This is a genomic window from Bradyrhizobium sp. LHD-71, assembly GCF_031157255.1.
In the GTDB taxonomy this organism is placed as follows: Bacteria; Pseudomonadota; Alphaproteobacteria; order Rhizobiales; family Xanthobacteraceae; genus P52-10.
Genome location: NZ_JAVIFX010000031.1, coordinates 1 through 57,671, shown reverse-complemented (window position 1 = coordinate 57,671; position 57,671 = coordinate 1). Strand labels below are relative to the sequence as shown.

At 62.5% G+C, this 57,671-nt stretch carries 49 protein-coding genes (1 of these 49 running past the window's edge); 27 read left to right on the top strand and 22 right to left on the bottom strand.

What is annotated here, in order from left to right; genetic code table 11:
* From RCO31_RS28195 to RCO31_RS28185, 3 genes are all read right to left on the bottom strand, one after another.
* On the bottom strand, window positions 1-100 hold the 5' portion of the coding sequence (locus RCO31_RS28195) for an ABC transporter substrate-binding protein (protein ID WP_308971690.1). Its footprint begins 1,412 nt before the window's first position; 100 of the gene's 1,512 nt are visible here — the first part of the coding sequence; it begins with the start codon at window positions 98-100; its stop codon lies off the left edge, out of view.
* Between the two features lie 181 nt (window positions 101-281).
* Complete coding sequence (locus tag RCO31_RS28190; RefSeq protein ID WP_308971689.1) at window positions 282-992, bottom strand: DUF1028 domain-containing protein; 711 nt, start codon at window positions 990-992, stop codon at window positions 282-284.
* Window positions 993-997: 5 nt separating this feature from the next.
* Complete coding sequence (locus RCO31_RS28185) at window positions 998-2,794, bottom strand: gamma-glutamyltransferase family protein (RefSeq protein ID WP_308971688.1); 1,797 nt, start codon at window positions 2,792-2,794, stop codon at window positions 998-1,000.
* Between the two features lie 275 nt (window positions 2,795-3,069).
* Between RCO31_RS28185 and RCO31_RS28180 the strand changes: the two genes are divergently transcribed.
* Window positions 3,070-4,965 (top strand): DEAD/DEAH box helicase, encoded by a 1,896-nt coding sequence (locus RCO31_RS28180; protein ID WP_308971687.1) that lies wholly within the window; start codon window positions 3,070-3,072, stop codon window positions 4,963-4,965.
* A gap of 391 nt (window positions 4,966-5,356) precedes the next feature.
* Here RCO31_RS28180 and RCO31_RS28175 read toward each other — a convergent pair whose 3' ends face one another.
* Genes RCO31_RS28175 through RCO31_RS28155 form a run of 5 tightly spaced genes read right to left on the bottom strand, consistent with a single transcriptional unit; the run spans window position 5,357 to window position 10,637 of the window.
* Window positions 5,357-6,880, bottom strand: a complete 1,524-nt coding sequence (locus RCO31_RS28175) for an ABC transporter substrate-binding protein (RefSeq protein ID WP_308971686.1) — start codon at window positions 6,878-6,880, stop codon at window positions 5,357-5,359.
* Entirely contained in the window at window positions 6,867-7,871 is a 1,005-nt protein-coding gene (locus RCO31_RS28170) for an oligopeptide/dipeptide ABC transporter ATP-binding protein (RefSeq protein WP_308971685.1), read from the bottom strand. Before RCO31_RS28170 ends, RCO31_RS28175 begins: the two co-directional genes overlap by 14 nt.
* Entirely contained in the window at window positions 7,868-8,854 is a 987-nt protein-coding gene (locus RCO31_RS28165; RefSeq protein ID WP_308971684.1) for an ABC transporter ATP-binding protein, read from the bottom strand. Before RCO31_RS28165 ends, RCO31_RS28170 begins: the two co-directional genes overlap by 4 nt.
* Window positions 8,851-9,723 carry an ABC transporter permease gene (locus tag RCO31_RS28160; RefSeq protein WP_308971683.1) on the bottom strand — a complete coding sequence of 291 codons (873 nt, stop codon included), beginning with the start codon at window positions 9,721-9,723 and terminating at the stop codon, window positions 8,851-8,853. The genes RCO31_RS28165 and RCO31_RS28160 overlap by 4 nt, the downstream gene beginning before the upstream one ends.
* A complete protein-coding gene (locus tag RCO31_RS28155) occupies window positions 9,720-10,637 on the bottom strand; it encodes an ABC transporter permease (RefSeq protein WP_308971682.1) in 918 nt (305 codons plus the stop codon). The genes RCO31_RS28160 and RCO31_RS28155 overlap by 4 nt, the downstream gene beginning before the upstream one ends.
* 275 nt (window positions 10,638-10,912) lie before the next feature.
* On the opposite strand from RCO31_RS28155, the gene RCO31_RS28150 reads away from it, so the two are divergent.
* The 5 genes from RCO31_RS28150 to RCO31_RS28130 all read left to right on the top strand — a co-directional run bounded on the left by RCO31_RS28150 (window position 10,913) and on the right by RCO31_RS28130 (window position 16,531).
* Window positions 10,913-12,502: an ABC transporter substrate-binding protein gene (locus RCO31_RS28150; RefSeq protein ID WP_308971681.1), complete on the top strand. Its 1,590-nt coding sequence runs from the start codon at window positions 10,913-10,915 to the stop codon at window positions 12,500-12,502.
* 284 nt (window positions 12,503-12,786) lie between these two features.
* Entirely contained in the window at window positions 12,787-13,722 is a 936-nt protein-coding gene (locus RCO31_RS28145) for an ABC transporter permease (RefSeq protein WP_308971680.1), read from the top strand.
* 25 nt (window positions 13,723-13,747) lie between these two features.
* Window positions 13,748-14,569 carry an ABC transporter permease gene (locus tag RCO31_RS28140; protein WP_308971679.1) on the top strand — a complete coding sequence of 274 codons (822 nt, stop codon included), beginning with the start codon at window positions 13,748-13,750 and terminating at the stop codon, window positions 14,567-14,569.
* Window positions 14,566-15,546, top strand: coding sequence for an ABC transporter ATP-binding protein (locus RCO31_RS28135; protein ID WP_308971678.1), 981 nt, complete (start codon window positions 14,566-14,568; stop codon window positions 15,544-15,546). The genes RCO31_RS28140 and RCO31_RS28135 overlap by 4 nt, the downstream gene beginning before the upstream one ends.
* Window positions 15,539-16,531, top strand: coding sequence for an oligopeptide/dipeptide ABC transporter ATP-binding protein (locus RCO31_RS28130; protein WP_308971677.1), 993 nt, complete (start codon window positions 15,539-15,541; stop codon window positions 16,529-16,531). Before RCO31_RS28135 ends, RCO31_RS28130 begins: the two co-directional genes overlap by 8 nt.
* A gap of 130 nt (window positions 16,532-16,661) precedes the next feature.
* On the opposite strand, the gene RCO31_RS28125 is transcribed toward RCO31_RS28130, so the two are convergent.
* Window positions 16,662-18,050: an amidase gene (locus RCO31_RS28125; RefSeq protein ID WP_308971676.1), complete on the bottom strand. Its 1,389-nt coding sequence runs from the start codon at window positions 18,048-18,050 to the stop codon at window positions 16,662-16,664.
* 169 nt (window positions 18,051-18,219) lie between these two features.
* Here RCO31_RS28125 and RCO31_RS28120 point away from each other — a divergent pair, with 169 nt between their 5' ends.
* The 5 genes from RCO31_RS28120 (at window position 18,220) to RCO31_RS28100 (ending at window position 26,271) form a co-directional block, all read left to right on the top strand.
* Window positions 18,220-19,128: an enoyl-CoA hydratase gene (locus RCO31_RS28120; protein ID WP_308971675.1), complete on the top strand. Its 909-nt coding sequence runs from the start codon at window positions 18,220-18,222 to the stop codon at window positions 19,126-19,128.
* A gap of 168 nt (window positions 19,129-19,296) precedes the next feature.
* Window positions 19,297-20,934: a GMC family oxidoreductase N-terminal domain-containing protein gene (locus RCO31_RS28115; RefSeq protein ID WP_308971674.1), complete on the top strand. Its 1,638-nt coding sequence runs from the start codon at window positions 19,297-19,299 to the stop codon at window positions 20,932-20,934.
* Window positions 20,935-21,395: 461 nt separating this feature from the next.
* Complete coding sequence (locus RCO31_RS28110) at window positions 21,396-23,339, top strand: PrkA family serine protein kinase (protein ID WP_308971673.1); 1,944 nt, start codon at window positions 21,396-21,398, stop codon at window positions 23,337-23,339.
* A gap of 110 nt (window positions 23,340-23,449) precedes the next feature.
* Window positions 23,450-24,727: a YeaH/YhbH family protein gene (locus RCO31_RS28105; RefSeq protein WP_308971672.1), complete on the top strand. Its 1,278-nt coding sequence runs from the start codon at window positions 23,450-23,452 to the stop codon at window positions 24,725-24,727.
* Window positions 24,724-26,271 (top strand): SpoVR family protein, encoded by a 1,548-nt coding sequence (locus RCO31_RS28100; RefSeq protein ID WP_308971671.1) that lies wholly within the window; start codon window positions 24,724-24,726, stop codon window positions 26,269-26,271. The genes RCO31_RS28105 and RCO31_RS28100 overlap by 4 nt, the downstream gene beginning before the upstream one ends.
* Before the next feature lie 108 nt (window positions 26,272-26,379).
* On the opposite strand, the gene RCO31_RS28095 is transcribed toward RCO31_RS28100, so the two are convergent.
* Complete coding sequence (locus tag RCO31_RS28095) at window positions 26,380-27,375, bottom strand: tripartite tricarboxylate transporter substrate binding protein (RefSeq protein WP_308971670.1); 996 nt, start codon at window positions 27,373-27,375, stop codon at window positions 26,380-26,382.
* A gap of 206 nt (window positions 27,376-27,581) precedes the next feature.
* Between RCO31_RS28095 and RCO31_RS28090 the strand changes: the two genes are divergently transcribed.
* The 4 genes from RCO31_RS28090 (at window position 27,582) to RCO31_RS28075 (ending at window position 30,220) form a co-directional block, all read left to right on the top strand.
* The gene (locus RCO31_RS28090; RefSeq protein WP_308971669.1) at window positions 27,582-28,853 is read left to right on the top strand and encodes a hypothetical protein; all 1,272 of its coding nucleotides are present in this window, start codon (window positions 27,582-27,584) and stop codon (window positions 28,851-28,853) included.
* Between the two features lie 100 nt (window positions 28,854-28,953).
* Window positions 28,954-29,472, top strand: a complete 519-nt coding sequence (locus tag RCO31_RS28085) for an OB-fold domain-containing protein (RefSeq protein ID WP_308971668.1) — start codon at window positions 28,954-28,956, stop codon at window positions 29,470-29,472.
* Window positions 29,473-29,549: 77 nt separating this feature from the next.
* Window positions 29,550-29,771 (top strand): hypothetical protein, encoded by a 222-nt coding sequence (locus RCO31_RS28080; protein ID WP_308971667.1) that lies wholly within the window; start codon window positions 29,550-29,552, stop codon window positions 29,769-29,771.
* Window positions 29,772-29,992: 221 nt separating this feature from the next.
* Window positions 29,993-30,220, top strand: coding sequence for a hypothetical protein (locus RCO31_RS28075; protein ID WP_308971666.1), 228 nt, complete (start codon window positions 29,993-29,995; stop codon window positions 30,218-30,220).
* Window positions 30,221-30,817: 597 nt separating this feature from the next.
* On the opposite strand, the gene RCO31_RS28070 is transcribed toward RCO31_RS28075, so the two are convergent.
* Both RCO31_RS28070 and RCO31_RS28065 read right to left on the bottom strand, forming a co-directional pair.
* A complete protein-coding gene (locus tag RCO31_RS28070; protein WP_308971665.1) occupies window positions 30,818-30,982 on the bottom strand; it encodes a hypothetical protein in 165 nt (54 codons plus the stop codon).
* A 176-nt stretch (window positions 30,983-31,158) separates the two neighbouring features.
* Window positions 31,159-31,383 carry a hypothetical protein gene (locus RCO31_RS28065; protein WP_308971664.1) on the bottom strand — a complete coding sequence of 75 codons (225 nt, stop codon included), beginning with the start codon at window positions 31,381-31,383 and terminating at the stop codon, window positions 31,159-31,161.
* Window positions 31,384-31,661: 278 nt separating this feature from the next.
* Here RCO31_RS28065 and RCO31_RS28060 point away from each other — a divergent pair, with 278 nt between their 5' ends.
* From RCO31_RS28060 to RCO31_RS28040, 5 genes are all read left to right on the top strand, one after another.
* Window positions 31,662-32,972, top strand: coding sequence for an ABC transporter substrate-binding protein (locus RCO31_RS28060; protein WP_308971663.1), 1,311 nt, complete (start codon window positions 31,662-31,664; stop codon window positions 32,970-32,972).
* Between the two features lie 156 nt (window positions 32,973-33,128).
* Window positions 33,129-33,884 carry an ABC transporter ATP-binding protein gene (locus RCO31_RS28055; RefSeq protein WP_308971662.1) on the top strand — a complete coding sequence of 252 codons (756 nt, stop codon included), beginning with the start codon at window positions 33,129-33,131 and terminating at the stop codon, window positions 33,882-33,884.
* A 9-nt stretch (window positions 33,885-33,893) separates the two neighbouring features.
* Window positions 33,894-34,598, top strand: coding sequence for an ABC transporter ATP-binding protein (locus tag RCO31_RS28050; RefSeq protein WP_308971661.1), 705 nt, complete (start codon window positions 33,894-33,896; stop codon window positions 34,596-34,598).
* A 165-nt stretch (window positions 34,599-34,763) separates the two neighbouring features.
* Window positions 34,764-35,636: a branched-chain amino acid ABC transporter permease gene (locus tag RCO31_RS28045; RefSeq protein WP_308971660.1), complete on the top strand. Its 873-nt coding sequence runs from the start codon at window positions 34,764-34,766 to the stop codon at window positions 35,634-35,636.
* Complete coding sequence (locus RCO31_RS28040; RefSeq protein ID WP_308971659.1) at window positions 35,633-36,664, top strand: branched-chain amino acid ABC transporter permease; 1,032 nt, start codon at window positions 35,633-35,635, stop codon at window positions 36,662-36,664. The genes RCO31_RS28045 and RCO31_RS28040 overlap by 4 nt, the downstream gene beginning before the upstream one ends.
* Here RCO31_RS28040 and RCO31_RS28035 read toward each other — a convergent pair.
* Genes RCO31_RS28035 through RCO31_RS28020 form a run of 4 tightly spaced genes read right to left on the bottom strand, consistent with a single transcriptional unit; the run spans window position 36,661 to window position 41,745 of the window.
* Window positions 36,661-38,316 carry an ABC transporter ATP-binding protein gene (locus tag RCO31_RS28035; protein ID WP_308971658.1) on the bottom strand — a complete coding sequence of 552 codons (1,656 nt, stop codon included), beginning with the start codon at window positions 38,314-38,316 and terminating at the stop codon, window positions 36,661-36,663. The two genes, RCO31_RS28040 and RCO31_RS28035, sit on opposite strands and share 4 nt — an antisense overlap.
* The gene (locus tag RCO31_RS28030; RefSeq protein WP_308971657.1) at window positions 38,313-39,155 is read right to left on the bottom strand and encodes an ABC transporter permease; all 843 of its coding nucleotides are present in this window, start codon (window positions 39,153-39,155) and stop codon (window positions 38,313-38,315) included. Before RCO31_RS28030 ends, RCO31_RS28035 begins: the two co-directional genes overlap by 4 nt.
* Window positions 39,152-40,141, bottom strand: a complete 990-nt coding sequence (locus tag RCO31_RS28025; RefSeq protein ID WP_308971656.1) for an ABC transporter permease — start codon at window positions 40,139-40,141, stop codon at window positions 39,152-39,154. Before RCO31_RS28025 ends, RCO31_RS28030 begins: the two co-directional genes overlap by 4 nt.
* Window positions 40,142-40,155: 14 nt before the next feature.
* Window positions 40,156-41,745, bottom strand: coding sequence for an ABC transporter substrate-binding protein (locus tag RCO31_RS28020; RefSeq protein ID WP_308971655.1), 1,590 nt, complete (start codon window positions 41,743-41,745; stop codon window positions 40,156-40,158).
* A gap of 353 nt (window positions 41,746-42,098) precedes the next feature.
* On the opposite strand from RCO31_RS28020, the gene RCO31_RS28015 reads away from it, so the two are divergent.
* Entirely contained in the window at window positions 42,099-43,721 is a 1,623-nt protein-coding gene (locus RCO31_RS28015; RefSeq protein WP_308971654.1) for an ABC-F family ATP-binding cassette domain-containing protein, read from the top strand.
* Window positions 43,722-43,864: 143 nt separating this feature from the next.
* Here RCO31_RS28015 and RCO31_RS28010 read toward each other — a convergent pair whose 3' ends face one another.
* Window positions 43,865-44,710, bottom strand: a complete 846-nt coding sequence (locus RCO31_RS28010) for a class I SAM-dependent methyltransferase (protein WP_308971653.1) — start codon at window positions 44,708-44,710, stop codon at window positions 43,865-43,867.
* Window positions 44,711-45,331: 621 nt separating this feature from the next.
* The gene (locus RCO31_RS28005; RefSeq protein ID WP_308971652.1) at window positions 45,332-45,736 is read right to left on the bottom strand and encodes a carboxymuconolactone decarboxylase family protein; all 405 of its coding nucleotides are present in this window, start codon (window positions 45,734-45,736) and stop codon (window positions 45,332-45,334) included.
* Window positions 45,737-45,865: 129 nt separating this feature from the next.
* On the opposite strand from RCO31_RS28005, the gene RCO31_RS28000 reads away from it, so the two are divergent.
* The 6 genes from RCO31_RS28000 (at window position 45,866) to RCO31_RS27975 (ending at window position 50,860) form a co-directional block, all read left to right on the top strand.
* Complete coding sequence (locus RCO31_RS28000) at window positions 45,866-46,312, top strand: DNA-binding protein (protein ID WP_308971651.1); 447 nt, start codon at window positions 45,866-45,868, stop codon at window positions 46,310-46,312.
* A gap of 158 nt (window positions 46,313-46,470) precedes the next feature.
* Window positions 46,471-47,598: an ABC transporter substrate-binding protein gene (locus RCO31_RS27995; protein WP_308971650.1), complete on the top strand. Its 1,128-nt coding sequence runs from the start codon at window positions 46,471-46,473 to the stop codon at window positions 47,596-47,598.
* 21 nt (window positions 47,599-47,619) lie between these two features.
* Entirely contained in the window at window positions 47,620-48,495 is an 876-nt protein-coding gene (locus tag RCO31_RS27990) for a branched-chain amino acid ABC transporter permease (RefSeq protein WP_308971649.1), read from the top strand.
* A gap of 9 nt (window positions 48,496-48,504) precedes the next feature.
* Window positions 48,505-49,392 carry a branched-chain amino acid ABC transporter permease gene (locus RCO31_RS27985; protein ID WP_308971648.1) on the top strand — a complete coding sequence of 296 codons (888 nt, stop codon included), beginning with the start codon at window positions 48,505-48,507 and terminating at the stop codon, window positions 49,390-49,392.
* Window positions 49,389-50,147, top strand: coding sequence for an ABC transporter ATP-binding protein (locus tag RCO31_RS27980; RefSeq protein WP_308971647.1), 759 nt, complete (start codon window positions 49,389-49,391; stop codon window positions 50,145-50,147). The genes RCO31_RS27985 and RCO31_RS27980 overlap by 4 nt, the downstream gene beginning before the upstream one ends.
* Window positions 50,144-50,860 (top strand): ABC transporter ATP-binding protein, encoded by a 717-nt coding sequence (locus RCO31_RS27975; protein WP_308971646.1) that lies wholly within the window; start codon window positions 50,144-50,146, stop codon window positions 50,858-50,860. Before RCO31_RS27980 ends, RCO31_RS27975 begins: the two co-directional genes overlap by 4 nt.
* Before the next feature lie 10 nt (window positions 50,861-50,870).
* Here RCO31_RS27975 and RCO31_RS27970 read toward each other — a convergent pair whose 3' ends face one another.
* The 4 genes from RCO31_RS27970 to RCO31_RS27955 all read right to left on the bottom strand — a co-directional run bounded on the left by RCO31_RS27970 (window position 50,871) and on the right by RCO31_RS27955 (window position 57,140).
* Window positions 50,871-51,455 carry an intradiol ring-cleavage dioxygenase gene (locus tag RCO31_RS27970; protein WP_308971645.1) on the bottom strand — a complete coding sequence of 195 codons (585 nt, stop codon included), beginning with the start codon at window positions 51,453-51,455 and terminating at the stop codon, window positions 50,871-50,873.
* Between the two features lie 110 nt (window positions 51,456-51,565).
* Window positions 51,566-54,703, bottom strand: coding sequence for a multidrug efflux RND transporter permease subunit (locus tag RCO31_RS27965; protein ID WP_308971644.1), 3,138 nt, complete (start codon window positions 54,701-54,703; stop codon window positions 51,566-51,568).
* 11 nt (window positions 54,704-54,714) lie between these two features.
* A complete protein-coding gene (locus RCO31_RS27960) occupies window positions 54,715-55,839 on the bottom strand; it encodes an efflux RND transporter periplasmic adaptor subunit (RefSeq protein ID WP_374991545.1) in 1,125 nt (374 codons plus the stop codon).
* A 71-nt stretch (window positions 55,840-55,910) separates the two neighbouring features.
* Complete coding sequence (locus RCO31_RS27955) at window positions 55,911-57,140, bottom strand: adenylate/guanylate cyclase domain-containing protein (RefSeq protein WP_374991544.1); 1,230 nt, start codon at window positions 57,138-57,140, stop codon at window positions 55,911-55,913.
* Window positions 57,141-57,671: the final 531 nt, after the last annotated feature.

The window sequence follows — 57,671 nt, the reverse complement described above, 5'->3', positions numbered from 1 at the left end:
CCTCGGCGAGGCCGATGCGAAGGGTGGTTTGCGCCGCAGCGCTGGAGGCGGAGACGAGGACGAGCGCGGCCGCCATGCGGGCCACAGTTCGGATATTCATCGGGCGTTTCCTTCAGCTCGTGAGGCGCGGGCACATTCTGTTCTCACAAACACCGCCCGACAACTGATCTTCCGTCGAAGCTTGTGTGCAGCGCAAATGACGATGCAATGCGCGGCAAATGCGAGCCATGGATTGGGCATCGCGCCGCGATCCCGGGCAGCACGCCGACCCAGGAGCGCGCTCACATCTTCGCGGAGCGCCCGCGTGCGATTCCCGCCTCGATGATCTGCCGATCGGTGACGCCGGTCGGGTCCGTATGATCGGGAAGGAACTGACGGAAATGCACCCAGTGCTTGCGGCTGACCTCTTCCAGCCGCTCGAGCTCGCTCAAAGGATCGGGGTGATCGTCGACACGCAGGTCGAGATCTGACCATTGCTCCTGGCCGTGGATCAGCAGCGCTGCCGATTGCCTGCCGCGCCTGTCGCCGCCCGCGGCTTCGCCCGCCTGCATTGCCGCAATCAGCCGCCGGGGCAGGGGAAGGGAGCCACCCTTGATAAATGCTTTGGCAGTCTCTTCGATCACCTGTGGACCTGCGAGTATATTGCCGGCGATTGAAAAGCCGTCGCCCTGCAGGTGCCCGCACCAGTCGAGGCAGGCGCTGCCCGTGTGGGCTGTGATCCTGCCGGCCGCGTCGATCATGTGAACCTGCCGGTGGTCGCGGCCCGCGTCGTCCGCCGTCAGACGCGCGATGACCGCATCAGGTGCCTGTCCCTCGCTCAGGTATCTCAGGCCGTTGACGCCATAGAACGGATTGAGCAGGGCCTGCGTGGCGACAGCGCCGACCCCCGCTGAAATGAACGGCACACGCGAACCGACTGCAAGGAACTGGGTGGCAACAGCGATCGCAAGCTCTCCGGTCGAAGCATCGCGTGCGATGATGGACCAGGTCATGTGTCCTACCGTCCTGCTGCGTAACCCTGCATGCCGCGCGGATTGGCGGCCGCGCGTCGGCGCTGTCCGCTGCGTGATGCTGCGGTCAGACGACCTTCCGACCAGTCGGGACCGACTTCGACGATGTGACCGCGGCGCGTGAGCTCGTCGACCGTTGCCTTCGGTACGCGATTTTCCACCACCAACACGCCCGGCCGCGAAGTGCGCGGCCAGAATGAGATCGGGAAATGCTCCGAATGCCAGGCCGGCGCGTCGATCGCTTCCTGCAGGTTCATGCCGGCGTGAACGTGCCGCAGGAAGAATTGCGTGATCCACTGGTCCTGCTGATCGCCGCCGGGCGAGCCCCAGGCGAGATACGGTTCGCCGTCGCGCAATGCCATCGTCGGGCTGAGTGTCGTGCGTGGTCGGCGGCCCGGTGCGAGCGCAGCAGGGTGGCCTTCTTGAAGCCAGAACATCTGCGCGCGGCTGCCGAGGCAGAAGCCGATCTCCGGGATCACCGGTGAGGATTGCAACCAGCCTCCGGAGGGCGTCGCCGAGATCATGTTGCCGGCCTGATCGATGATGTCGAAGTGCACCGTGTCGCCACGGACATTCCCCATGCGGCCGACGGTCGGCTCACCCGCGCCCATCCCGCCGACTGCGTGACGCGGGCCTTCCTCGCGCTTCAGCTTGACGACTGCGCCGAAACCCTCCACCGATCCCGGTCGGTAGTCCAGCGATGCTTTATCTGTAACGAGCTTGCGCCGCGTTGCGTTGTAGCTGTCGGACAACAGGACATCGATCGGCACATCCACAAACTCAGGATCGCCATAGAAGGTGTCGCGGTCGGCGAATGCGAGCTTTGCGCACTCGATCTGCAGGTGGATGAAATCCGGCCCTGCGGGATCGAGGCCGTCGAGGTCGAATCCCTTCAGCAGCGCAAGTTGCTGCAGCATCACCGGGCCCTGGCTCCAGACGCCCGCCTTCTGAACCTCATAATTGCCGTAGCGGTAGGTCAGCGGCGCTTCGACATGCGCCTGCCATGCGGCCATGTCGCTGCCCGTCAACACGCCGCGATGCGGCCTGCCGGAAACGTCCATCACCTCCTGGGTGCGGCAGAACCGGTCGATGGCGTCGGCGACAAAGCCCTGACTCCAGACTTTCCGTGCCCGTTCGATCTGGGCGATGCGGTCGCTGCCAGCGTCCTCGGCTTCTTTGAGGATCCGGCCGTACGTCGCAGCGAGCTTCGGGTTGGTGAACAGCTCGCCGGGCTGTGGCAGCCTGCCGTCCGGCAGGTACACCGCCGCCGACGTGGGCCAGTGCTCGCGGAACAGCTGCTCGACGGTGGCGATCGTCGCGGTGATCCGTTCGACCAGCGGGTAGCCGTTTCGCGCGTAGCCGATCGCGGGCTCCAGCACGTCGCGCAAGGTGAGCGTGCCGTAGTCCCGCAACAGCAGCATCCACGCGTCGAATGTTCCCGGCACGCAGGCCGCCAGCAGGCCGGTGCCTGGAACCATATCGAGGCCTTCTTTTGCGTAGTGGGCGATGGTGGCGCCCGCGGGCGCCGGCCCCTGTCCGCAAATGACTTCGCTCGCGCCGCGTCTCACGTCATGGACGATGATCGGCACGTCGCCGCCCGGTCCGTTCAGGTGCGGCTCGACGACCTGTAGCGTAAATGCGGTGGCGACGCCCGCGTCGAATGCGTTGCCACCCTTTTCCAGCGTGGCCATGCCGACGGCGGTCGCGATCCAGTGGGTTGAAGTGACGACGCCAAAGGTGCCGTCGATCTCCGGGCGGGTGGTGAAGGCAGGGATTTTAGCCATTTGAACCGTTCTGAAACAGAATGTGTACCGACTTCAGCACACCTTGCCCGGAGCGCCAAGATGGTACTCGCGTTGAAAGCGCTGATGACGCCGTCCTCGAAGAGGCCCGGAAAGTTCGCAACAAACCATTGGCTCTTGCCGACGTTTTGCTCTACACCGCCTGTCTCACCGAACCAGTCGACGCATGATGGCAGCGCAAGGCCTTTGAGGCGTTGCGGGCTTTTGGTTGAGCAGTCTCCATACCAGCGCGATCTTGATCGCCGTTCAGGACATTCGTGACATTCGTATCCACAAGCCGACCGCTTTCGCGCGCTCTCGCTGAGCGCAACTACAATGAGCCGACACCGGTGCAGACTGCAGTCCTCGCCGACGAGGCTGCGGATCGCGACCTTTTGGTCTCGGCACAAACCGGTTCGGGAAAAACTGTCGCGTTTGGCCTTGCGATTGCGAACAACATTCTGGGTGATGCTGATCATTTCGACGAGGCGCATGCGCCGCTTGCCTTGGTCGTTGCGCCGACGCGTGAACTCGCGCTGCAGGTTCATCGCGAACTGACGTGGTTGTATCGACATGCTGGCGCGCGTGTCGTGTCCTGCGTCGGCGGCATGGATCCGCGTCAGGAGCAGCGCGATCTTGCAAGTGGCGCGCATATCGTGGTCGGAACGCCGGGGCGGCTGTGCGATCATTTGCGCCGCGGTCGGCTCGACGTTTCGCATGTAAAGGCCGTCGTGCTTGATGAGGCGGATGAAATGCTCGACATGGGCTTCCGCGAAGACATGGAATTCATTCTGGAGACGACACCGGATGGACGCCGGACCGTGCTGTTCTCGGCGACACTGCCGCGCGGCATCATTGCCTTGGCCAGGCAATATCAGCACGATGCCTTCCGGATCGAAGTTACGGGAGGCGAAGGCGGGCACGCCGACATCGAGTACCGCGCGATACGTATCCTTTCGCACGAGCTCGATCACGCGGTCGTCAACGTGCTTCGGTTTTTCGAATCTCCGAGCGCCATTGTCTTTTGCAACACACGCAACGCGGTTCGCCATCTCCAGGCAATGCTCCTGGAGCGCGGCTTTTCCGTCGTCGCACTATCGGGTGAATTGACGCAGAACGAGCGAACGCTGGCGATGCAGTCCCTCAGGGATGGTCGCGCCCGGGTCTGCGTCGCGACCGACGTGGCGGCCAGAGGGATTGATCTGCCGAGCCTCGGACTTGTTATTCACGCCGACCTGCCATCTGACCCGGAAGTTCTGCAGCACCGTTCGGGCCGCACCGGCCGCGCCGGCCGCAAGGGCGTGAGTGTTTTGCTTGTGCAGTCGGCGCGCAGGCGGCGTGCCGAATCGTTGCTGAGTATGGCCGGTATCGATGCTGTCTGGGGAGCGGCGCCGACCGCGGACGACATCCGCAAGCTGGACCAGCAACGTATGTTGCAGGAAGACCTTTTTAGCGGCGAGCCCAATGAGGGCGATCTGACCTTGGCCCGCGCGTTGCTGGCTGAACGGTCGCCCGAGGAAATCGCCATGGCTCTGGCGCGGCTCTACAGCTCCCGCCTCCCGTCGCCGGAAGATGTTGTCGATCCCGGCGAGGGCGGTGGACGGCCGAACGCTGGTGATCGAGAGTCCTGGCAGCGCGGCTGGCGTGGCCGGGAGGCTCTCAGCGACGGGCGGCCGTTGCGACAAAGGTCAAAATCGCGGGATGGCATCGGCGAAGGCGCCGTGTGGTTCAGCGCTGCCATCGGTCGCCGGAAGAATGCGGAAGCGCGTTGGCTGCTGCCGATGATTTGCCGCCGCGGTGGCATCGACAAACACCAGATCGGGGCCATCCGGATTTTCGATACGACGACCGAGTTCGAGATTTCGGCCGACGTGGCCGAGTCATTTGCCGGAATGATCCGGCGACCGGACAGGGAGGACAATATCCGGATCGAGGCCTTGTCGGGTGCTCCCCATGCGGGGCCGCGCGAGCAAACGCCTCGGGCGCGGGGCCACGCAAAAAAGCATCCGCGCAAGCCTGCCGAGAGGGGAACATCGTCGGACAACCGTCCGCGTCTCACGGATAAGGAGCATTACGCCGGCAAGGTCAAAGGTCGCGATGGTTACCAGAAGCAAAAGAGATCGAAATCCGGCAATCACAAGCCATTCAACAAAAGGTCTGCTGGTTCACGGTAGAGGGATCTACGACATCCGTCCGAGCCCAATGCGAAAAATTTGTAAACCATCGAATACGGGTACTTTTGATTCACCAGTGTTCTTAAGGCGTTTCAGTCAGGTGACATGTGATGGTCTGGAGATCGGACACCAAGATCTGATTAGGGAAGCGTAACAGCGTTGGGTCGGGCCTAAGGGCCTGACCCAAACTTTCTCGATCCGTTCGCTAGTGTCGTGGATCAGAAATTCGCATCATCGTTGCTGCGAGTCCATCGTGCGAATTTCCGATCCATAAACGACACTAGAATCATAAACTTGCTAGTGTCCTGATCGAATCCGAAGTTCGCTCTGAGCTCGCTGCAACGTATGGCGAACTTCGGATTCGGGACACTAGCGCCGCGGCGGCTATGCCTCAATTCCACTTGGCCAGGAAAAATCGCGGCAGTTCGTCCGGATAGGGCTTGAAGCTGAGCGTCTTCGAGAAGCCGTATGTGGTGACGTAAGTCGGCATCGGCATCCAGTACGCCTGTTCGGTGACGCGCTTGATCGCCTTCGCGTAGGCCTTCTTGCGCGCGGCCGGATCGTTGGTCGAGCCGCCTTCCTGCACCAGCTTTATCAGCTCAGGATCGCGCGAATAGTCTTCGTTGCCGCCGGCGAAGTAGTTGGGCAGGATTGCCGACACGTCGTTCACCGAGTAGCTGCCCCAGCTTGCGAAATAGAGCGGGTTCTCACCCTTCTGCGCGCGCTGGATGGCGGCGGCGACCTGCAACTGCGAGATCTTGGCCTTGATGCCGACGGCCTGCAGGTAGCTCTGCGCTGACGCCGCCCATTGCGGGAGCACGTACGTCACCAGTTCGACCTCGAAGCCATTCGGGAAGCCGGCCTCCGCCAGCAGCGCCTTGGCCTTCGCCGGATTGTAGTCGTACTTGACGGCGGCTTCGCCGTCGCAGCCGAACTGTGTCGGGAAGCAGGGCGCCAACGGCACGCGGCTGCCGCCGGTCACGAGCTTGTCGGCAATCGCCTGCCGGTCGATCGCATGCCAGATCGCCTGACGGACCTTCAGGTTTGTGAGCGGGTTCTCAGGCCCCGTCCGTCCGGCCGCATCCATCGACAAATAGCCGATGCGCATCGATTCCTGCCGAACAGCCTGCAGGAACGGGACCTTGTTGACGTTGTCGAACTGATCGGGATTGAGATTCCAGATCCAATCCGCCCGTTGCGAGAGCAACTCGGTGAGTTCCGTGGCGGCGTCCGTGACGAAGCGAACGACCAGCTTCTTGATTGCGGGCTTTCCCTTCGGGCTGTCGTAATAGCCGTCAAACCGCTCGAACTCGACGGAAGCAGAGGATTCGAGCTTGGTGATCTTGTACGGGCCGGCGCCGACCGGCGCCTTGGCGTAGCCTTCGGGGCCGACCTTCTCGCGATAGGCCTTCGGATAGATGTGAACGACCAGCGCGAAGAATTCGAGGGCAGCGGGGGTCGGGCGCTTGAGCTTGACGCGGACGGAATAGTCGCCGGTCTTCTCGGCCTTCTCGATCCAGTTGTAGTTCGATGGCGTCGAGACCTTGCTGTCCGGGCTCGAGACGAGATTGATCGTGTAGACGACATCGTCGGCGCTGAACGGGCTGCCATCATGAAACTTGACGCCTTGTCGCAGCGTGAAATCCAGCGTGGTGTCGTCGACGAGCTTCCATTCGGTCGCGAGCAACGGCTTCAAGTCGAAGGTCTCCGGGTCGCGATACACCAGCGTATCCCACGCCGTGTGCGCCAGTATCAGGCCCGTACGCTGGCTGTTGTAGTAGGGGTCGACGTTCGGCACAGCGTCACGAAAGACGATCCGCAACGTATCCGATGATTTCTGCGCGGACGCGGGTCCGGCTTGGGCCACCAGTGCGAATGCCAGAGCAATTGCGGCTGCGAAGTTAACCCTGCGCATACTGACCTCCAACGAGTTGAAACGGATTGTCCTGGTTCGCAAGGTGGCATTCGACCATCTCGTCGGGCGCCGCAAGGTCCGGCTTCGGCGGCTCGCGTTGACATCGTTCGACCGCCATGCGGCAGCGCGGATGGAAGCGGCAGCCTGCCGGAATGCGGGATGGGTCAGGGACGGCATCGCCAAGGCCGACATCCGGGATCCCGAGATCGGGTTCCGGTGTGAGAACGCTGTCGAGCAGCGCGCGCGTGTAAGGGTGGCGGGGCGAGCGAAACAGTACGTCGGTCTCGTTCATTTCAACGATGCGGCCGAGATACATCACGGCAACTGTGCTCGCGACATGCTCGATGACGGCAAGGTTGTGACTGATGAAGATGTAGGTGAGATTGAACTCGCGCCGCAGCTCGGCAAGCAGATTGAGGATCTGGGCCTGCACGGAGACGTCCAACGCGCTGGTTGGCTCGTCGCAAACGACCACCTTCGGCTTGATGATAAGGGCGCGCGCAATCGCTACGCGTTGGCGCTGTCCGCCCGAGAGCTCTGCCGGCAGCCGCGTGGCCATCGCCCGGGCGATGCCAACGCGATCGAGAATCTCGTTGGTCAGCCGGGTAATCTCGGGCGCTTCGAAAGAGCCTTGCGCGACCAGCGGCAGCGAAACGATCTCCTGGATCGTCTGACGCGGATTGAGGGAGGAGAAGGGGTCCTGAAACACCGGTTGGATCAGCCTCGCGCGAGCCTTGCGGTCGAGCGCCGCCAGGCGCTGGCCGTAAACGAGCGCGTCGCCGGACGTCGGCGCAAGCAGACCGAGGATCAATCGCGCGAGTGTCGATTTTCCGCACCCCGATTCTCCGACGATGCCAAGCACACGTCCCGCAGGCACCGAAAATGAGACGCCATCGACCGCCACGACGTGGCGTGCCGCGGCGAACATGCCGCCGCTGACGCGGAACTCCTGGCGAACGTCGCGAACCTCGATGGCAGCCGGACTATTCAAGCGCGTGCAAGCTCCTTCTGTCGCGTCGGCGTCAGCCGGCAGAGATAGTTGTGATCGGCGGTGGCGGTCTGTGTGTTGATCGTCCCGGCACAATCGGCGTCGGCGAATGCGCAGCGCGAGCGGAAGGCGCAGCCGCTGAAGCCGACGGACACCTGCGGGACCACGCCCGGTATGCTGCCAAGCGGTTTGTCGCGCTGCGACTTGCCAGGCACCGGAATGCAGGACAGGAGCCCGCGCGTGTAAGGATGCTGAGGGTCGGCGAACAGCTGTCGAGCGGTCGTATGTTCAACGACCTCGCCGGCATACATGACCGAGACGCTGTCGGCGACGCGGGCGACCACGCCGAGGTCGTGCGTGATGAGAAGAATCGAGAGGCCGAACTCGTCCTTAAGCTCGTTCAGGAGACGGAGGATCTGAGCTTGTACGGTCACATCCAGGGCCGTTGTCGGCTCGTCGGCGATCAGCAGTTCAGGCTCGCACATCAGCGCCATCGCAATCATCACGCGCTGGCGCAATCCGCCCGAGAGCTGATGCGGAAACTGGCCGAGCCGCATCTCCGGTGCAGTGATGCCGACGCGTCCCATCAGTTTGACGGCGCGCGCTGTGGCATCGCGTTGCGACGCGCGTTTATGACGGCGGTAGGATTCGGTCAGTTGGGAGCCGATGGTATAGGCGGGGTTCAGGCTGGTCATCGGCTCCTGGAAGATCATGGCCATCCGGTTGCCGCGGAGCTGCGCCATCCTCTTTTCCGGCATCGCCAGCAGATCCTCGCCGGCGAACGAAAGCCGCTTCGCCGTACGCTTTGCGGCGCTCACCAGCAGGTTCATCACCGCAAGCGCACTGACCGACTTGCCGCAACCGGATTCGCCGACCACGCAATGCGTCTCACCGCGGCCGATGCGGAACGAGGCGTTGCGAACCGCGGCCATGCGTTCATTGAACGTGACTGAAAGGTCTTCGATCTCCAGCAGCGGCGCGCTCATCGCGGTCGCTCCGCACCAAGCAGGCTTCGCAGTCCGTCGCCAACGAAGTTCACACCCATGACGAAGATGAACAGGGTGACGCCGGGGATCATGATGACCCACGAAGAAAAGAACATGTAGTCCTTGCCTTCGGCGATCATCAAACCCCATGACGGCAACGGCGCGGGCACTCCGAGACCGAGAAACGAGAGCGTTGCCTCGAAGAGGATCGCCAGCGCGATCTCCAGCGTTGCGACCACGGCAAGATGCGAGGCAATGTTCGGCAGGATCTCGCGGAACAGCAACCGTGGCGTCGAGGCGCCGGCGCACATGGCGGCGTTCATATAGTCAAGGCTGCGAACCTGCATAGTCGTCGAGCGGGCGACCACGGCAAACCGGTCCCACAACAAAAGACCCAGTGTGCAGATGACCAGCGTCAGGCTCGACCCTAGCAGGCCGACCACGGCAAGCGCGACGAGCACCACAGGAATCGACAAGCGGCAGGTGATGAGAAACAGCACCACGTCGTCGACGATCCCGCCGAAGTATCCGCCAAGAATGCCGAGGGTGGTACCGATCAGCCCCGATACGATCATCGTCGTGATGCCGATCAAAAGCGAGATACGCGCGCCGTAGACGAGCCGTGCAAGGTAGTCACGGCCGAGCTGATCGGTTCCAAGCAGGTGGTCCGGCTGGCTTCCTTCCATCCAGAATGGCGGCACCAGGCGATTGTTGAGGTTCTGCGCAAATGGGTCGTGCGGAACGAGCGCGTTGCCGACCACGGCGGCGAGCACGACCACAGAACAAATCGCCACTCCGATCCAGAAACCGACGTTGCCGACGCGGAATGTCCTGACTCTGACCGGCGGCAGGCTGATGGCAATGCTCATGTGGACCTGATCCTCGGGTCGAGCAGTGCGTTGAGGATGTCAGAGAGCATCGTCAGGCAGATGTAGATGGTGGCGAGCACCAGAACCACGGCCTGAACGACCGGGAAGTCGTTCTTGGCGATGCTTTCCCAGGCGAGAAAGCCGACTCCGTGCAGGGCAAACACGGTTTCAACCACGATCGAGCCGCCGAGCATGAAACCAAGTTGCACCGCAGCGATCGAGACGACGGGAATGGCGGCGTTACGAAGTGCGTGCTTGAAGATGATGCTGCGGCGCGTCAGGCCCTTCGCGCGTGCCGTGCGGATGTAATCCGAAGCGATGGCCTCGATCATTCCCGAACGCGTCAGTCGTGTCAGGGCCGGTGTTGCCGTCATCGCCAGAACGATGCCCGGCATCACGAAGTGCTGCCACGATCCGGTTCCCGAGATTGGCAACCAGCCCAGCGTCAGCCCAAAGGTGATCATGAGGATGAGCCCGAACCAGAAGCTCGGTGTTGCCTGGCCGATCATGGTGACCACAGTCACTGCGCGATCGACCCAGGTGCCTTCGCGCATCGCTGCCAGAGTGCCGAGCGGGATTGAGACCAGCAGCGCCAGTCCCAAGCCGACAAGACCGAGCGTCATGGTGATCGGCATCCGAGCCGCAATGAGGTTCGAGACACTGTCCTTGAAGAAGTAGCTGTTGCCGAGGTCCCCCACCAGCGCGCGGCTGATCCAGCTCGCAAACTGGATGTAAAGCGGCTGATCCAGGCCGTAGGCCTTGCGAATGATTTCGATGTCCTCTTGCGTGGCGCCAGGGCCGGCGATCGAAATCGCAAGGTCGCCCGACAGTCTGGTCAGCATGAAGGCAAGCGTCATCACCGTGAGCGCAACGAGCAGACCGAGAGCGGCACGACGCAGAATGAAGCGGACCATCGCCGGCGGCATTCCCCAGGTGACGATCGCTTGATCGTGTCACCAAGCGCGCGGGCTTGCAACAGCGAGAATGGGCGAGTTTGCCGACTGATACGGCAGCGCTTGACCGTTTTCACGGCAACCGCCGCTTGGCTAGTCTTGCAGGCTTGGTCTTGCCTGGATTCTGCAGATGCGAAGAGACCGGGGCTGCACTGCCGTCCTAAAACCTCTTGCGCAGGGCATGTTTGGAGTGATCAACTTGTCAGACAAGTTCTCGGCCGATCGGAGGATACGTCATGCTCAGCAGGATCGTCGTTGCGGCTTCACTGGGACTGGCGTTGACCGCTACAGCTATGGCGCAAACACCGCGCACCGGCGGCACGATCCGAATGACTGCGCCTTACGGATCGAGCTTTTCCAGCATGGATATCCACACGACGCAGCGCGCGCAGGACGAGATTTTCGCCAAGGGCCTGCATCGCTCCCTCTACGCGTGGGACTCCGCAGCGGGTCAGCCCGCTCTGGAGCTTGCCAAGGATGTGAAGGTTTCGGAGGACGGCCTCGTCCATACGTTCAAGCTGAGGGACGATGCCTTCTTTCACAACGGCCGGAAGATGACGGCTGACGACGTCATCTGGAGTTTCAATCGCATCATGGATGGCACCAAGGCCTTTCCCGGTGCGCGCTATGTGCGTCTGATCAAAGGCGCGGCGGAGGTTGAGAAGGGGCAGGCGAAGGAGATTTCCGGCCTGAAGAAGATCGACGATTTCACACTTGAGATGACGCTGACCGAGAAAGTGAATCCGGGATTCTACTTCTTCACCGCGACGACCTCGATCTATCCGGCCGATGAGGGCGCGAAGGAGAGCTACATCCAGAAGCCCATCGGTCTCGGACCGTTCAAGTTCGTCGAGCACGTTCCGGGATCGCGGATCGTGATGGAACGGTGGGAGAAATTTTACAAACCGGGCAAGCCATACGCCGACAAGCTGGTGGTGTCCGTCATGAGCGAGGCGGCAGCGCGCGACGTCGCCTTCCGCAACAAGGAGATCGATACGTCGGTGCTGGGCCCTGCCCAATACGTCGCATATCAGGCCGATCCGAACTTGAAGGGGACCATCGTCGAGGTGCCGGAGGTGTTCACCCGGCACATGGGGATGAACCCGTCCTTCAAGCCATTCTCAGACAAGCGCGTCCGGCAGGCCATCAACTATGCGATCGATGCCCAGCTGATCATCGACAAGCTCGTGAAGGGCAAGGCCTATCGTGCCACGAGCTGGCTGCCGATTACTTCGCCGGTCTACGACAAGGCGCTGAAGCCTTATCCATTTGATCCGGCGAAGGCCAAGCAGTTGCTCGCCGCGGCCGGCTATCCCAACGGCTTCGAGTTCGAGTGGACCGCCAGCGCGAACGAAAGCTGGGGCTTGCCAATCGTCGAGGCCATCATCCCTATGCTCGATCGGGTGGGCATCAAGGTGAAGGTCAAGCAGGTCGAGACGGCGGTGCTTGCGGAGGTCGCGCGCAATGGCGACTTCCAGGCATTCATCTATTCTATGGCCACCGGACCCGATCCGCAGGCTTCTTTGAAGTGCTTCCATTCGGCGACGCCGCAGTCGGCCTGCAACTACAACAATTTCAAGAATCCCGAGTACGACAAGCTGCTGGATCAGGCAGGCCAGGCCGATGATCCCGCCAAGCGGGACGAGCTGCTGCAGAAGGCGAACGCGCTGCTTTATGAAGAAGCTCCGGTATGGTTCTTCAATTACAACAAGGCGGTCATGGCCGTGCAGCCCTGGCTCAAGGGCATCCAGCTGAATGCAACCGAACTGACGCACCAGAACGTCGAAGACCTCTGGGTCGATGCCAGCTCGCCTGCTGCGAAATGACTTGCGTTGTGGCTCCATCGCGCAGGGCATCGCATATGGACAAGAGGCCGCCAAACCCTCGGCAGGATTCCCTCTCCCGGGGGAGAGGGGTAGGGTGAGGGCGTTCGGAGGTCATGATGCGAAGACCGAACTTCTGTGCGGCACTATCGGCGTCACTGCCCCTCACCCCAACCCTCTCCCCAGCGGGGAGAGGGAGCCCGCCGAGTTGGTTGTGATCTCCGAGGGGCCTATGCGCGATAGCTCCGCTCGATCGCGAACCTGTTGAAGCGGGGCGGTACGACCAGATGCTAGCCTTTGCCATCCGGCGCAGTCTGCAGATCGTTCCGACCATTCTCGCGGTCGTGCTGCTGATCTTTGTGCTGTTCAGCGTCATCCCCGGCAGTATCGTCTCGGCGCTCAGCGATGAAGGTCGCGGCGCGATCGATGCGCAGGTCGCCGAGCGCATGCAGAAGGAGCTCGGTCTCAACGATCCGGTGCATGTGCGTTTCGCCTCTTACGTGAGCAAGCTCGCCACCGGCGACTTCGGCACGTCGTTCCGCACTCGCGAGCCGGTGACGAGCATGCTCGCCAAGCGCGCGTGGCCGACGTTGCAACTGATCTTCGCCGCCATGCTGTTTGCGATTGTCGTTGGCGTGCCGCTCGGCTTCATCGCGGCGCTCAAACCTGGCGGCCTCATCGACATGGCTTCGATGATCGGCGCCGTATCCGGCCTGTCGATGCCGAAATTCTGGCTCGGGCTTCTGTTGATGTATCTGTTTGCGCTGACGCTCGGCTGGCTGCCGAGCTTCGGCTATGGCGACGGCGGGCTGATGTATCTGATCCTTCCGGCCGTCACCCTCGGCGTGTCGCCTATGGCGCTTCTCGCGCGGACGACACGTGCTGCAGTGCTCGAGATCATGACCGCCGATTTCGTGCGCACGGCGCGCTCGAAGGGCATGAGCGAACTCCGGGTCGTGAAGTGGCACGTGATGCGCAACGCGCTTGTGCTGATTCTGACAACCATCGGCCTGCAGTTCGGCTCGCTGATGGGGCAGGCGGTCGTCGTCGAGAAGCTGTTCTCCTGGCCCGGTATCGGCTCGCTGCTGGTCGACAGCGTGCTGCAACGCGATATTCCCGCGGTCCAGGGTGCGATCCTTGTGGCCGTGTTGTTCTTCCTGATCGTCAATGCACTGGTAGATCTGCTCTATGTCGTTATCGATCCCCGCATCAAATACAGCTGAGAGCGCGACGCCCCGCAGGCGGCTGGTGCCGCTTCGCTTCAATCTTGTCGTCGGCGGCACCTTGTTTGCTCTCGCGGTGTTTGTCGGCCTGTTCGCGCCATGGCTCGCGCACACCGATCCGGTGATGGACGCGAACCTGTTGAACGCCGAAGAGCCGCCAAGCTGGACGTGGTGGTTCGGCACCGATGCGCAGGGACGGGATATTTATTCCCGCGTCGTGCACGGTGCGCGGATCTCGCTTACCGTCGGCATCGTCTCGCAGCTCATCAACACGTTCATCGGCGTGAGCCTGGGACTGACGGCCGGATATCTCGGCGGCTGGTGGGATGACTTCGTCAACGGCCTGACCAATCTCATGCTGGCGATCCCCTCGTTGATCTTTGCGCTCGCGATCATGGCCGTCCTGGGACCGGGCCTGACCAGCCTTCTGATCGCGCTCGGGCTTACCAACTGGTCGTTCAGTTGCCGGATCGCCCGGGCATCGGCGCTGTCGCTCAAGAGCCAGGGATATGTGCAGGCGGCCAAGGTGCTGGGGTACGGTAACCTGCGCATCATGGTCACGCAGCTGTTGCCTAACATGCTCGGGCCCATCATCGTCATCGGTACGCTGGGTCTTGGCAGCGCGGTACTCGCCGAAGCCTCGCTTTCGTTCCTCGGTCTTGGCGTCCGTCCACCCTATCCGAGCTGGGGCAGCATGTTGTCGGAGGCGCGCGACCAGATTACGACCGCGCCGTGGCTGTCGATTTTCCCGGGCCTCGCAATCTTCCTGACGGTGCTTGGCCTGAACCTGCTCGGCGACGGCCTGCGCGACATTCTTGATCCTCAGTCGCGGAGTACGCGCGTATGACGGCGGTGCCGCTGATCGAAGTCGACGATTTGCGCATCGATCTCGACGTCCAGGGCCGGCGCGTGGCTGCAGCCGACGGCATCTCCTTCCGTATCGATCGTGGCGAGACCTTCGGCCTGGTCGGCGAATCCGGCTGCGGCAAGAGCATCACGGCGCTCGCCTTGATCGGCCTGCTGCGCCATCCGCTGTCGATCGGCGCCGGCAGGATCCGCTTTGAGGGCCGCGAAATTCAGAACCTTTCGCCGGCGCGGCAGCGCGAGCTGCGCGGCGATCGCATTGCCATGATCTTCCAGGAGCCGATGACAGCGCTTAACCCGGTCTCGCCCGTAGGCCGGCAGATCGCCGAGATGTTCGTTTTGCACAAGGGCAAGAGCTGGCGTGAGGCAAATCGGCTGGCGATCGAAGCGCTGGCGAGCGTGCGTGTGCCTGCGCCCGAGCGGCGGGTGAAGGATTTTCCCTACCAGCTCTCGGGCGGCATGCGCCAGCGTGTCATGATCGCCATTGCGCTCGCCTGCGGGCCTGACCTGCTGATTGCCGACGAGCCGACGACCGCGCTCGACGTTACCGTGCAGGCCGAGATCATCGAATTGATGCGCGACCTGTGCGCTGCCAAGGGGACGGCGGTGCTGATGATCAGTCATGATCTTGGCCTCGTCGCCAATGTCTGCCGCCGCGTCGCCGTGATGTATGCCGGCCGCATCGTCGAAGAGCAGAGCTCGGACGATATCTTCCGCAACCCCGCGCATCCCTATACCCGCGGCCTCGTCGGCTCGTTGCCGCGGCTCGGCAGCCGCGCCGCGCACGGTCAGAGCCGTTTGCAGGAGATCAAGGGTGTCGTGCCGGCAATCACAAGCTTCCCGCATGGCTGCCGGTTCAATCCGCGTTGCGTTCGGGTGACCGACGTCTGTCGCACGGTTGAGCCAGCGGTGGACCTGCTGGATGCGGGCGGCCTTGTCAGGTGTCATCATCATGGCTGACTCTGCGTCATCCGCCGCCGCCGACGTCATCCTTCGGGTGCGGGACCTCCGCGTGCATTTTCACCTGAGTGGCGGTCTGCTCGGCAAGCCCCGCGTGCTGCGGGCGGTCGACGGCGTCGATCTCGAACTCAAGCGCGGCGAATGCCTCGGCCTTGTCGGCGAATCCGGCTGCGGGAAATCGACCGTCGCCCTCTCGATCGTCGGCCTGCAGGCGCCGAGCAGCGGCAGCATCGAGCTCGACGGGGAGGCGGTGACCGCCGGCGGCTCGATTGACCGGAAAGCGCTGGCGCGTACGGCGCAGATCGTTTTTCAAGATCCGTATGCGTCGCTCAACCCGCGACAGACGGTGCGGCGGACGCTGGAGGATCCCTTGCGTCTGCATGGTGTGCGCGCCCGGAGCGAGATCGACGATCGCGTCGCGACAATGCTCGCGCACGTCGGCCTGCGCGCCGAACATGCGGATCGTTACCCGCACGAATTCTCCGGGGGGCAGCGTCAGCGCATCGGCATCGCGCGTGCCCTGATCCTCAACCCGAAGATCGTCGTCTGCGACGAGCCGGTCTCGGCGCTGGACGTGTCGATCCGTGCGCAGATCATCAATCTGCTGCTGGAGCTGAAGGAGACCCTCGGCCTTTCCTACATCATGATCAGCCACGACCTCGGCGTGGTCGAGCATATGAGCGACCGGGTCGCGGTCATGTACCTTGGCCGCATCGTCGAGACCGGACCTTGGCGGGAGATCTTCGAGCGCCCGGCGCATCCCTATACGCGGGCGCTGATTGCCGCCATTCCCGATCCGCTTCTCCGCGTGCCGTTCGTGCGCGCGAAGGGCGAACTGCCCAATCCCCTCAAGCCGCCGGACGGCTGCGCTTTCAGCCCGCGCTGCCGGTATGTCGAGGACCCGTGTCGTCGCGAGCCTCTGCCGGCGCTCGAGCGCCACCGCGACGAACATCTGGTCCGCTGCTGGCGTGCGAAGGAACTTTGACGTCATTGCGAGGAGCGTCAGCGACGAAGCAATCCAGTCTGAGCCAGACGCAGATGCCGCTTCTGTTGTTGCGCGCTTCGGCGCGCGGCTGGATTGCTTCGCTTCGCTCGCAATGACGGGCGCAGGCGCCTCATGTCACCTGCGGCCAGTTGGTTATCGGGCCGCGCAAGCTTTCGTAGAACTTGGCCATCCGCATCACGGCCAGGTCGGAAAAGCGCGGACCGATGATTTGCAGGCCGATCGGCATCCCGGCCTGCGTGAAGCCGCAATTGATCGAGGCGGCCGGGTTCTCGGCCATGTTCCACGGCACCGTGAAGACGATATGCTCGAACGGGCGTTCCGGATCGTTGAGCGGCGAGGGCCACTCGGCCGGAAATGCGGCAACCGGCGCCGTCGGCGACAGCACGATGTCGGCGCTCTGAAAGAGCCGCGCCGCGCTTTTCCGAATTTCGTTGGTCTGGTTGTAGCCGCGGATCGCGGCGGCCGCCGACATCTTCGCGCCTTTCTCCGCCCAGGTCAGGATGTAGGGAAGGATCTTCGCGCGAGCTTGCGGCGTATAGCTCTCGAAATCCGCCCAGGAGCGCGCGCGGAAAAAGGTATCGACGCCGTCGAGCATCTCGCGCGTCATGACCGGCCGAACCTCAACGATGGTCGCTCCAGCCTGCTCGAAGACCTTCGCCGCCGCGACAATCGCCTCGCGCACCTCGCGCTCCACAGGCATGCCGCAACCGGCATCCAGCAGCAGTCCGATGCGCAAGTTTTTCACATCCGCCGCCAGGTCAAACCAGTCGATGCTGGCGGGCGGCAGGCTCATCCCGTCCCGGGGATCAAACCGCGAGATCGTCGCCATCATCAACGCGGCATCGTCCACCGTGCGGGTCATCGGCCCGGCCGCGCGGCCGAGATAGAACGGATCGAGTGGCACGCGTCCGAACGACGGTTTCAGTCCGAACAGCGCACACCAGGCCGCCGGCAGGCGGATCGATCCGCCGATATCGGTGCCGAGATGCAGCGGTCCGTAGCCCGCGGCCCCGGCAGCCCCTGCGCCTGAGCTCGATCCGCCCGGGTTCTTGCTCAGGTCCCAGGGGTTGCGCGTGGTCGGATGAAAGCTGGAGATGCCCGAGGACAACATGCCGTAATCGGGGCAGGTGGTCTTGGCGAAGATGATGGCGCCGTCCTCGCGCAACCGCTTCACCGAAGGGGCGTCGTCGGCTGCGGGGACGAGCTGCGTCGCCGCGGAACCGAACGGAATCGGATCGCCTGCCGTCGCGATGATCTCCTTCACCGTAACGGGTATGCCGTCGAGCGGGCCCTTCGGCACGCCCTTGCTCCAGCGCGCGGCGGATGCCTCGGCTTCGGCGCGTCCGACCTCCGGCCTGTACAGATAGAGCGCCTGCACCGAGGGCTCCCAGGCGGCAACATGCTGCCCGAGCCAGTCGAAATATTCGACCGGCGAGAGCGACTTTTTCTTGAAGAGTGCGATCAGTGCGAGGGCAGAGAGGCTGGCGAGTTCGGTCATTTTGATATTAGAGGCCAATGCGGTTGACTTGCCAAGGCCGCTGCCGGAATCTCGGCATCCCCTTATGCGGTTTCGCGGGGTGAGCTGATGGAAATCAGGCGCAAAACCTGATCTGCTGCAGACACCTCACGAACGACGGGCAACAAGCAATAAACAGCCGGAGCAGCTCATGGCCAAACCAGACAGCAAATTCCCGACATTCGAGACCGTGATCTACGACGAGCCGCGAAGCGGCGTCGCGCGCGTCACGCTCAACCGGCCGGAGAAGCGCAACGCGCAGAACATGCAGATGACATATGACATCAACAGCGCGTTCGATTTTGCCGTGCAGCAGCCGCACGTCAAGGTGATCGTGCTTGCGGCCGTGGGCGAGCATTTTTCGTCCGGTCACGACTTGTCGGGCGACGGCGACAAGACCTGGCGCGACTTCCCGATCGTCGGCACCTGGGCGAATTTCGACATGCCGGGCGCGGAAGGGCGATACTCGCGCGAGATGGAGATCTATCTTGAGATCACCGAGCGCTGGCGCAACCTTTCCAAGCCGATCATCGCACAGGTTCAGGGCAAGTGCGTCACCGGCGGGCTGATGCTCGCCTGGTGTTCCGACATCATCGTCGCCAGCGACGATGCGAAGTTCATCTGCACCTCGACCAAAATGGGTGGCAGCGGTGTCGAATTCTGGGCTTATCCTTGGGAGATCGGCCCGCGTCGCGCCAAGCAGTGGATGTTGACCGGCGAACTGTCGGCGGCGAAGGCGGAGCAGTACGGCATGGTGAACGAGGTCGTGCCGCGCGCCGAGCTCGAGGCGTTCACGCTGGATCTGGCCGAGAAGCTGTGCACGCACACCTCCTGGACGCTGAACATGACCAAGGCGACGATCAATCACACCCAGGACGTTCAGGGTCGCCGCGTGTCGATGCAGCATGCGTTTGCCGTGCACCAGCTCGGCCACGCCCATCGCGTGCTGGTTCATGGCGCGGCGATCGATCCCAACACGCTTCCTGAGAATATCCGTGCGCATTTCGACAAGCGCGCCCCGCGCGCCGGCGATCCGGCCAAGGCCAGTGCGGCTGAGTAGCGCGTCATCATAAATCAACCGCCCGTAAGAGCGGCCTAGATCGTATTCCTGTGCCCGGCGTAGCCCGAAGCGTGGCGCCGGGGACGCCATGACGGCAAGCATCTTGCCATTATGCTTACCCACAGGTTTTACTGATCCCTTCAAAACACAAGAAGAGGAAACACCGCCATGTCGAATGACGCCGTCTATGATTTCATCGTCGTCGGTGCAGGTTCGGCGGGTGCGGTGGTTGCCAGCCGCCTTACTGAGAACGGCGTATATAAAGTGTTGCTGCTGGAGGCAGGAACCGAGGGATCGGGCTTTCTGTGGTCTCGGGTGCCAGTCGGCGTCGCCAAGATGATCGACAATCCCGCCGTCAACTGGTGCTACACTTCGGAACCCGACGAAGGTTCCGCCGGACGGCGCATCGAGGTGCCGCGCGGCAAAATGCTCGGCGGCTCTTCGTCGATCAACGGCATGGTTTTCATTCGCGGTCAGGCGCAGGACTACGACCACTGGGCGCAGCTCGGCAATCGGGGCTGGAGCTATCAGGACGTGCTGCCGATCTTCAAGAAGATGGAGCGCTTCGATGGCGGCTCCGACAAGTATCGCGGCCGCGAGGGCATCCTGCGCGTCACCCACACGCCGCGTCACAAGGTGCCTCTGCTCGAGAAGATCATCGCTGCCGCGGAGAACGTCGGCCTGCCGTACAACGAAGACCAGAACGGCGAGACCCAGGAAGGCATCAGCATGTCGCAGGTGACGATCGCCAAGGGGCGACGTCAGAGCACGGCTTTTTGCTATCTCGATCCGGCGCGCAGACGGAGAAACCTGACGGTCGCGCAAGGCGCGCTGGCCCAGTCGTTGATCCTCGAAGGCAGGCGTTGTGTCGGCGTGCGGTATTCGGTCGGTCGCCTGGTCAAAGAGGCGCGCGCCTTGCGCGAGGTGATCGTCTGCGGCGGCTCGATCAACTCGCCGAAGCTTTTGGAACTGTCGGGTATCGGCCAGGCCGACCTCCTGCGTTCGCTGGACATTCAACCCGTGCACGAGCTGCGCGGCGTAGGTGAGAATCTGCGCGACCATTATTCGCCTCGTGTGAAGTTCGCGATCCGCGAGAAGAACCTTACTTTCAACGACAACGCCCGCGGCTGGCGGCTTGCGCGCGAGGCGGTGAAATATGCGCTCTTCCGCGACGGTTTTCTCGCCTCGACGTCGGTGCCGATCCGCATGTATTTCCGCACACGTCCTGGTCTCGAGACGCCGGATGCGACGGTATCGATCCTGCCGTTCATCTACGAGATGATCGGCCGCGAGCGGCTCGTTTCGCCGAGGCTGAAGGGCATCACCATGAATGTGAACGTGCTGCGGCCCGAGAGCACCGGATCGATCCACATCAAATCGAAGGACCCCGCCGAGCCACCGGCGATCCGTTTCAATTTCCTGTCGACCGAGCACGATCGTGCCGGGCTGCTTGCAGCGATCCGCAAGGGCCGCGAGTTGATGGCCGCTTCGCCGCTCAAGGAAATTACCGGCGAAGAAATTTCGCCCGGCGCGGCCCTGCGGTCCGACGACGAACTGCTGGACTGGGTGAGGCGCACCGCCGAAACCACCTATCATCCGGTTGGCACCTGCAAGATGGGCTCCGACCCGATGGCGGTGGTGGATTCGGAGCTGCGCGTGCACGGAATCGTGAACTTGCGCATTGCCGACGCCTCGATCATGCCGACGTTGACGAGCGGTAACACCAACGCGCCGTCGATCATGATTGGCGAGAAGTGCGCGGGCATGGTGTTGGCGGCGGCGAACCAGAGCAAACAGGCGGCATAGGCCGCTTCGTCGCGAGTAATCGGCGCCCGGCGAGACCGGTAGGTGGCCTTACAGAGCCGCCCGGTTGTCGCGGCTGGCAGCAACAGCCTGTCATTGCGCGGCCGGTGAACTTATGTCCGTCGTCAGATGTCCAACTTATGTCGTACGCCCGGTTGGCGAATGCTGTGGCAAAATGCTTCCCGGGTTGCACGTCAGACACTGACGGTGGCGCAAAGGCAACACTTGTGGCCAATTCGCCAAAAATGGAGCCGGATTGAGTCAACTCGCTTACACGCTGTGCGGTTGCTTGCCTTTAGATCACTCGATGCCTGCATTTTGCATTGCAAGTGGGAACCGCAGGGCGTGTGGTACGGTTCACTGTGCTGATGCTGATTCGATTTCGAAGGCTGGGCACCTAGCTTTAATACTGAGCGAGTGTTCTCCGCGGATCAGCAGGACGGCTGACGGATACGGAGATAGACATGTACAACGATGCTCTGTTCAACGCCTTCGCGCGCACCTTCGAGGCGCGGAGCGAAGTCGACATGTCGATGGCGGAATATCTGGAATCGTGTCGTGACGATCCAATGCGATACGCCAATAGCGCTGAACGCCTGCTTGCAGCGATCGGAGAGCCTGAATTGATCGATACGGCCAGGGACCCACGCCTTGGCCGTATCTTTTTGAATCGGACTATTCGCAGGTATCCAGCGTTCTCGACATTCTACGGCATGGAAGAGACGATCGAGCGGATCGTTTCCTTCTTCCGTCACGCCGCGCAGGGCCTAGAAGAGCGCAAGCAGATCCTCTACCTGCTCGGTCCGGTCGGCGGCGGCAAGTCGTCGCTCGCCGAGCGGCTGAAGTCGCTGATGGAAGTTCATCCGATCTATGTGCTGAAGGCCGGCGATGAACTGAGCCCGGTGTTCGAGTCGCCGCTGAGCCTGTTCGACGCAGAGACGCTCGGCCCGATGATCGAGGAGAAATATGGCATCCCGCGCCGGCGGCTGACCGGCCTGATGAGTCCGTGGTGCTACAAGCGGCTCGAATCTTTCGGCGGCGACATCTCTCGCTTCCGCGTCGCCCGTCTCCAACCCTCGCGCCTGCGACAGATCGCGATCGCCAAGACCGAACCCGGTGACGAGAACAACCAGGACATCTCCTCGCTGGTCGGCAAAGTTGATATCCGCAAGCTTGAAGTGTTCGCGCAGAACGATCCGGACGCCTACAGCTACTCCGGCGGGCTGAATCGCGCCAATCAGGGCATTCTCGAATTCGTCGAGATGTTCAAGGCGCCGATCAAGATGTTGCATCCGCTTCTGACGGCGACGCAGGAAGGCAACTACATCGGTACCGAAAACATCGGTGCGATCCCGTTCACCGGCATCGTGCTCGCGCACTCCAACGAAGCGGAGTGGCAGAGCTTCAAGGCCAACAAGAACAATGAGGCATTCATCGATCGTATCTGCGTGATCAAGGTCCCGTACTGTCTGCGCGTGACCGAGGAGCAGAAGATCTACGACAAGCTGATCCTGAACTCCGAGCTTGCAAGTGCGCCTTGCGCGCCTGCCACGCTGGAGACGCTGGCGCGGTTCTCGGTGATGTCGCGCCTGCGCAAACACGAGAACTCCACTATCTACGCGAAGATGCGGGTCTATGATGGTGAGAACCTGAAGGAGACCGATCCCAAGGCTCGCAGCGTTCAGGAGTACAAGGACGCCGCAGGCGTGGACGAAGGCATGGACGGCGTTTCCACCCGTTTTGCCTTTAAGGTGCTGGCTGCGACCTTCAACCACGACACCGCTGAGGTCGGCGCCGATCCTGTGCACCTGATGTACAATCTGGAGCACGCGATCCGCCGGGAGCAGGTCGGTGAGGAGACCGAGAAGCGCTATCTCGAGTTCATCAAGGCCGAGCTCGCGCCGCGCTATGCCGAGTTCATCGGTCACGAGATCCAGAAAGCCTATCTGGAATCCTACGCCGACTACGGCCAGAACCTGTTCGACCGTTACGTCGACTATGCGGACGCATGGATCGAGGATCAGGATTTCAAGGATCCGGACACCGGCCAGATGCTCGACCGCGACCTGCTCAATCAGGAGCTGACCAAGATCGAGAAGCCGGCCGGGATCGCTAATCCGAAAGACTTCCGCAACGAAGTCGTGAAATTCTCGCTCCGCTCACGCGCCCACAATGGGGGCAAGAATCCGGCATGGACCAGCTATGAGAAGGTTCGCGAAGTCATCGAAAAGCGTATCTTCTCCCAGGTGGAGGACCTGCTTCCGGTGATCTCGTTCGGATCGAAGAAGGACGGCGAGACCGAGAAGAAACACGGCGAGTTTGTCGTGCGGATGGTCGAGCGCGGCTACACCGAGCGTCAGGTCCGCCGCCTCGTCGAGTGGTACATGCGCGTGAAGCAGGCAAGTTGATGTCATTGCGAGGAGCGAAGCGACGAAGCAATCCAGCGCTGCATCTGTCGCAACTGCCGACTGGATTGCTTCGCTTCGCTCGCAATGACGATTTGTAGGGTAGATTAGACATGTACATTGTCGATCGGCGGCTAAATCCCAGCGGCAAGAGCCTCGAGAATCGACAAAGGTTCCTGCGCCGCGCCAAGGCGTTGGTGCAGAGCGCAGTCAAGAAGTCGTCGCAGAGCCGCGACATCAAGGATGTGCTTGAGGGCGGCGAAGTCGCCATCCCGCTCGATGGGATGAACGAGCCGCGCTTCCGCCGAGAGGGCGGCACGCGCGACATGGTGCTTCCCGGCAACAAGAAGTTCATCGAAGGCGACATGCTGCCGCGCTCGGGCGAGGGTGGCGGCGGCAAAGCGAGGCAAGCCGGCACCGGCGATAGCGAAGACGCATTCCGCTTCGTGCTGAGCCGGGAAGAATTCATCGACATGTTTCTCGATGATCTCGAGCTTCCGGACCTCGCCAAGCGCAGACTTGCCTCGACCGAAGGCGAAGGCATCCAACGCGCCGGCTACACGACATCCGGCTCGCCTGCCAACATCTCGATCAACCGCACCATGCAGATCGCGATGGCACGCCGCGTGGCGCTGCGGCGCCCGCGCGCACGGACCCTCGAGGAGCTGGAAGCGGAGGCTGCTGCTGCCAGCGGTGAGTACCGCGCCAAATTGCTGGAGGAGATCGAGACGCTGAAGGCGAAGATGAAGCGGATCCCCTATATCGATCCGATCGACATCCGTTATCGCCGCTTCGAGACGATGCCGAAGCCGGTCGCCCAGGCGGTGATGTTCTGCCTGATGGACGTTTCGGGCTCGATGTCCGAGCATATGAAGGATCTCGCGAAGCGCTTCTACATGCTGCTGTACGTGTTCCTCACCCGGCGCTACCGGCATGTCGACATTGTCTTCATCCGTCACACGGACAAGGCCGAGGAAGTCGACGAGGAGACGTTCTTTCACGGCCCCGCATCAGGCGGCACGCTGGTCTCATCCGCGCTCGCAGCCATGAACGAAATCGTGCGCGACCGCTATCGTCCGAGTGACTGGAACATCTACGCGGCCCAGGCCTCCGACGGCGACAACCTGCATGCGGACTCCGAGCTGACCGGTCAGCTTCTGACCGAGATGATCCTGCCGGTGACGCAGTTCTTCGCCTATCTCGAAGTCTCGGAAGCGACCGTCAGCGTGTTCGACGAAATGCCCGACTCGTCGTTGTGGACGTTGTACGAGCGGCTGCGGACAAACGGTGCCACGCTGTCGATGCGGCGGGTCGCCGAGCGCAGCCAGATCTATCCGGTGTTCCACGAGCTGTTCCATCGGCGCCAGAACCAGGAGAGGGTTGCGCCATGACGGACTTCGAGCCGCTCTTCCGGGGCGCCGACTGGGATTTCTCGACGTTGCGGCGCATTCACGAAGCCTGCGACGAGATCGCGCGAAAGGATCTCGGGCTCGATATCTATCCGAACCAGATCGAGGTGATCACGTCCGAGCAGATGCTCGACGCGTATTCGTCGGTCGGCATGCCGCTGTTCTACAAGCACTGGTCGTTCGGCAAGCACTTCGCCCATCAGGAGGCCTTCTACCGCAAGGGTTTGATGGGATTGGCGTATGAGATCGTCATCAATTCCTCGCCGTGCATCTCCTACCTGATGGAGGAGAACACCGCGATGATGCAGACGCTGGTCATCGCGCACGCCGCCTTCGGTCACAACCACTTCTTCAAGAACAACTACCTGTTCCGGCAGTGGACAGACGCCGACGGCATCCTCGACTACCTTGAGTTCGCCAAGACCTATGTGGCGCAATGCGAGGAGCGGCACGGCCACGCGGCGGTGGAACGGACGCTGGATGCGGCGCATTCGTTGATGTCGCACGGTGTGTTCCGCTATCCCGGCAACAAGAAGCTCGATCTGCGCTCGGAGGAGAAGCGGGCGCTGGAGCGGCGCGAGCATGCCGAGACCGTCTTCAATGACCTGTGGCGCACGGTCCCGAGCGGCCCGTCGAAGAGCGCGTCAGAGCTGAGTGGCGATAAGCGCCGTGCACTGCTCGGCCTGCCGCAGGAGAACATGCTCTATTTTCTCGAGAAATCTGCGCCGCGGCTGCAGCAGTGGCAGCGGGAGCTGCTGCGGATCGTCCGGCACATCGCCCAGTATTTCTATCCCCAGGGGCAGACCAAGGTGATGAACGAGGGGACGGCGACCTGGGTGCACTATCGCATCATCAACCGTCTGCACGAGCAGCGGCGGATCTCCGATGGAAACTTCCTCGAGTTCCTGCAGTCCCACACCAACGTCGTGTTTCAGCCGGATTTCGACAATCCGCATTTCTCCGGGTTCAATCCGTACGCGCTCGGCTTTTCGATGATGCGCGATATCGAGCGGATCGTCACCGAGCCCGATGACGAGGATCGGGAATGGTTTCCGGACATCGCAGGCACGGGCGACGCGCCGGCAGTGTTGCGCGAGGTTTGGGCGAACTATCGCGACGAGAGCTTCATCAGCCAGTTCCTGTCACCGCGGCTGATGCGCAGCATGCGGATGTTCCATCTGCATGACGATCCGGCCGTCACGGAGGGCATCCGCGTCGATGCGATCCATGACGAGCGCGGTTTCCGTCGCATCCGCCGCGAGTTGTCGCGCCAATACGACGTCGGCGTCATCGATCCGAACATCGAGGTGGTGGACGTCGACCTTGCCGGCGATCGCCGGCTCGAGCTCCGTCATGCCGTCGTCAGAGGCTCGCTCCTGAACGAGGCCGACTTGAAGATGGTTCTGCAGAATCTCGCCGACCTCTGGACCTACGACGTGGTGCTGAAAGAGGTCGATGGCACGGGTACGGTGCTGAAGGAGCACACCGCAACTCCGCGTCCCGGCATCGTGGCCGCAGCGGCTTGACGCAACCTCAAACCGTAGCCCGGCCGAGCGCAGCGACGCCGGGTCTGAATCTCCGCCGGGTGTCCCCGCATATCGTTTCGCTCATGCCAGCTACAGGCTCGCAAGCTCTCACCCCACCTTGCCGATCTTCTTGACCGCAGCGATCAGACGGGCGCTGTCCGCATCGACGAATGCAGAGAATTCCGGCGTGTCGAGGTAGGCGACGGGGCTACCCGCCGCTTCAAACGTTTTTACCACATCCGGGACCTTCACCGCTTCGCGCATCGCGGCGCGGAGCTTGGTCATGACCGGCTCGGGCGTCGCCCGCTGCGCGAAGAGGCCTGCCCAGATGTAGAACTCGACGTCCTTGTATCCGAGTTCCTTAAAGGTCGGCAGATCCGGAAACGAGGGAATGCGCTCGGCGCCCCAGTTGGCGAGTACGCGGATCTTTCCGTCGTCGACCTGCTGCTTCAGTACGCCGGGAGCTGACGCAAGCGCCTGAACCGTGCCGGAAAGCAGCCCGGTCAACGCCGGCGCGGCACCACGGTACGGCACGTGCTGCAATTTGATGCCTGCGCTTGCGGCGAACATCTCCATCGCGATGTGCAGCGTGCCGTACGGTCCCGATGATCCGTAAGGAATCTGCCCTGGGCGTTTCGTCGCGTCGTCGACCAGATCCTGCACGGTCCGCCACGGTGCGGCTGCCGGAACGGCAAGCAAGGTCGGATCGGCGAGGACGCGAGCCACCGGCGCAAAGTCGGAGACTTCATAAGCGACAGGCCGGCCGAAGAGCCGGTCGGACTCGGGAAGGACCGCCAGGGAGGATAACGTCATCAGAAGTGTATGGCCGTCGGCGTCTGCGCGTGCGGCCTGCGCGTTGCCGATCGACCCGCCGGCGCCGCCTGCACGATTGTCAACGAGCACCGGCTTTCCAAGCTGTCGTTCCAGCGCCAGCGCCACCGGCCGTGCGGCGAGATCGGCCTGGCCGCCCGCGGGAAACGGCACGATGATCGTGATGTTGCGGGTAGGCCATTCCGCCTGCGCACGCGCCGGTCGGGACGACCCGAGACCGAGTTGCCAGAGCGGCGCAGTCGCGATCGACGCGAGAATGGTGCGGCGGTCCATGGGCAGGCTCCGACAGCGTTTGACCGAGAGTTTGCAACGCTCCGGTAGAGCGGGCAAGGCTGCGTTTTCGCGCCGCCTGTTTCACTGCACTGCGTCATTGGCGCGTTGAGACAAGCAATCCAGAGCTGCGTGACGGAGACTTGCCGCGCGGATTGTTTCGCCGATACGCTGAATGGCAACGATGAAGAAAACGGGAGGGGCGCGTCATGCCGATGCCTGACAACGTCGACGCTACTACGCCGAAATTTCTGCGTGACAAATATGCCATCGTCGGCGTCGGCGAGACCGACTACACGCGCGGATCGACGCAGACCACGCGCGCCAAATCCACACGTGCTATGGCGACACATGCGGTGAAGGCGGCGATGGCCGACGCCGGGCTGAAGGCGTCCGACATCGACGGCATGCTGTCGTATCAGTCGAACGATTCCGTGTTCTCGCCCTTCGTTGCGGGAGATCTGGGCATCCGCCTCAACTTCTACATGGATGTGTTCGGCGGCGGATCGTCCACCGAGGCGCTGATCGGCATCGCTATCGGCGTGATCGAAGCCGGCATGTGCAAGACAGTCGTCATCTTCCGTTCGATGAACGGCTTCAGCCAGGTTCGCATCGGCGGCACCGGCGCGCGCGCGGCGGCGCCGGTCTCGGGCGACATGTTGCATTCGCGAAGCTATGGCTGGCAGAGTGCCGGGCAGATGTTCGCCCCATCGTTCATGCGGCACATGTACGACTATGGCACGACGGCAGAGCAGGTGGCCGCCGTCCGCGTCGCACACAGCCACCATGCATCCAACAATCCGAAGGCGCTCTATAAGAAGCGCGTGACGGTCGAGGACGTCGTCACCAGCCGCATGATTTGCAAGCCGCTGCATCTGCTCGACTGCTGCGTCGAGACCGACAATGCCAACGCCATCATCGTCACCAGCGCCGAGCGGGCGCGTGATCTGCAGCACCATCCGGTGCTGATCCGGGGCGTCGTCGGCCGCTGCTGCAAGCCGCGCGTGGACATGCATTATCAGACAGGGCCCATCTCGACCGTCGCCGGCCATTACGCCAAGGAGATTCTCTGGCCGAACGCGGGCGTCGGGCCGGAAGATGTCGACCTGACCGGGTCGTACGACGCGTTCACCTTCACGACCATGCTGCAGCTCGAGGATTACGGCTTCTGCAAGAAGGGGGAGGGCGGCGCTTACGTCAGTGACGGCACGATCAAGCTCGGCGGCAAGCGCCCGAACAACACCAGCGGCGGTCACCTGTGCGAAGGCTACACCCACGGCATCGCCATGGTGATCGAGAATGTCCGCCAGTTGCGCCATGATGCGGACGACTCGTGCCCGATCGGTCCGGACGGCAAGCGCCGGCACACCTACGACTATCGCGAAGGTGGTTGCCGCCAGGTCAAGGACGCCGAGGTGAGCGCGAACATGGGCTGGGCGATGCCTGGCACCGGCTCGGCGCTCGTGATGCGGCGGGGATGAACGCGTCAAGTGTCATCGCGAGCAAAGCACAAGGAGCCGTCCTTCACGTCTCCCCGCGAAAGAGCGGGGAAAGGTGAAGCAGACACGATAGGATGAGGATATGATCTCCGCCGAATACTTGGGAATGCCGCTCGAGATCAACGAGCTCGACAAGGAGAATCTCGACTATTTCGCCCACTGTGCGAAGCACGACTTCCACCTGCAGCGCTGCTGCGGCTGTCATCTGTTTCGCTATCCTCCGGCGACGGCCTGTCCATGGTGCACGGACGAAAGATCGGATTGGGTGCCGGTGGAAGGCAAAGGAACGGTGCACTCCTATACGGAGGTGCATCACGCCATCCAGCCGGCGTTCAAGCCGTACGTGCCTTATCTGATCCTGCTGGTCGAACTCGATACGCAGAGCGGCAAGCCGACGCCTGACGAAGGCTTGCGCGTGATCGGCAACCTTGCGACGGCGGACGGTGTGCTCGCGCCGCGCAAGGATGTCAGCCGTGTCGGCATTGGTACCCGTGTGCGCATGGTGTTTTCAGACGTTGCCCCCGGTCTTTCGCTGCCACAGTGGACGATTGACGAGGAAGCCACGCAGAAGGCCGACGCCTGGCGATATCGACCGGAATGAGGCATCTGGAGGAACAAAGTTTCCTCCAGCCAAGTTTAAGAGTCGTGATCCCGACTGCTCTCGCCGTGGAGGCACCCATGGCAGTCACCTTGCTTGGCGCGTTGTTGGTTCTGGGCGGTTTGGTGCTTCTGGCGACCCCGCCGATCTGGCGCGGACGGCTGAGTGATCTCAGACGCACCTCCGCTGCAGAACCCACTTTGGAGCCCTCGAGGCCCGGAGCCGGATTCAGTCTGAAGGAGAACTGGCCCGGCTTGGCCCTCGTCGTGCTGGGCGGCGCTCTTCTGCTTGTGGATTGGTGACGGCGAGCATCACGCCGTTGGCAACGCACCGCGCGCAATCGGTCTGCAAGGCTAAGCGCCTACATCAGCTTCGTGATTTCAGTTCATGTGAATGCAGTTGCGCCTCGTTCGAACGTGAGGTGTGACGCAACGTCCCGCGCGTCCAACCGAGCGACTGCGGACATCATCCGAATGGATGATGTCCCGGGAGGGGCGGCGACGGATGCTGGCTCGACGACGATATGCCGGTCATTTCCGGCAGTTTTTGTATCGGTATCGGGAAGCGAATGTGGGACGAAGGGGAAAGCCGCCAGATGCCTGAATGGCAGGCGGCAATCATTGCTCTATTGATGGCGGTCGCGGTTGCGGCGATCGCATGGGCACTCGTCGACCCGGACGGCTTGGCGGTCGCTGCCGACGCGTCGGTGCAGTATTTCATCAAGATCCGTGAGCTTCCGCACTCGCCGTAGCTTGTGAATTGCGGTGCCGGCCTTCGGCGACACTGTAACGTTTGCTGCCAAACGACTGTCATGAATAGTTGTTTTCTGCAGATAACGTTCGCCGGTTCCAGCGCGCGGTGTAACGAAGTGATGACATTTTCCGCAACGAAAATTGCAATGTGCACAGACGAATCAAACTTCCGCCAGCATGCGGGCGCTCAATTGTGATTCTTCTTGAACTTTGGGGGTTCAGAATGGGCGCGTCAGACTTGCCGCTTGATATCCAACAGCGGATCGAATCGAGATGGTCCGCACAGATGCGACGACTTCAGCAGGAACGGGATTGTGAGACCAAAGCCGTTCCGTCCGCCGACGGCGACAATCCGGATGGATTTGTCGACATTGCCAAATGGGGCAAGCCGCAGACGGACGATAGCTAAGACAGCGTAAGCTTCTTCGCTGGCATTTGGTTTTTCGGACATGGCGAAAGCTGACCGCGGAGCCCAACGGATCCGCGGTCGAGGCCGCTCGTTTGCGCTGTCCAGCAGTATAGCGTTCTTCTGTGCATCCTGCACAGGAGTTGGCATTCGCCGAGCTGCAGGGACAATGCGCGTTCGAGCGAAGAGCTCACGCTGCGTGAGTTCGTTCCTTCATCTGGATCTGACGAATTTCAAACCCCTTCGGCAGTCTTCCGTCGTCGATCAAGGAACTCTTGCGTGCGAGATGCCATGCTTCCTTTTCGGTTTGAAATGCACGGCTGATTTGTTTTCCGTCTGCAAACAGTGCCCACATAACTTCGCCCTCCAGTCCCGAACGAACGTCGGCGGCCCCGTGATGTTTCGGCGCTTCAAGCAGACGTGAGATCTGGCGATTCGACGAGATGTCGCGCGTGGCGGCGCTGTTGAATCTTCCGAGTGTTGCCGTGATGCAACGCTCCGGCGGCGCATAATTTGGAGCAAACGGGAAGCTCAGCTCACATCGGGCTTCGGTGCGGCAGGGATAGCCGCGCCTTTCAAATCAGGCGCAGCGATTGGCGGAACTTCGCCGTCAAGCCAGTCCTGCTCGTCGGCGAGGGCATTCCATGCCTCAGCCATCCGTTGATACCGCCGGCTCGAAGGCTCGCTCGCAGCCTTCTCGGAAAGCTCCAGGCAGTTCTCCGCGTTCTGACGCAGCATGTCAGATGGCTTGTCCATATGAATCATGTGGCGGGCGGCGAGCCGATGGCAAGAGGAGCTGTTTGGGAACAAATTCAAAGACTTCGCCTATAATGCGATGATTTTGATGGGTGGCGCGCCCAAGTTCGTTCGCGTTGCCGTTCGACGAATGGCCCGCTTCGTGTGCCCGTGGACGGCGTTCGACTTGCGCCCTTCGCAAATGTCGCGGCTTCCGTCCCTTGACATCGAACCGCGCTCCCCCTGTGATGTCACCAACAAAACCAAGAAACGCGATGCACAATAAAGGGGAGGGTTTCATGCTGAAGCGTAAGACTGCCCGACTGTTCGGTGCGTTCGTGGCCGCGGTTGCGGCGCTGGGGGCGGGGGCTTCGGCTGAGGCCCAGGAGAAAAAAATCAAGATTGGCGTGATCTATGACCTGACCGGCCCGCTCGCCGGCGGTGGTTCCGAACTGCAATATACCGGAGCCAAGATCATGCTCGACCAGTACGTCAAGACCGGGGTCGAGGGCTACAAGGTCGAGGCGGTCTATGCCGACGCTCAGAGCAAGCCGGACATCGCCATCAACGAGGCGGTGCGGCTGATCGAGCAGGAAAAAGTCGACGTCCTGCTGGGCTTCTTCTCCTCGGCGCAGTGCGTGCCGGTGGCCGGTCGCGTCGAGCAGCTGAAGAAATTCATGTGGATCACCACCTGCATTTCCTCGGCCGTGCTCGAGAACAAGAACTACAAATACGTCTTCCGTCCGCAGGCAAGCGGCGACCAGTTCGGGCTGATGACCACGGACTTTATCGCCCAGAATTCGAAGGCAAAGCTCGGCAAGGAGCCGAAAGACCTGCGGGTGGCCATCATCCACGAGGACGGCGCTTATGGTGTCGACGTGGCGAAAGGCAACGAGGCCGGCGCCAAGAAGGCCGGCTTCAACGTCGTGCTGAAAGAAGGTTATGCGGCGACTGCGCCCGATCTTTCCTCGCTGGTCACCAAGCTGAAGCGGGCGCGGGCGGACGTGATTTTCCACACCGGCTACAATCCGGACATCACGCTGCTGTTGCGCCAGGCGCGCGAGCAGGGATTGAAGTTTGCAGCGCTTGTCGGCCACGGTGCCGGCTACGGAGTGTACGAGAAGCTGAAGGAAGGTCTCGGCACCGACGTAAATTATATCTTCAACGCCGACCCGATCTCGATCTGGCTCGCCAACGAAAAGAGCCTGGATCCCAAGCTGCTGCCGGTGATCAAGACGGTGGGTGAGGAATTCGACAAGGTGAAGCCGGGCATGGCGATCCGTTCGGCCCATGTCGGCATGGCCGCCTCGAACACCTACGTACTGATGACGGAAGTGCTGCCGCGGGCCATCAAGAAGCACGGCGGCGTCGATCCGGAAGCCTTGCGCAAGGCCGCACTGGAAGTGGACCTGCCGGAAGGCGGGACCATGCTCGGCTTCGGCGTGAAATTCTATGGCGAGGGCCAGCAGATGGCCGGGCAGAACGAGCGATCGTTCCCGGTCGTCATCCAGTACATCGACGACAAGTCGTATGTGGTGTGGCCGAAGAGCCAGGCGCAACGCGAGGCCGTGCTGCCGCTGCCGGCGGGCACGACGTACAGCAACAAGTAATCCTCATTGCTGGCGCCTCGCCGTCATTGCGAGCAAAGCGAAGCAATCCAGTCTGAGTCTGCCGTATCAGCCGTGCCGGATTGCTTCGTCGCTTCGCTCCTCGCAATGACGGCGGTGCGCTCGCAATGACGAGCAAACCAAACAAAAGGAAGCCACGTGCTCGTTGTCGAAGGCCTGGTCAAGCGGTTTGGCGGGTTCAAGGCCGTCAACAATGTGTCGTTCAAGGTTGCGCGGGGCGAGATCCTCGGCCTGATCGGTCCGAACGGTTCGGGCAAGAGCACGATCTTCAATATGCTCTCCGGCACCTTCCCACCGACGGCGGGCTCGATCAAATTCGAAGGCGAGGAGATCGCAGGGCTGCCGCCGCATCGGATCATCAACCGCGGCATCGGTCGCACCTTCCAGATCCCGCGACCGTTTCACCGGCTGACCATTTTCGAGAACGTGGCGCTGGCGGGCTATTTCGGCCAGGGTCGGCTCAGCCGCGCCAATGCCGAAGAGGCCGCGGAGCGCGCGCTTGCCATGGTCGGCCTGCCAACCGATCGCAGGGCAAGCGTGGAAGGCTTGGGCGCGGCGGGGCTGAAGAAGCTGGAGCTTGCGAAAGCGCTGGCGACCGCGCCGAAGCTGCTTTTGGCCGATGAGAGTCTCGGCGGGCTCGACGACAACGAGATGGAGCAGGCGGCCGACATGCTGCGCCGGATCCGCGACGAGCTCGGCATCACCATCATCTGGGTCGAGCACATCATGGGCGTGCTGATGCGCGTGGTCGATCGCGTCATGGTGCTGGATCACGGCGAGAAGATCTCCGAAGGCCTGCCGGCGGAGGTGTCGAGCGATCCGAGGGTGATCGAGGTCTATCTCGGCACCGATGCCAACGCTGTGCAGGCCGCCGTCGCGCGCGCACGTGGTTAGGGAATGCGCATGCTCGAGCTGAAATCCGTCGATGCAGGATACGGAAGCTTCCAGGCGCTGTTCGGCGTCAGCCTTGAGGTCAATGCCGGTGAGGCTGTCGGCGTGATCGGCCCGAACGGCGCCGGCAAGACCACCTTGATGCGGGTGATCTCAGGCCTGATCCGTCCACGCGCCGGCTCGATCTCGTTCGAAGGTGCCGACATTCTGAAGACGCCTGCGCATCGAATCGTCAGCCTCGGCATCGCCCATGTTCCGGAGAACCGCCGGCTGTTTCCCCGCCTGACGGTGGAGGACAACCTGAAGATGGGCGCCTTCATGCCCGAAGCGCGGGCGCGCTTTGCCGAGCGGCTTGACTTCGTGTTCGACCTGTTTCCCCGCATGAAGGAGCGGCGCGATCAGGTCGCGGGAACCATGTCCGGCGGCGAGCAGCAGATGTGCGCGATCGGCCGCGCGCTGATGTCCGATCCGAAGCTGCTGCTGCTCGACGAGCCTTCGGCCGGCCTTGCGCCGGTGGTCGTGCAGCAGGTGTTCGAGCTGGTGAAGCGGATCCGGACGAGCGGTCTTACCGTGCTGATCGTCGAGCAGAACGTGCAGCAGGTGCTGCGCGTGGTCGACCGCGCGTACCTGCTCGAGGCCGGCAGCATTCGCGCTTCCGGGACGTCGCACGACATGCTGGCGAGCGACACGATCAAGCAGGCGTATCTGGGAGTGTAGGCATGGCGCAGGTGAGCATGACGGTGCCGTCATTGCGAGGCATAGCCGTTCGAAGAACGGCGTCGCTTCGCTCGCCTATGGCGACGAAGCAATCCAGTCGGAGATTGCCGCAGTTCTGCGCTGGACTGCTTCGCTTCGCTCGCAATGACGAAGGACAGGTCATCGATGCTTGAACATTTTGACATCTTCCTTCTCGAAGCCGTCATCAACGGCATCCTGCTCGGCGGTCTTCTGGCGCTGCTCGCGCTCGGGCTGAACCTGATCTTCGGCGTGATCGACGTGACGTGGATCTGTTACGCCGAGCTGGTGATGATCGGCATGTACGGCATGTACTTTCTCGTTCAGTATTATGGCCTGCCGTACTACGCGGCAGCTCCCCTCGCGATCCTGATCGTCGCAGTCCTCGGGGCGCTCCTGCACCTTCTGGTGATCGCGCCGCTATTGAATGCCGCGCCGATCAACCAACTGCTCGCCACCGGCGGCGTTCTGTTCGTGCTGCAGAGCTTTGCCACCGTCGCTTTCGGCATAGATTTCCGCAACCTGGGCATCCGCCTCCCGGTGCTGCAGTTCGCCGACATGCATCTCAGCTACTCGCGCCTTCTGGCCTTCGGCGTGGCGCTGATCGGCATGTTGCTCGTCTATCTCTTCATGACGCGGACCTTCCTCGGCACCGCCATCCGCGCCATCGCCCAGGATCGGCAGATCATGCCGCTGATGGGCGTCGATGCCGGCCGCATCTATCTCATCACCTCGGCGCTGGGCGGTGCGCTTGCAGGCCTCGCCGCCTGTCTTCTGGTGCTGCAGTACGACGTACACCCGTTCGTCGGCCTGTCGTTCGGACCGATCACGTTCATCATCTGCGTGCTGGGGGGACTGGGCAATTTCGTCGGCGGCTTTGTGGCGGCGTTCCTGTTTGCTCAGATCATCTCGCTTGGCGGCCTCTACTCAGACCTCGAATGGGGCTACGTGCTGGCGTTCGCGTTCTTCATCGTGATGATGTTCATCCGCCCGGCCGGGCTGCTGGCGAGGCGCTCATGACCGCGCGCCAGATAGCCCCCTGGATCGCCGGCGCTGCGCTGATCGCGGTGCCGTTCGTTCATCGCGACGCTTATCACCTGCACATCCTGATCCTCATCTTGATATGGGCATTCGCCTATACGTCCTGGTCGATGATGGGCCGCTTCGGCCTGGTGTCGCTGGGGCACGGTGGCTTCATGGGCGTCGGTGCTTATGTTACGGCGCTGCTCTGGAACCATCTCGGCGTCTCGCCCTGGCTCGGCATTCCGCTGGCGATGCTGGCTGCCGCCGTGCTGGCGGTGATCGTGGCCTATCCGTGCTTCCGCTTCCGCATCACCGGACACTATTTCGTGCTGGTCACACTGGCGCTATCCGGCATCGTGCTGCAGGTCATCACCGCGACGCGCAACTACACCGGTGGCTCGCTGGGCTACACGCCCGACCGCACGCGCGGCAGCCAGCTCTGGGCACTGCAGTTCGACGACAAGGCGGTCTGGTACCTGATCGCGCTTGGTATCTGGGCTGCGGGGCTTCTGGTCTGGCGCTGGGTCGATCGCAGCATGGATCGCTACGCCCTTGAAGCCATCTCCGAGGACGAAGACGCTGCCGCCGCGGCAGGCGTCAACGTCACCTGGGAAAAGCTCAAGATCACCGTGATCAGTGCGCTGATGACCGCGCTCGCCGGTGCGCTCTATTGCCAATACCAGATGTTCATCTCTCCCGACACGGTGAGCGGCATTGCCATCTCCTTGCAGATGGTGTTCGCGGTCATCGTTGGCGGCCTCTACGTCATGCTGGGACCGACCGTCGGCGCCATCATCACCATCATGCTCGCCGAAGTCCTGCGCATCGGCTTCGGCACAAAGGCGGTCGGCTGGGACAACCTGGTCTACGGTGTGCTGCTGGTCGTGTTCATCATCTTCCTGCCCAAGGGAATCCTCGGCAGCATCCTCGACCGACTGAAAACCCGCCGCGAAACACGTGCGCCAGCCATCCTCGCCGGCGAACCGAAGCAATCCACGGCGGTCCGAGCGGAGGTCGCCCGCTAATTGACCTTGGACGGTTGTCGTTCGGCGGTCGCGAGCTCCGAGCGATTCTGCTCCCACTGCAATCCCGGCACTGCATCGAGCAGAGCCTTGGTGTAGTCCGACGCCGGGGCGCGCAGCAGGCCGGCGGTGGATCCCTGCTCGACGATGCGGCCCTGACGCATCACCGCGATCCTGTCGGCAACCGTCGCCGCGACGCGCAGATCATGGGTGATGAAGAGGATCGAAAGCCCGAGCTCGCGCCGGATATCGGCCAATAGCTCCAGCACCTGCTGCTGCACCGACACGTCGAGCGCCGAGACCGGTTCGTCAGCGATCAGGAGATCGGGCTTGAGGATCAAGGCGCGCGCAAGCCCGATCCGCTGCCGCTGCCCGCCTGAGAAAGCGTGGGGGTAGCGTTTGGCCGCGTTCGTGTCGAGCCCGACGAGCTTGAGCAGACGCTGCATGTCGGACCTGGCTTTGGCCGCCGACACGCCATGGGCGATCGGTGCCTCGGTGATGATGCGTTCGATGTCGTGCCGCGGGTTGAGCGACGAGAAGGGGTCCTGGAAGACCATCTGGATGTGGGGCGCCAACCGGCGCCGCTGCCTGCGCGAAACCTGCGCGAGGTCCTGCCCGTGCAACCATACGCTGCCGTCGTCCGCCTTCAACAGGCCGCTGACGATCTGCGCCAGCGTCGACTTCCCGGAACCGGATTCTCCGACGACGGCGACCACTTCGCCGCGTGCGACGCTCAGTTCGACATCATCGACCGCCTTGACGTCTGCACGACGGGCGCCGAACAAGCTCGAGCGGCCCTTGTATGTTTTCGTCAGGCCCTTGATCTCAAGCACGGTGTCCGAATTGGACCGTACCGCTGCGATCGGCGGCGCCAGTCGGGGGACGGCATCGATCAGGCGCCGTGTATAGGGATCGCGCGGGCTGTGCAGGATCTTGCCGGCGTCCCCCTGTTCGACCACGTGCCCCTTGCTCATTACCACAACGCGGTCCGCAATCTCGGCGACGACGCCAAAGTCGTGGGTAATGAACAGGACGGCCAGGTTCAGTTCTTTGCGCAGCGTCGCGAGCAGCCGCAAGATCTCCTTCTGTGTCGTCACATCGAGCGCGGTTGTCGGCTCGTCCGCGATCAACAGTTTCGGATTGTTGGCGAGCGCCATGGCGATCATGACGCGCTGCCTTTGTCCGCCGGACAGCTCGTGGACATATCGGTCGCCGATCTGCGAGGGATTTGGCAGTCGCATCAGTTCCAGCAATTCCCGCCGCCGTGCGCCGCGTTCTGCCCGTGATCGTGAGCCGTGCGCGGTCAGCGCGCCATCGATCTGTGCGCCGATCGTCAGCACGGGATTGAGCGAGGTCATCGGCTCCTGAAAAATCATGCCGATCTGCGGGCCGCGGATTTGCCGATAGCGGCTTTCGGACAGCCCTGACAGGCGTTGTCCGTCGAACGTGATGGTGCCGCCCGTGATCGGCAGGGTCTCCGGCAGCAGTCCCATGGTGGCTTGCGCGAGAACGGATTTTCCGGAGCCCGACTCGCCGACGACGCAAACGGTCTCGCCCCGTGCGATCGTCAGGACGGCGTTCTCGACCGCGTAACGCCGGTCGGAGCCGCGCGGCAGCGCGACCGAAAGATCACGGATATCGAGCAGCGGTGTCATGGATGCCGACCCGTTTCAGTCTTGCGCGGATCGAGCCACGTGCTGAGCCCGTCGCCCACCAGGTTCAGCGACCAGACGGTGAGGAAGATCGCAAAGCCGGGCAGGGCGGAGAGCCACCAGTTGATGCGAACGGCCGTGCGGCCGGTGCCGATCAGGTAGCCCCACGAGACGGCGTTGCGGTCGCCGAGCCCGAGGAAGCTGATGCCGGATTCGATCAGGATCGCGGTTGCCATCACCACGGAAGCGCTGACCAGCAGCGGCGACATGGCGTTGGGAAGGATATGGGAGAACAGAATGCGCATGTCGGACAGCCCGCCGACGCGGGCAGCGCGGACGAAATCGCGCGTCCTGAGCGTCAGGACCTCGGCACGGACCAGCCGCGCCACCGAGGGCCAGCTGACAATGGCGATCGCCAGAACGATAGAGAGACGGGACGGCGACACCACGGCGACCAGAACGATCGCGAACAGGAAGCTCGGAATTGCCTGGAAGAACTCAGTGACCCGCATCGCGGTGTCATCGACGATCGCGCCATAGTAGCCCGAGATCGCGCCGATGATGGTGCCGATCGCAACCGTCAGCAGTGTCGCCAGGATGGCGATGCTCAACGTGACGCGCGAACCGTGGACCAGCGCGGCAGTCAGGTCGCGACCGAGCATGTCGGTGCCCATCAGATAGCCGGTCGATAGCGGCGGCAAATTCGGCCGCGCCACCATGCGGAATGGGCTGCCGGGATAGAGCCAGTCGGCAATCAGGGCGATCACAACGACTGACAGAAAGACGAGGAGGCCGATCAGCGTCGAGGGGCGGGATGCGAAGCTGCGCAGGAAACCGATCATGCGGATGCTCCAGCCTCGATGCGTGGATCGACCAGCACATAAAGGGCGTCGGCAAGGAAGTTGAACGCCATGACGACGACCGAGGAGACGAAGAACACCGAGAGCAGCAGGTTGTAATCGCGCTGCAGAAGCGCATCGAACGCCAGCCGGCCAATTCCCGGCCAAGCAAATACGGTCTCGATGACGATCGAGCCGCCGATCAGGTGACCGGCCTGCAGTGACGCGAAGGTGATTACCGGCAGCAGCGCATTGCGCAGGATATGCTCGCGCCATATGCGCGTGGGTGGCAGGCCGATGGCCCGCGCGGTGCGAACATAGTCGCTGCCCATGACGTCGAGCACCGCGGCGCGCGTGATCCGCAGATAGATCGAGATATAGAACAGGGCCAGCGTCGATGCGGGTAGGGCGAGGTGTTTCACCAGGTCCAGAAACGCCGCCAGTCCGCTCAACGGCGCGCCGACCGTCATCATGCCGTATGAAGGCAGCCAGTTCAGCCAGACGGAAAAGAAGATGATCGCCAGCAGGCCCGTCCAGAACAGCGGCATGGCGAAGAAGGCGGTCGAGACCGTCGTCAGCGCCACATCGACCATACCATGCGGTCGCCGTGCCGCGAGCGCTCCGAGCGGGATGCCGATCAGCAGCGAGAGGGCGAATGCTGTCAGGGTCAGAATGAGGGTCGCAGGCAGCCGCTCCCCGATGATGGTGGCGATCGGCCGCCGTTCCCGAAACGACAGTCCAAGATCGAATGTCGCCAGCGACTTGATGTAGACGGCGAGCTGTTCAGGGACCGACCGGTCGAGCCCGAAATCCTTCCTGATCTGATCGACAAACGCCGCATCGGCGGCGCCTTGCTCGCCCGCCAGTATCAATGCCGGATCGCCCGGCGCCAGCCGCAGGATCGTGAAATTCAGCACGACCACGGCCAGCAGCACCAGGATGCTTTTCAGCAACCGCCCGAGCAGAAATTGTATGCGCCCTGAACTCACGCTGACAAAGCACCTTACTGGTCGATCCAGACGTCGGCGAAGTTCTCATTTGTGCCGAGTCCAGTCAGGGTCAGGTTGCGGACCTTTTTTCGAAAGACGGTCGGGAACACCATCTCGTGGGTCCAGAGCAGGGGAAGCTCCTTGGTGACGATCTGCTGAAAGCGCGAATAGAGTTTCGCGCGGGTTTCAGGATCGTTCTCGTGCGCCGCCTTGACGAGAATGTCGTCGACCTCGGCATTGGAGTATCCATGGACGTTGCCGCCGGTCGTTCCGGTATTGTCCCCCTTGACCGACAGGTAGGTCTGATTGATGCCGATCGATGCATCGCCGAACGTATAGAGGAAGTTGTGGCCGATATCGTAGTTGAACGTCGTCAGCCGCTGTGACCAGCCGGCGACGTCGACGGAGGCGATATTCGCCTTGATGCCGACGGCGCCGAGCGCCTCACGCACGTACTCTGCCTGCCGTTGCCACATCTCGCCGTAGGGCAGCGGCACGAGTTCAACCTCGGCGCGAATGCCGCCCGGGCCTGGTTTCAGGCCGGCCTCGTCAAGCAGCTTCTTGGCCTTCTCGACGTCGAACTCGTATTTCGTCTCGGCGGACGCATCACGATAAGGCTTGGAGCTGTAGAACGGACCGTTGATCTCGCGGCCGAAGCCGCCGAAGATCGTTTCGATGATGAACTTCCGGTCGATCGCATGGGCGACGGCCTGCCGGGCGCGCACATCGCTGAACGGTTTGCGCCGGTTGTTCAGATGCAGGTAGCCGATCGGCTGCAAAAACTCCCAGCCGGCCTCCGTCAGCTCAACGCCGGGCTCGCTCGCGAGGCGAGAGATATCGAAGTTCTCGACGTCACCGGCGCGAAGAACGTCGACCTTGCCGGTCTCGAAGGCAATCGAGCGGCTGTTGGCGTCGGGAATGATGTGGAAGTAGATCTCCTTGAGATACGGTTTTCCCTTGTCCCAGTAGTTGTCGTTCTTGACCAGGCGAACGAAGCTGCCGCGCCGCCACTCGCCGACCTTGAACGGTCCCGTTCCTATGAATTGCTGGTTGGCGGGTGCATTTCTAAAATCGGTGACGCCTTCATAGAGATGGGCGGGCATGATGGTGCCGCCGGTAGCTTCGAAGATCTGCATGAAGCCGGGGAAGGGCGCCTTCAGCTTGAAGACGATCGTATGCTCGTCCGGTGCTGTGATGCTCTCAGCCTCGGACAGAACCAGCTTCGAGCGGAAGAACACCGCCGGCAGGAACTTCTGGAAGCTGAACAGCGCATCGGCCGACGTGAACGGCTTGCCATCGTGCCATGTGACCCCCTTCCGCAAATTGAAGGTGTAGGTGAGGCCATCAGGTGAGATCGACCAGGACTCCGCCAGCGCAGGTTTCGGTTCGAGCTTTGGCGTGAAGGTGATCAGCCCCTCATAGATCTTGCTGCCGACGAAAGAGGTGGGGCCGAGGCGGTTGATGCCAAGATTGATGGTCTGCGGTTCGGGCTGCACGATCAGATTGAGCGTTCCTCCACTCTTCTGCGCGAGCGCCAGTGACGTCAGACAGCAAAGTACGGCAAGGGCAGATGACAGTCTGGCTAACGCGTGGGCAAGGAACATTCTGGCAGTCCTGAATCGGCGACGTATCGCAACACGTCTCAGCAAAAAGCGCGCCAAACGATTTGCTCGCTTCTCTCGGTGAGAGAGGCGTCAGCTTGGGACGACGACATATCGTAGTCAATGCCAATTGAAATTGCGTCCTGCTGCAGAAGCGATCATTCCGCTGCGGAACGGCAGCCGTGCAGTTTTCGCCCGAGACCAATCGTGCCCAACGTCGTCATTCCATAGGAAGCACGTGCTGGATCGCGGCGCCGGATTGGAATGAACGCGCTTTTGGGGCGCGCGACAGGCCTTTCGCTTGTTCGCCAGATGGCTTAAACGCGCCCCGACTGTCTTTTCTCACGTGCACAAGAATGATCCGTCTCGACAACATCTCAAAGCAGCTTGGTCACCAGATCCTGTTCATCGAAGCCTCAGCGGCGCTCCAGAAAGGCGAGAAGGCCGGCCTGGTCGGGCCGAACGGCGCCGGCAAGAGCACGCTGTTTCGCCTCATCACAGGTGAGGAGCAGCCCGACGAGGGCCAGGTCGCCGTCGATCGCGGCGTGACCATCGGCTACTTCAGCCAGGACGTCGGCGAGATGGCGGACAAGAGCGCCGTCGCCGAGGTGATGGACGGGGCCGGCCCGGTGAGCACGGTCGCAGCCGAGCTGAAGGAGCTCGAGGCGGCGATGAGTGATCCGGACCGCGCCGACGAGATGGATGAGATTCTCGAACGCTACGGCGAGGTACAGGCGCGGTTCGAGGAGCTCGACGGCTACGCGCTCGAGGCACGGGCCCGCGAAGTGCTCGCCGGTCTTGGTTTCGACCAGGAGATGATGGACGGTGACGTGGGCAAGTTGTCCGGTGGTTGGAAGATGCGCGTGGCGCTGGCACGCATTCTGCTGATGCGCCCGGATGCGATGCTGCTGGACGAACCGAGCAACCATCTCGATCTGGAGAGCCTGATCTGGCTCGAGCAGTTCCTCAAGGGTTACGAGGGCGCGCTGCTCATGACGTCGCACGACCGCGAATTCATGAACCGCATCGTCACCAAGGTGGTCGAGATCGAAGCCGGTCAGCTGACGACGTATTCGGGCAATTATGAATTCTACGAGCAGCAGCGTGCGCTCAATGAGAAGCAGCAGCAGGCGCAGTTCGAACGACAACAGGCAATGCTTGCCAAGGAGATAAAGTTCATCGAGCGCTTCAAGGCGCGCGCCTCGCATGCGGCCCAGGTGCAAAGCCGAGTGAAGAAGCTGGAGAAGATCGAGCGCGTCGAGCCGCCGCGGCGGCGACAGACGGTGATGTTCGACTTTCCGCGGGCGCCGCGCTCCGGCGAGGATGTCGTGAACCTGAAGGGCGTACACAAGGGCTACGGCAGCAAACGAATTTACGAGGGGCTTGATTTCTCCGTGCGCCGGAAGGAGCGCTGGTGCGTGATGGGCATCAATGGCGCAGGCAAGTCCACGCTCCTGAAGCTCGTCGCCGGCGCAGCCGAGCCGGATGACGGTACGGTGGCGCTCGGCGGCAGCGTCAAGATGGGCTACTTCGCGCAGCACGCAATGGATCTGCTCGGCGGCGAGCGCACGGTGTTCGAGGAACTGGACCACACATTCCCGCAAGCCGGCCAGGGATCGCTGCGCGCGCTAGCCGGTTGCTTCGGCTTTTCCGGCGATGACGTCGAGAAGCGATGCCGCGTGCTGTCCGGCGGCGAAAAGGCGCGGCTCGTCATGGCGAAGATGCTTTACGATCCGCCGAACTTTCTGGTGCTGGACGAGCCGACCAACCATCTCGACCTCGCGACCAAGGGAATGCTGATCGGTGCGCTATCGGACTATGAAGGCACCATGCTGTTCGTCTCGCATGACCGGCACTTTCTTGCGGCGCTCTCCAACCGTGTACTGGAGCTGACACCCGAAGGAATCCACGCCTACGGCGGCGGCTACACTGAGTATGTCGCTCGCACAGGCCAGGAGGCTCCGGGCCTGAGGAGCTGAAGTGTCTGCGAAAACTGTGGCCATAGGCGAGCGAAGCGACGCCGTTCTTCGAACGGCTATGGCGAGCGTAGCGACACCCGGGTCTGTTTTATAATAGGCCTCTCCCGGATGTTGCTGCGCTCATCCGGGCTACGATCGCACGCTTACCGCTTCATCTTGTAATAATGCAGCATGTCCTTTGCGTTGAGCGTCCGCTCCGAACGGCGTCCAAAAAAATAGACGCCACTGGCGGCATCGGCCTTCGGACCGGGTTTCGCGAAGTGGTCCGCGAACCGCACCCAGAAGAACGGGAGCGCGGCCAGCGTCGCCATGCGCGTGCTCAGGCCCAAGGAAAGCGCGATGTAGCGGATGGACCAGACCAGCGCTTTCCCGGCGCCTCCCACCGGGCCCGAGTCGATCTCCTCAAAGCGGCGGAATAGCCAGCGGTGGCCGCTGAGCGTGAAGCGGGTGAAGTCATAGGCCTGTTCGTGCACCTGCTGGATGAAGGGCGTGTCAGCGTAGACGAGACCTCCCGGCTTGAGCACTCGATAGATTTCCTCCACCACGGCGGGCGGATCGAGCACGTGTTCCAGCACCGCCTGTATCCAGACCGCGTCGAACATTTCATCGCGGAAGGGAAGGAAGTGGCCGTCGGCCACCACCTGCGTATTGGGTGAGGCATACACGTCAGTTCCGATGATGCGGACGTTCGGCGCGGCATAGAGCGCGTCAGCTCCTGCACCGATCGCCCCGCCGCCGATGACCAGCACCGTCGAAGCGGACTTCTCTGCGGTGAGATGCTCGACCATTTCGCGTGATTTGCCGGGCGCCACGGGATTGGTGCCGGTTAAAAGGCGGCGAAAGCGCACCGCGACACCCTTGCCTGTGTCGTCGCGACGCATGACCGAGCCGCGGCCGTCGCTGTAGCTGGCGCGGTCAAAGATGCTGCGCTCGAAGTCCACCAGCACGGGCTGGCCCGCGGCGCGCGGAAAGCCCTTGTGCGCGTACACACATTCGGTGCTGGTGCAAACGATCGTATCGCGATCGAGATCGAGTGAAGATCGGCAGCGCGGGCAACACAGCGTCGCTTTGAAATTGACTGGTCGGCTGTTGCGCTCGGCGCTCAGTGCGTGATCCTCGCCTGTCGAAGCGACATTGGCGTTGTCGGTCTCGGTGTTTCTCTCCTGTGGCGCCGGATCGCGCCGATGTTCGATAGCTACATTCAGATGCGTCATGAGCGGCCGCAAAAGATAGCCGCCATATGAGGCCGGATCGAGTTATTGGGCGAGGAACCCGAAAAGGTATCTCTTCTTGTGGACGTCGATATCGTAGACGTCGATGCCAAGCGTGTCGGCATGCACGAACTCCAAAGCAGTATCTGTTTTGATTTTGCGCGGAACATTGCAAGCAACTCTTCGCTGGCGCATCTGTTCCAGGATTTACATCAGATCGATTCAAGACTTACCGTTTCGGCAGTCCATCCTTTCGCGAAATGCAACTTTGAGCTGATCGTGTCTGCTCGGCAGTTGCTGATTGCACCCGCCCCGCGTGGCAAATCTCTGAATTTCGGCGACGGAAACCCGGCGAGGAGGCGTGGCCGCTTTCTCTGCAGAGGAAGCGGCCAAGCTCGATCAACTCTGCTTGGCGTTTTCGGCCCGGATTTCGGCGAACACGCGTTTTGCCACCAGCATCGCGCCGCGAACCAGCGGCAGCCCCACATAGCCGGACAGATGCAGCAGCGCTTCGGTCAGTTCCTCTTCGCTCCAGCCCTGTCGAAGTGCAAAGCGCAGGTGGATGGCGAGCTCCGGTTCGCGACCGGTGGACACGTCGGATGCGACACAAATCATTGTGCGTGCCTTCAGATCGAGGCCGGGACGGTTCCAGAGCGCACCGAACACGTTCTCCGTCGCGACATCGAGGAATTTCTTCATCATTGGATCGGTGTAGGTCTCGCGGCTCGATCGTTCAGCCGCAGCCTCACCATAGAGCTCGCGCCGCATCGCTGTGCCGCGGGCATAGAGTTCGGTGTCTGTCACATGATCCTCCCGTTTGCTTTTGCTGGAGGGGGCATTCTGCGGCAGCCGCCGCGTTTATCCAATGCTCAGGGCCACGGGAACATTGGCCTTTGCGGACCGTTAGCGGTCGGAACGGAGGCGCGTGTCCGCATGAAAGCCAAGGTCGTTTCGAATTCGCGCTGCGGCAAGATCCACGTCGTCGTACTCGACAGTGGCGCTGAAGCCTTTGCCGAGCTGACGCGCTACGCCAACGATGCGGGGATCGGCGGCGCATCGCTGACGGCGATCGGCGCCTTCGAGCGCGCAGTGGTCGGATGGTTCGATTTCAAGAGCAAGACCTACAAGAAGATCGCCGTCGACGAGCAATGCGAGGTGCTCAGCGCACTGGGCGATTTCGCCGTCGGCGATGACGGCAAGGCCAGTCTGCATGTGCATATCGTGCTCGGACTGGCGGACGGGTCGACGCGCGGCGGCCATCTGATCGAAGGCACGGTTCGTCCGACGCTGGAAGCCGTCATCACTGAAACGGAAGCGGACCTTCGACGCCGCAAAAGGCCCGAGCTCGGCATTGCACTGATCGATCTCGGCGCGAAGTAGCTTAGCGGCGATCTCGGTCATCGTTCAATCGGTGCCTGAGCCTGTGCTCCGGCGCCAACGGCCGCTTGCCCGGCCCGAACCGTTATGCTTCATTTGCGCAAAGCGCTGAGGCTCAATAACTCAACGATAAGCATAACGACTTTCCCCGGGGGATACGCATGCGTCTGGTCCGTTCTCTTCTGTTTGTGGCTGCCAGTTTTGTGGCGCTGTCCTCCGCTCGCGCCCAGGATGTCATCAAGATCGGCGCCGACCTGCCGATGAGTGGACCGAATGCGGAGTACGGCGAGCTGTTCGGTGCCGCCGCCAATCTTGCGGTCGAGCACGCAAACGCCGACAAGATGCTGTCCAAGAAGCTGGTTATCCAGTTCGAGGACAGTCAGGCCACGCCGCAGCAGGGCGTGGTGGCGATGAACAAGCTGGTCAGCGTCGAGAAGGTACCGTTCGTACTCTCCGCCTTCACGGGCGTCTCGAAGGCGATTGCGCCGGTCGGCGACAGAGCGAAGGTCGTCAGCGTCAATGGCGGCGGCATCGGGCCCGATCTTGCCGAGCTCGGTGAGTATTTCTGGAACGTGATCCCGCTGGTCAATCTGGAAATCCGGGTGATGGCGCCGTACCTCGTGCAGGAACGCGGCTTCAAGCGCATTGCGCTGATCTACGTCGACGATCCTGCGGGCGAGGCGATCAACAAGGAGCTTGCGGAGAACGTGCCGAAGGCCGGCGGCCAGCTGGTCGCGCAGTTGCAGATTCCGCGCAATGCCCAGCAGTTCACGTCGATCGCGGCCAGGGTGCGGGGAGCCAATCCCGATCTCGTCTTCATCGCCTCCTTCGGAGCCCAGCAGGCGCAAATCGTAAAGCAGTTGCGCGACAACGGTGTGTCGCAGCAGCTTGCAGGCTATTCGGTGTTTTCGTCGCCGACAGTCACGGAGCTGCCCGAGGCCAAAGGTGCGTTGTTTCCGACCCAGTCGGTGGACTGGTCAGCGCCCGGCATGAGCCAGCGCGTCGCGAAGGACTGGAAGGCGAAGACCGGCAAGGATCCAAGCTTCTTCGTTGCAAACTACTACAACGCCGTCATGGTGTTCGTGACGCTTGCGCAGGCGCTGGAGAAAAGCGGGCAGCCGATCACCGGCGAGAACCTGCTCAAGCAGCGTAAGGCAACCGGCACGTTCGATCTCGTCGGCGGAAAGATGGAGTTCCTGCCGAACGGCTCCGTATCGATGCCGATCCAGATCAATGAGGTCGACGGCGGCGCAGGCAAGGTGGTCAAGGCGGGTACCATGGCGAAGTAGCGCAGGCTCGCAGGCGCAATCGTGCTGTTTCTTCAACTCGTCATCAATGGCCTGCAGCTCGGCGCGATCTATGCGCTGACTGCGGTCGGATTTTCGTTGATCTTCGGCGCGACGAAGGTCTTCCATGTCGCGCACGGCGCGGCCTTCACCATCGCGGCTTATCTGTTCTGGTGGATCTTTACAGTGCTGCACATCGCCTGGCCAGTCGCGGTGCTGGCGGCTGTGGTTGCATCAGTGGTGTTCGGGCTCGCCATGGAGCGGTTCATCTACCGCCCGATCCAGCGGCATGAGGGTGCGTTCTTCACGGTCTTCATCGCTGCGTTCGGCGTGCAGATCATCATTCAGAATCTCACAGGCTCGGTCTTCGGGCGCGGTTTCGCGTCGGTGACGACGAGCCTCAGCCACAGTGTCGAAGTATTGCCCGGCCTGTTCGTGGCACCTATCGCCTGGATCTCGCTTCTGATCGCGCTCGTGGTCTTCACCGCCCTCTCGCTTTACCTCTCGCGCACCCACACTGGCATGGCGATGCGTGCGCTGTCTGAGAATCCCGACCTGATCCGGGTTTTCGGCCTCGATCCGGGCCGCGTTGCGCAGTGCGCCTTCGGCATCGGTTCGGCCATGGTGGTACCGGGCGCCATTCTCACATCGATGACGGCAGGTCTTAATCCTGCGATCGGCGCGCACGTCATGCTCATCAGCCTCGCCGCCACCATCGTCGGCGGTATCGGCTCGCTGCGCGGTGCTGCTTGCGGCGGCTTCCTGCTGGGCCTTGCGGAGAACCTGGCGCTGTGGCGTCTCGATCCGCAATGGAGCGAGGCGGTGACGTTCGTGGTGCTCTTCCTGTTCATCATCTTCCGTCCCTCCGGCTTCTTTGGCCGGCCGCAGGCCGCGAAGTAGGGGGAAGCGATGGAAACCTACATCATCAACCTATTGGTGCTGATCTCGATCAACGCGATCCTCGCTGTCACGCTCAATTTCATCCTGGGGTACGCGGGTATCTTCTCCATCGCGCACGCGCTCTTTTTCGGCGTCGGCGCTTATGCGGCGACCTTCGCCGCGATGAAGCTCGGCCTCGATTTTACAGGTGCGACGGCGTTCGGGATGCTGCTGGCGGCGCTGATCTCGCTTGCCCTAGCGCTGCCGGCGTTGCGGGTGCGCGGCGAATATTTCGTCGCGGCGTCCCTCGGCCTGCAGATGCTGGCGATCACGGTGTTCACCGAATGGAAGTCGGTCACCGGCGGCATCGGTGGTCTCACCAACATCCCGCCGGCGCGAATTTTCGGTTTCACGCTGACGCAACCCGAACACTACCTCGTGCTCTCGCTCGCCTGTCTTCTGGCGATCATCCTCATCATCCGCGCGCTGGTGCGCTCGAGCTTCGGCCGCAGCCTGAAGGCGTTACGCGACGATGAGGCGGCGGCTTCCGCCTTCGGCAAGAATGTCTCGGTGATCAAGACCAGCGCGGTGGTGCTGTCCTCGGCCCTCGCGGCGGTCGCAGGATCGCTCTATGCGTCCTATCTGAGCTTCATCAACGTCGAGAGTTTTGTGCTCGAGACCTCGATCCAGCTGATGGCGATGGTAATCATCGGTGGCACTGCCACGCTGTTCGGACCCGTCGTCGGCGCGGTCCTGATCATCCTGCTGCCTGCGGGATTGAGCTACATTCCGCATCTGCCGGCCACTGAGATCGGGTCGATCCAGCAGATCATCTACGGCCTCGCCATGGTGTTGCTGATGATCTTCCGTCCCGGCGGATTGTGGGGCTTTCAAGAGAATCCGAAGGCGCACGCATGAGCGACCAACAGGATATCCTGCTGCAGGTAACCGGCGTCGCCAAGACCTTCGGGGGCCTGAAGGCGGTCGACGACGTAACGCTTGCTCTGCGAGCCGGCATCGTCACCACGCTGGTCGGACCGAACGGCGCAGGCAAGACCACGCTGTTCAACCTGATCACTGGTCAGCTCGTGCCGGATCGCGGTGAGGTCGTCTGGCTCGGCAATTCCATCGTCCGCCTGCCGCAATGGAAAATCGCCCGGCTTGGAATCGGCCGCACCTTTCAGGATCTCAAGCTGTTCTCGCATATGACGGTAGAAGAAAACGTGACGACCGTGACCGAGCGGGGCTCGTGGCTGTGGCAACCGGGCGGCGCGGCGGCGAAAGCAGCGCGGCGCTCGAGTGTCGAGGCCGCGCTGGAAGCCACCGGGCTGAAGGACAAGCGCCACGCGCGCGCCATTGACCTTGCTTTTGCTGAGCGCAAGTTCCTGAGTCTTGCCCGTGTGATGGCCTCCGGCGCGCGATTGTGGCTATTGGACGAGCCGGCCTCCGGTCTCGATCCGGGCTCCTACGAACGCTTCCTGTCATTGCTGCGCAACTCGGTGCGCGGCGGCGTGACCATTTGCATCATCGAGCACAATCTCGACATTGTGCAGGGCATCTCCGACCGCATCGCCTTCCTCGACCAGGGGCGGCTGCTCGCTGAAGGTGAGCCGAAAACCATCCTGTCCGATCCCGCGCTTGCGGCGATCTACTTCGGCGAGCGAGCGGCATGAGCGCGGCGCCGGTGTTGAAGGCCGAAGGCCTGCGCGTCGGTTACGGCGGCAAGCCGGTGCTGCTCGACGCGACGATCGAGCTCAGGCCCGACGAAGTGCTCTGCGTGATCGGCCACAATGGCGCGGGCAAGAGCACGTTGATGCGCGCGTTGTTCGGCCTCATCACGCCGGAAGCCGGGCGCATGCTGGTGGATGGTGCGCAGCTCGACCCGCACGTTCCGCGCGTCCTCGCTTCGCACGGCATCGCCATGGTGCCCGAGGGGCGCGGCATCTTTCCGGGCCTTACGGTGCGAGAGAACTTTGCGCTCGGGATGTGGTCGGCCGGCGTGCCGGAAAAAGAGCGCGACGAACGGGTCGAATGGGTGCTGCAGGTGCTGCCGCCGGTGCGCAAGTTCTATGACAGGCGCGCAGGCCTTTTGTCCGGCGGCCAGCAGCAGATGGTCTCGATCGGCCGCGCCATCCTTGCCCGCCCGCGCTGCCTCTTGATGGACGAGCCGTCGATCGGGCTTGCGCCGAAACTGTTCCAGGACCTGATGCAGCCGATCCGGGAGCTGCAGCAGAGCCATCACATGAGCATTCTTCTGATCGAGCAGAATGTGCGCGAGGCGCTGAAAGTGTCCGATCGCGTCGTCGTCATGAAGGCGGGCGCGATCATCCTCGAGGCGCTGCCCGGCGAGCTTAAAGATAACGCTCGGCTGATGGAGCTCTATTGATCGGCCCCGGTCACACGACGAAATCGTAGCGGGCGAATTTTCCGTCGGCAGCTTCGCTGATGTTCATCAGCAGCCGCGGATTGAACAGGCCGTCGCGGCGATTGAGCGGATCGTTCGGAAAATAGAGCTGTGTGGTGAGCACGCGGCCGCCCGGTCTTTGCACCTTGACGTGGATATGGCGCGTTCTGCCGGGATAGGCGGCCGGCACGATGGTGGAGAACCACCAGCGGCCGCGATCGTCCGAGTATTGATGGCCTCGTAACGTGAACCCTCTGTTGTCGTAGGCGCCGGTTTCATCAGCCTGCCAGATCTGCACAAGGGCCCTGGTGACCGGCTGGCAACGCGCGTCGAGGACGAATCCGGCGAGCGTCATGCGCTCGCCGCGCGGACGATCGCCGGCGAGATTTTGCTTCAGCGGTGCGTCCGGCTTGAAGTAGGGGCCCTCAGTCTGCGTGATCGTCGGCTGCGGATGGCCGTCGCATGCCGGCGTGAGGCTCAGTCCTGGAGCCTCCTGGGCGCCGGTTGTCCGCGCGCCGATCAGCGGCAGGACGGACGCCGTCAGGAACGTGGCGAGCGCGGTGCGGCGATCGAACAAGCCAAATGCTCCTTCGCGCATGCCGGCCATTCAGCCGACGATCGCGAGAGCGTGGCACGCCGGCCGGGGTGGAAATAGGTCGCCACGGCCGGCCGGCGATCACAGTTGCTTTACGGCGCCGGGGCGGTCGTGCCGCCGCCAAGCCGTCTGATCAGCACATAGAACACCGGCGTGAAGATCAGCCCGAATGCCGTCACGCCGATCATGCCGAAGAAGACGGCGACGCCCACGGCCTGTCGCATCTCCGCGCCGGCACCCGAGGAAATGACCAGCGGCAGGACGCCGAGGATGAAGGCGAACGACGTCATCAGAATAGGCCGAAGGCGCAGATGGCAGGCTTCGATCACGGCTTCGACCGTTCCCTTTCCAGTCGCCTCGATGTCGCGGGCAAACTCGACGATCAGAATGGCGTTCTTGGCCGCAAGTCCCACCAGCACGACGAAGCCGATCTGCGTCAGCACGTTCACGTCCTGCGACATCAGTCGGACGCCGACCAATCCTGCCAGGATGCACATCGGCACGATCAGGATCACCGCGAGCGGCAGGCTCCAGCTTCCGTACTGCGCGGCGAGAACCAGATACACGAACAGCACGCAGACCGGGAAGACCAGCAGGCCGGCATTGCCGCCGGTGGCCTCCTGCAATGACAGATCGGTCCATTCGAATGCCATGCCGCTCGGCAGGACACGGTCCGCGAGGTCTTGCATGATCGCCAGCGCCGTCGTCGAGCTCGTACCCGGTGCGGTTTCGCCCTGGACCTCTGCGGCAGGATAAAGGTTGTAGCGCGGGACCCGGTCGGGACCTGCGATGTCCTTGAAGTCCATTACGCTGCCGAGCAGTACCATCTCGCCGGCGCCATTCTTCGTCATCAGCCGCGCGAGATCGGCGGTGCCCTTGCGGAAGTCGAGGTCGGCCTGGGCGGTGACGCGATAGGTGCGCCCGAGGATGTTGAAGTCGTTGACGTATGTCGAACCGAAGTAGGTTTCGACGGCCGCATTGACGTTCTCGATCGGTACGCCAAGCTGCTGCGCCCGGGCACGGTCGACGTCAACATGCACTTGCGGGGTATTGGCCTCGAAGGGCGAGAATACGGAAACCAGCCGTGGATCGCGCTGTGCGGCCGCAACGAGCTCGCTGGTCGCGGACGCCAGCATTTCGGAGCCGCGGCCCTGGCGGTCCTGCACGCGCATGGTGAACCCGCCGCCGGTGCCGATGCCGGGCACGGCCGGCGGCGGGATGACGATGATGAAGGCGCTCTGGATCACCGCCAGTCGCTTGCGCAAATCGGCGGCGATTGTGTTCGCTGTCAGGCCTTTCCGGGCCCTGACTTCCGGTTCTTCGAACACCGGAAACAGCGCCGCAGCATTGCTGGCGCGCGTCCGCGTTGCGCCGGAGAAGCCCGCGAAAGCGGGAGCCGCGACCACGCCAGGCGTCTCGAGCGCGATCTTCTCGATCTGTCGCACGACCTCGGTTGTCCGTTGCAACGATGCCGCGCCGGGAAGCTGGACGGCGACGACGACATAGCCGCGATCCTGCGCCGGGATGAATCCCTTTGGCGTAACTACGAGCAGCCAGGCGGTGCCGGCGATCAGGACCAGGTAGGCGAGTGTCATGAGGAGCGAGTGCCGGACGACAAAGCCTGCGGTACGGCCGTAGGCGCGCGAGAGCCCGTCGAAGCCGCGGTTGAAGGCGTCGGAGGCGCGATTGACCGCGCGTGCGATTGGGTTCGCCCCCTGATTGTGCTCATGGCCCTTGAGCAGCAACGACGCGAGCGCCGGCGATAATGTCAGGGAGCAGAAGCACGAGATGGCGGTGGCAACCGCAATCGTCACTGCGAACTGGCGGAAGAATTCGCCGGTGATGCCGCCGAGAAACGCGGTGGGGACGAACACCGCCGCGAGCACCAGCGCGATCGACACCAGCGCGCTGCCGACCTCGGTCATTGTCGCGAGCGCGGCCTCGCGCGGCGACTTGCCTGCGGCGAGATGGCGTTCGACGTTCTCCACGACGACGATGGCGTCGTCGACGACGATGCCGACGGCAAGCACCAGCCCGAACAGCGTAAGATTGTTGATCGAATAACCCAGCGCCGCCATCACCGCAAACGTGCCGACCAGCGACACCGGGATTGCCAGGATTGGAATGAGCGCCGCCCGCCAGCCTTGCAGGAAGATCAGCACCACCACGACGACCAGCAGCATCGCTTCATAGATCGTCTTGATCAGTTCACTCACCGAGCGGGCGATGAAGTCGGTCGGATTGTAGGCGATGTTGTATTCGAGGCCTTTTGGAAAATCCGCCTTCAGCTTCTGCATGGCGTCGGCGACGCGCTGCGCGGTTCCAAGCGCATTCGAGCCCGGCCGTTGCGAGATCGCCAATGCCACGGCCGGTTTTTCGAGCAGGTAGGAGTTCGTCGTGTAAGACAGCGCGCCGAGTTCGACGCGGGCGACATCCCGCAGACGCACCGTCCGTCCGTCGTCGGCCGCCTTGACGATAATGTCTTCGAACTGCGCCTGGGTGGACAGCCGGCCGGTGAAGGTGAGGTTCAATTGCGAAGCGCGATCAGCAATCGGCGGCGCACCGATCTGGCCGCCGGCAACCTGCTGGTTCTGTGCGCGAACCGCAGCGATCACCTCGCCGGCGGTCATGCCGAGGCTGGAGATCTTGTCGGGATCGAGCCAGAGCCGCATCGAGTAGTCGCGGGCGCCGAAGATCTGGATGTCGCCGACGCCGTCGAGGCGCAACAGCTGGTCTCTCACCTGGCGCAGCGCATAGTTCGAGATGTAGAGCTGGTCGTAGGTGTTGTCTGGCGACAGCATGAACACGACCGAGAGCAGGTCGGGACTGTCCTTCTTGGTGACGACGCCGTTGCGCCGCACTTCCTCCGGCAGGCGGGGAAGGGCGGTCGAAACCCGGTTCTGGACCAGCACCTGCGCCTTATCGAGGTCCGTACCGAGCTTAAACGTGACGGTGATGGTCAGCGCGCCGTCCGAGGCGGACTGGCTGTACAGGTACAGCATGTCCTCGACGCCGTTGATCTCCTGCTCGATTGGAGTGGCGACGGTGTCCGCCACGGTCTGGGCGCTTGCGCCCGGATACTGGGTGGTCACCACCACAGTCGGAGATGCGACTTGCGGATACTCGGCGACTGGCAGCGTCTGATAGGCAATGCCTCCGACGATCAAGAGAACGATCGAAAGCACCATCGCCAGAACGGGCTGGCGGATCGAAAGATGACCCAGGTTCATGGCGCGGTTCTCTAGCTCTTGGCCATCTGCACGGTGACTTTGGTGCCGACGCGTGCACGTTGCAGCCCGTCGACGACGACGCGATCGTCTTTCTGCAGGCCCTCGCGCACCACCCGCAGCCCGCCATCGAGCGGGCCAAGCGTCACCGGACGCATCTCGATCACGTCGTCCTTGTTGACGACGAAGACGATCTTGCGCGACTGGTCGTTGGTGATGGCCGTATCCGGCAACAGCAGCGCGTCATAAGGTCCGCTGCCGATCACCCTGATCCGTGCGAACTGCCCTGGCAGGATCGACAGGTCCGTGTTCGACACGACCGCTCGGCCGCGCAGCGTGCCGGTGGCGACGTCCAGCCGGTTGTCAATGAAATCCATCTTGCCTTCGCGGGAAATCCGAGTTTCTCCCGACAGCATGATCTGGACCGGGTTCGGCGTATCGCGGGAGCTGGGCCTGCGGCCTTCGTGCCAGAGACGGTTGTTCTTCAGGTACGTTGCCTCGTCCATGTCGAAGTAGATGTGGATCGGGTCCATCGACACGATCGACGTCAGAAGTGTCGATCCGCCGTCGGCGCCCTGCACCAGGTTACCGACCGAGACGAGGTGCCGGCTGACCCGGCCGTCGATCGGAGCCGTCACGCGGGTGAAGCTCAGATCGAGCTCAGCCCGCTTCATCGTGCCCTCCGCCTGCAGCACTGCCGCCTGTGCGGCTTCCGATTGCTGCCGGCGCTGATCGACGACGGCGTCCGATACGGCCTGCGTCCGGTTGAGCTCCGCCGCGCGGGCAAGTTCGCGCTCGGCCAGCTCGAGCTTGGCCTTGGCGTCGGCGAGCTGGCCCTGCGCCTGCAGCAGTGTCGCCTGGAACGGACGAGGATCGATCACATAAAGAAGGTCGCCGGCCGTGACGATCGCCCCATCCTTGAAGGCGACGCTGTCGACGAAACCACCGACGCGCGCCCTGATCTGCACCTGCTGGATCGCCTCGAAGCGACCCACGAATTCATCCCAGTCCGTGACGGTGCGGACCGTCGGTGGCGCAACGGTCACCGCGGGCGGTGGCGGAGGGGCGGTCTGATCGGCCGCCGGGCTGCATCCCGCCATGACGACGGTGAGCACGGATGCGATTGCGAAATGTCTCATGGTGGAAAGGTGCCCGTGCTTGCGCACTTTCTTCTCCCCTGACTGTAGGACCGCGACAGTGTCGCGGATGGCTAGTGTGTTCGCCTGCCGGCGAAAAAACGGTCGATCGTGAAAAGCTCCTTCGGGCGCTCGACGCCGCGCAACGCGTAGCGTCCGACCGAGACGAGCCGCGGGCGATCCGCAGCTCTCGCTGCCGCCCCGAATTCGGTTGAGGTTAAGGTCAGCTGACCCGCGGAACGGCACATGGTTGCGATCCGGCAGACCTCATTCACAGCTGGCCCGATCACCGTGAAATCGAGCCGGTCATCACTGCCGATGTTGCCATAGAAGACGTCGCCGACGTGCAGCCCGAGATAGACCGATGTCGTCGGTTTTCCTTCCGTGGCGCGTCGTTGCGACAGCTCGCCGGTGAGCTTGCGCACGCTTTCTTCGGCGTCCAGCGCCGCCCTGCAGGCTTCACTGATCGACCGGCCCGTAAATATCGCCAGCACACCATCGCCCATCAGCTTCAAGACCTCGCCGGTTTGCGCCTGAACCGAGGAAATGACCGCTTCGGCATAATCGTTGAGCAGCGGGATGATCTCTTCCGGCGCAATCTGCTCCGAGATGGAGGTGAAGTCGCGCAGATCGGAATACCAGAGAGCGGCGTGGATCCGTTCGGCCACGCCGCGCGTCATCTGTCCTTGCAGCACGCGCCGGCCGGTCTGCCGTCCGAGATAGACGTCGACCAGCGTCGCTGCGACGCGCCCCAGCGAAATGCACTTGATCGCCAGCGCGATCGACGGAACGAGTTCGCGCAGCACCTGAAGACTTTCCTGGCAGAAGCCGGCATCGATATCCGTCGTCCAGTGCGAGTAGACCGCATCCATCTCGCCGATCGTGCCGTCCGCATCGAAGCGATTGACGAAGGCGATATAGTCCGTGTGTCCGCTGTCCTTCAGGCGTTGCAGGTTTGTGAAATCCAGCGAGTCGCCCAACGCAATGCGTGACCTGAATTCGGTTTCTCCGGCTTCCAGCAGATGGAAGAAGGGGGAGCGCTGCCAGTTTGCCGCCGCTTCGCCTTCCTTGGTAGGACCGTACTCTATCAAGGGACTTTCGTTGGTCGGCGTGACCTGCCAGCGAAAGGCGCGACCCTCATAAGTGGGGTGAAGCGTGTCGATGATGACCAGGCCGTGCGACAACAGCAATCCGCCTTCGCGGCATTTGCGGCAAAATCCAGCGAGCAGGTCGGTCTCCGATCCGCCGGCCAGGCCACGCGCCACGACCCAGCTCTGGATTTCGTCGACCATTGAAGGATGGATGTTCACGGAGATTATCCAGGCCGTTGAGAGCGGCAGTTTTACATCAGATTGCAGGGGATGTGACCAAGGGGCTGCCGGATTGGGCCGACCTTGGCTGCTGTTTGATCGGTTCGTGAAGTAGCGTTGCGGGCTCTTCAGATGTGATCGCCGGCGAAGACGGGCAAGGCCACCGATCACGACATCCCATGCAACCATCGTCCACTTGACGGCGTCGCCGGCCGCCGCCGCCGCATAGGAATATCATCAGACGCGGCCTCGCCCCGCCCGGCTATTGCGATCCGCGATCCGATTGGCACGTCAGCGGAGCGCTGACCTATGCGATTTTCGCATGAAATTTGCCGGATCGTCCGCGGGTTCCCGCAATGGAACCCATCCGAAGGTCGCTAAATCTTTCCGAACTTTTAGGCAGGGGCTACAAATATCCGTGCATCACAAACGCGTCAGGGGCAGGAAAATGAGAAAGGTACTGTGTGCGATCGCACTCGCGATCGCGGTATGTCCATCTGCATTTGCGCATCACGCGATAATTTT

Bases quoted from the DNA above. Each gene is read 5' to 3' on its own strand.
- RCO31_RS28190 (WP_308971689.1), bottom strand. From the start codon at position 992: ATGACCTGGTCCATCATCGCACGCGATGCTTCGACCGGAGAGCTTGCG.
- RCO31_RS28185 (WP_308971688.1), bottom strand. From the start codon at position 2,794: ATGGCTAAAATCCCTGCCTTCACCACCCGCCCGGAGATCGACGGCACC.
- RCO31_RS28175 (WP_308971686.1), bottom strand. From the start codon at position 6,880: ATGCGCAGGGTTAACTTCGCAGCCGCAATTGCTCTGGCATTCGCACTG.
- RCO31_RS28165 (WP_308971684.1), bottom strand. From the start codon at position 8,854: ATGAGCGCGCCGCTGCTGGAGATCGAAGACCTTTCAGTCACGTTCAAT.
- RCO31_RS28160 (WP_308971683.1), bottom strand. From the start codon at position 9,723: ATGAGCATTGCCATCAGCCTGCCGCCGGTCAGAGTCAGGACATTCCGC.
- RCO31_RS28155 (WP_308971682.1), bottom strand. From the start codon at position 10,637: ATGGTCCGCTTCATTCTGCGTCGTGCCGCTCTCGGTCTGCTCGTTGCG.
- RCO31_RS28150 (WP_308971681.1), top strand. From the start codon at position 10,913: ATGCTCAGCAGGATCGTCGTTGCGGCTTCACTGGGACTGGCGTTGACC.
- RCO31_RS28145 (WP_308971680.1), top strand. From the start codon at position 12,787: ATGCTAGCCTTTGCCATCCGGCGCAGTCTGCAGATCGTTCCGACCATT.
- RCO31_RS28135 (WP_308971678.1), top strand. From the start codon at position 14,566: ATGACGGCGGTGCCGCTGATCGAAGTCGACGATTTGCGCATCGATCTC.
- RCO31_RS28130 (WP_308971677.1), top strand. From the start codon at position 15,539: ATGGCTGACTCTGCGTCATCCGCCGCCGCCGACGTCATCCTTCGGGTG.
- RCO31_RS28125 (WP_308971676.1), bottom strand. From the start codon at position 18,050: ATGACCGAACTCGCCAGCCTCTCTGCCCTCGCACTGATCGCACTCTTC.
- RCO31_RS28120 (WP_308971675.1), top strand. From the start codon at position 18,220: ATGGCCAAACCAGACAGCAAATTCCCGACATTCGAGACCGTGATCTAC.
- RCO31_RS28115 (WP_308971674.1), top strand. From the start codon at position 19,297: ATGTCGAATGACGCCGTCTATGATTTCATCGTCGTCGGTGCAGGTTCG.
- RCO31_RS28110 (WP_308971673.1), top strand. From the start codon at position 21,396: ATGTACAACGATGCTCTGTTCAACGCCTTCGCGCGCACCTTCGAGGCG.
- RCO31_RS28105 (WP_308971672.1), top strand. From the start codon at position 23,450: ATGTACATTGTCGATCGGCGGCTAAATCCCAGCGGCAAGAGCCTCGAG.
- RCO31_RS28100 (WP_308971671.1), top strand. From the start codon at position 24,724: ATGACGGACTTCGAGCCGCTCTTCCGGGGCGCCGACTGGGATTTCTCG.
- RCO31_RS28095 (WP_308971670.1), bottom strand. From the start codon at position 27,375: ATGGACCGCCGCACCATTCTCGCGTCGATCGCGACTGCGCCGCTCTGG.
- RCO31_RS28090 (WP_308971669.1), top strand. From the start codon at position 27,582: ATGCCGATGCCTGACAACGTCGACGCTACTACGCCGAAATTTCTGCGT.
- RCO31_RS28085 (WP_308971668.1), top strand. From the start codon at position 28,954: ATGATCTCCGCCGAATACTTGGGAATGCCGCTCGAGATCAACGAGCTC.
- RCO31_RS28080 (WP_308971667.1), top strand. From the start codon at position 29,550: ATGGCAGTCACCTTGCTTGGCGCGTTGTTGGTTCTGGGCGGTTTGGTG.
- RCO31_RS28075 (WP_308971666.1), top strand. From the start codon at position 29,993: ATGCCGGTCATTTCCGGCAGTTTTTGTATCGGTATCGGGAAGCGAATG.
- RCO31_RS28070 (WP_308971665.1), bottom strand. From the start codon at position 30,982: ATGTGGGCACTGTTTGCAGACGGAAAACAAATCAGCCGTGCATTTCAA.
- RCO31_RS28065 (WP_308971664.1), bottom strand. From the start codon at position 31,383: ATGGACAAGCCATCTGACATGCTGCGTCAGAACGCGGAGAACTGCCTG.
- RCO31_RS28060 (WP_308971663.1), top strand. From the start codon at position 31,662: ATGCTGAAGCGTAAGACTGCCCGACTGTTCGGTGCGTTCGTGGCCGCG.
- RCO31_RS28050 (WP_308971661.1), top strand. From the start codon at position 33,894: ATGCTCGAGCTGAAATCCGTCGATGCAGGATACGGAAGCTTCCAGGCG.
- RCO31_RS28045 (WP_308971660.1), top strand. From the start codon at position 34,764: ATGCTTGAACATTTTGACATCTTCCTTCTCGAAGCCGTCATCAACGGC.
- RCO31_RS28040 (WP_308971659.1), top strand. From the start codon at position 35,633: ATGACCGCGCGCCAGATAGCCCCCTGGATCGCCGGCGCTGCGCTGATC.
- RCO31_RS28035 (WP_308971658.1), bottom strand. From the start codon at position 38,316: ATGACACCGCTGCTCGATATCCGTGATCTTTCGGTCGCGCTGCCGCGC.
- RCO31_RS28030 (WP_308971657.1), bottom strand. From the start codon at position 39,155: ATGATCGGTTTCCTGCGCAGCTTCGCATCCCGCCCCTCGACGCTGATC.
- RCO31_RS28020 (WP_308971655.1), bottom strand. From the start codon at position 41,745: ATGTTCCTTGCCCACGCGTTAGCCAGACTGTCATCTGCCCTTGCCGTA.
- RCO31_RS28015 (WP_308971654.1), top strand. From the start codon at position 42,099: ATGATCCGTCTCGACAACATCTCAAAGCAGCTTGGTCACCAGATCCTG.
- RCO31_RS28000 (WP_308971651.1), top strand. From the start codon at position 45,866: ATGAAAGCCAAGGTCGTTTCGAATTCGCGCTGCGGCAAGATCCACGTC.
- RCO31_RS27995 (WP_308971650.1), top strand. From the start codon at position 46,471: ATGCGTCTGGTCCGTTCTCTTCTGTTTGTGGCTGCCAGTTTTGTGGCG.
- RCO31_RS27985 (WP_308971648.1), top strand. From the start codon at position 48,505: ATGGAAACCTACATCATCAACCTATTGGTGCTGATCTCGATCAACGCG.
- RCO31_RS27980 (WP_308971647.1), top strand. From the start codon at position 49,389: ATGAGCGACCAACAGGATATCCTGCTGCAGGTAACCGGCGTCGCCAAG.
- RCO31_RS27975 (WP_308971646.1), top strand. From the start codon at position 50,144: ATGAGCGCGGCGCCGGTGTTGAAGGCCGAAGGCCTGCGCGTCGGTTAC.
- RCO31_RS27965 (WP_308971644.1), bottom strand. From the start codon at position 54,703: ATGAACCTGGGTCATCTTTCGATCCGCCAGCCCGTTCTGGCGATGGTG.
- RCO31_RS27960 (WP_374991545.1), bottom strand. From the start codon at position 55,839: ATGAGACATTTCGCAATCGCATCCGTGCTCACCGTCGTCATGGCGGGA.